The 54,587-nt window shown below is 64.6% G+C and carries 56 protein-coding genes and 1 tRNA gene (1 of these 57 running past the window's edge); 35 read left to right on the top strand and 22 right to left on the bottom strand.

The window, feature by feature from the left end:
• The 4 genes from phnE to AC1Y2B_RS14675 form a co-directional block, all read right to left on the bottom strand.
• Positions 1–552: the 5' portion of a phosphonate ABC transporter, permease protein PhnE gene (gene phnE / locus AC1Y2B_RS14690; protein WP_482253856.1), read on the bottom strand. It extends 336 nt beyond the left edge of the window; 552 of the gene's 888 nt are visible here — the first part of the coding sequence; the start codon lies at positions 550–552; the stop codon falls past the left edge of the window.
• Between the two features lie 57 nt (positions 553–609).
• Complete coding sequence (phnD, locus tag AC1Y2B_RS14685) at positions 610–1,509, bottom strand: phosphonate ABC transporter substrate-binding protein (protein WP_482253855.1); 900 nt, start codon at positions 1,507–1,509, stop codon at positions 610–612.
• 41 nt (positions 1,510–1,550) lie between these two features.
• A complete protein-coding gene (phnC, locus tag AC1Y2B_RS14680) occupies positions 1,551–2,372 on the bottom strand; it encodes a phosphonate ABC transporter ATP-binding protein (protein ID WP_482253854.1) in 822 nt (273 codons plus the stop codon).
• A gap of 118 nt (positions 2,373–2,490) precedes the next feature.
• Positions 2,491–4,827 carry a calcium-binding protein gene (locus AC1Y2B_RS14675; RefSeq protein WP_482253853.1) on the bottom strand — a complete coding sequence of 779 codons (2,337 nt, stop codon included), beginning with the start codon at positions 4,825–4,827 and terminating at the stop codon, positions 2,491–2,493.
• A gap of 456 nt (positions 4,828–5,283) precedes the next feature.
• On the opposite strand from AC1Y2B_RS14675, the gene AC1Y2B_RS14670 reads away from it, so the two are divergent.
• Positions 5,284–6,054, top strand: a complete 771-nt coding sequence (locus tag AC1Y2B_RS14670) for a PRC-barrel domain-containing protein (RefSeq protein WP_482253852.1) — start codon at positions 5,284–5,286, stop codon at positions 6,052–6,054.
• 81 nt (positions 6,055–6,135) lie between these two features.
• Entirely contained in the window at positions 6,136–6,309 is a 174-nt protein-coding gene (locus tag AC1Y2B_RS14665; RefSeq protein ID WP_482253851.1) for a hypothetical protein, read from the top strand.
• Positions 6,310–6,398: 89 nt separating this feature from the next.
• Here AC1Y2B_RS14665 and AC1Y2B_RS14660 read toward each other — a convergent pair whose 3' ends face one another.
• From AC1Y2B_RS14660 to AC1Y2B_RS14640, 5 genes are read right to left on the bottom strand one after another with little or no spacing between them, the layout of a single operon-like run.
• A complete protein-coding gene (locus tag AC1Y2B_RS14660) occupies positions 6,399–8,042 on the bottom strand; it encodes an alkaline phosphatase family protein (RefSeq protein WP_482253850.1) in 1,644 nt (547 codons plus the stop codon).
• A gap of 3 nt (positions 8,043–8,045) precedes the next feature.
• The gene (locus AC1Y2B_RS14655) at positions 8,046–8,810 is read right to left on the bottom strand and encodes an ABC transporter permease (protein ID WP_482253849.1); all 765 of its coding nucleotides are present in this window, start codon (positions 8,808–8,810) and stop codon (positions 8,046–8,048) included.
• Positions 8,807–9,580 (bottom strand): ABC transporter permease, encoded by a 774-nt coding sequence (locus AC1Y2B_RS14650; RefSeq protein WP_482253848.1) that lies wholly within the window; start codon positions 9,578–9,580, stop codon positions 8,807–8,809. The genes AC1Y2B_RS14655 and AC1Y2B_RS14650 overlap by 4 nt, the downstream gene beginning before the upstream one ends.
• The gene (locus AC1Y2B_RS14645; protein ID WP_482253847.1) at positions 9,577–10,365 is read right to left on the bottom strand and encodes an ABC transporter ATP-binding protein; all 789 of its coding nucleotides are present in this window, start codon (positions 10,363–10,365) and stop codon (positions 9,577–9,579) included. The genes AC1Y2B_RS14650 and AC1Y2B_RS14645 overlap by 4 nt, the downstream gene beginning before the upstream one ends.
• Before the next feature lie 48 nt (positions 10,366–10,413).
• Positions 10,414–11,415: an ABC transporter substrate-binding protein gene (locus AC1Y2B_RS14640; RefSeq protein WP_482253846.1), complete on the bottom strand. Its 1,002-nt coding sequence runs from the start codon at positions 11,413–11,415 to the stop codon at positions 10,414–10,416.
• Positions 11,416–11,538: 123 nt separating this feature from the next.
• On the opposite strand from AC1Y2B_RS14640, the gene AC1Y2B_RS14635 reads away from it, so the two are divergent.
• The 6 genes from AC1Y2B_RS14635 to AC1Y2B_RS14610 all read left to right on the top strand — a co-directional run bounded on the left by AC1Y2B_RS14635 (position 11,539) and on the right by AC1Y2B_RS14610 (position 17,517).
• Positions 11,539–12,306, top strand: coding sequence for an IclR family transcriptional regulator (locus AC1Y2B_RS14635; protein WP_482253845.1), 768 nt, complete (start codon positions 11,539–11,541; stop codon positions 12,304–12,306).
• Positions 12,307–12,465: 159 nt separating this feature from the next.
• Positions 12,466–13,323: a hypothetical protein gene (locus AC1Y2B_RS14630; RefSeq protein ID WP_482253844.1), complete on the top strand. Its 858-nt coding sequence runs from the start codon at positions 12,466–12,468 to the stop codon at positions 13,321–13,323.
• Between the two features lie 143 nt (positions 13,324–13,466).
• Positions 13,467–14,300 carry a hypothetical protein gene (locus AC1Y2B_RS14625; RefSeq protein WP_482253843.1) on the top strand — a complete coding sequence of 278 codons (834 nt, stop codon included), beginning with the start codon at positions 13,467–13,469 and terminating at the stop codon, positions 14,298–14,300.
• A 192-nt stretch (positions 14,301–14,492) separates the two neighbouring features.
• Positions 14,493–14,885: a thiol-disulfide oxidoreductase DCC family protein gene (locus AC1Y2B_RS14620; RefSeq protein WP_482253842.1), complete on the top strand. Its 393-nt coding sequence runs from the start codon at positions 14,493–14,495 to the stop codon at positions 14,883–14,885.
• 89 nt (positions 14,886–14,974) lie between these two features.
• A complete protein-coding gene (locus tag AC1Y2B_RS14615) occupies positions 14,975–16,240 on the top strand; it encodes an ABC1 kinase family protein (RefSeq protein WP_482253878.1) in 1,266 nt (421 codons plus the stop codon).
• Positions 16,241–16,290: 50 nt separating this feature from the next.
• Positions 16,291–17,517 (top strand): FAD-binding domain-containing protein, encoded by a 1,227-nt coding sequence (locus AC1Y2B_RS14610; RefSeq protein WP_482253841.1) that lies wholly within the window; start codon positions 16,291–16,293, stop codon positions 17,515–17,517.
• A gap of 180 nt (positions 17,518–17,697) precedes the next feature.
• Here the strand turns inward: AC1Y2B_RS14610 and AC1Y2B_RS14605 are convergent.
• A tRNA-Ser gene (locus tag AC1Y2B_RS14605) sits at positions 17,698–17,787 on the bottom strand.
• A gap of 290 nt (positions 17,788–18,077) precedes the next feature.
• Here AC1Y2B_RS14605 and rplU point away from each other — a divergent pair.
• From rplU to AC1Y2B_RS14585, 4 genes are all read left to right on the top strand, one after another.
• On the top strand, positions 18,078–18,473 hold the full coding sequence (rplU, locus tag AC1Y2B_RS14600) for a 50S ribosomal protein L21 (RefSeq protein WP_482253840.1): 396 nt from the start codon (positions 18,078–18,080) through the stop codon (positions 18,471–18,473).
• Positions 18,474–18,479: 6 nt separating this feature from the next.
• A complete protein-coding gene (gene rpmA, locus AC1Y2B_RS14595; RefSeq protein WP_482253839.1) occupies positions 18,480–18,749 on the top strand; it encodes a 50S ribosomal protein L27 in 270 nt (89 codons plus the stop codon).
• Between the two features lie 136 nt (positions 18,750–18,885).
• A complete protein-coding gene (locus AC1Y2B_RS14590; protein WP_482253838.1) occupies positions 18,886–19,461 on the top strand; it encodes a GNAT family N-acetyltransferase in 576 nt (191 codons plus the stop codon).
• Between the two features lies 1 nt (position 19,462).
• Complete coding sequence (locus AC1Y2B_RS14585) at positions 19,463–20,464, top strand: GNAT family N-acetyltransferase (protein ID WP_482253837.1); 1,002 nt, start codon at positions 19,463–19,465, stop codon at positions 20,462–20,464.
• A gap of 167 nt (positions 20,465–20,631) precedes the next feature.
• Here AC1Y2B_RS14585 and AC1Y2B_RS14580 read toward each other — a convergent pair whose 3' ends face one another.
• The gene (locus tag AC1Y2B_RS14580) at positions 20,632–21,273 is read right to left on the bottom strand and encodes a TetR/AcrR family transcriptional regulator (protein WP_482253836.1); all 642 of its coding nucleotides are present in this window, start codon (positions 21,271–21,273) and stop codon (positions 20,632–20,634) included.
• 100 nt (positions 21,274–21,373) lie between these two features.
• On the opposite strand from AC1Y2B_RS14580, the gene AC1Y2B_RS14575 reads away from it, so the two are divergent.
• From AC1Y2B_RS14575 to AC1Y2B_RS14540, 8 genes are all read left to right on the top strand, one after another.
• Positions 21,374–22,417, top strand: coding sequence for a polyamine ABC transporter substrate-binding protein (locus AC1Y2B_RS14575; RefSeq protein WP_482253835.1), 1,044 nt, complete (start codon positions 21,374–21,376; stop codon positions 22,415–22,417).
• Positions 22,414–23,268, top strand: a complete 855-nt coding sequence (locus AC1Y2B_RS14570; protein WP_482253834.1) for an ABC transporter permease — start codon at positions 22,414–22,416, stop codon at positions 23,266–23,268. Before AC1Y2B_RS14575 ends, AC1Y2B_RS14570 begins: the two co-directional genes overlap by 4 nt.
• On the top strand, positions 23,265–24,032 hold the full coding sequence (locus AC1Y2B_RS14565; protein ID WP_482253833.1) for an ABC transporter permease: 768 nt from the start codon (positions 23,265–23,267) through the stop codon (positions 24,030–24,032). The genes AC1Y2B_RS14570 and AC1Y2B_RS14565 overlap by 4 nt, the downstream gene beginning before the upstream one ends.
• Positions 24,029–25,027, top strand: coding sequence for an ABC transporter ATP-binding protein (locus tag AC1Y2B_RS14560; protein ID WP_482253832.1), 999 nt, complete (start codon positions 24,029–24,031; stop codon positions 25,025–25,027). The genes AC1Y2B_RS14565 and AC1Y2B_RS14560 overlap by 4 nt, the downstream gene beginning before the upstream one ends.
• The gene (locus AC1Y2B_RS14555; protein ID WP_482253831.1) at positions 25,027–25,755 is read left to right on the top strand and encodes an MBL fold metallo-hydrolase; all 729 of its coding nucleotides are present in this window, start codon (positions 25,027–25,029) and stop codon (positions 25,753–25,755) included. Before AC1Y2B_RS14560 ends, AC1Y2B_RS14555 begins: the two co-directional genes overlap by 1 nt.
• A gap of 133 nt (positions 25,756–25,888) precedes the next feature.
• Complete coding sequence (locus AC1Y2B_RS14550; protein ID WP_482253830.1) at positions 25,889–26,650, top strand: LamB/YcsF family protein; 762 nt, start codon at positions 25,889–25,891, stop codon at positions 26,648–26,650.
• A gap of 3 nt (positions 26,651–26,653) precedes the next feature.
• Entirely contained in the window at positions 26,654–27,313 is a 660-nt protein-coding gene (locus AC1Y2B_RS14545; protein WP_482253829.1) for a 5-oxoprolinase subunit B family protein, read from the top strand.
• Positions 27,310–28,242, top strand: coding sequence for a 5-oxoprolinase subunit C family protein (locus AC1Y2B_RS14540; protein WP_482253828.1), 933 nt, complete (start codon positions 27,310–27,312; stop codon positions 28,240–28,242). The genes AC1Y2B_RS14545 and AC1Y2B_RS14540 overlap by 4 nt, the downstream gene beginning before the upstream one ends.
• A 69-nt stretch (positions 28,243–28,311) precedes the next feature.
• Here AC1Y2B_RS14540 and AC1Y2B_RS14535 read toward each other — a convergent pair whose 3' ends face one another.
• Genes AC1Y2B_RS14535 through AC1Y2B_RS14515 form a run of 5 tightly spaced genes read right to left on the bottom strand, consistent with a single transcriptional unit; the run spans position 28,312 to position 33,116 of the window.
• Positions 28,312–29,778: an aldehyde dehydrogenase gene (locus AC1Y2B_RS14535; protein ID WP_482253827.1), complete on the bottom strand. Its 1,467-nt coding sequence runs from the start codon at positions 29,776–29,778 to the stop codon at positions 28,312–28,314.
• A 9-nt stretch (positions 29,779–29,787) separates the two neighbouring features.
• Positions 29,788–30,825 (bottom strand): LLM class flavin-dependent oxidoreductase, encoded by a 1,038-nt coding sequence (locus AC1Y2B_RS14530; RefSeq protein WP_482253826.1) that lies wholly within the window; start codon positions 30,823–30,825, stop codon positions 29,788–29,790.
• Positions 30,822–31,751 carry a flavin reductase family protein gene (locus tag AC1Y2B_RS14525; RefSeq protein WP_482253825.1) on the bottom strand — a complete coding sequence of 310 codons (930 nt, stop codon included), beginning with the start codon at positions 31,749–31,751 and terminating at the stop codon, positions 30,822–30,824. The genes AC1Y2B_RS14530 and AC1Y2B_RS14525 overlap by 4 nt, the downstream gene beginning before the upstream one ends.
• Positions 31,748–32,542 carry an alpha/beta fold hydrolase gene (locus AC1Y2B_RS14520; protein WP_482253824.1) on the bottom strand — a complete coding sequence of 265 codons (795 nt, stop codon included), beginning with the start codon at positions 32,540–32,542 and terminating at the stop codon, positions 31,748–31,750. Before AC1Y2B_RS14520 ends, AC1Y2B_RS14525 begins: the two co-directional genes overlap by 4 nt.
• The gene (locus AC1Y2B_RS14515) at positions 32,514–33,116 is read right to left on the bottom strand and encodes an amino acid synthesis family protein (protein WP_482253823.1); all 603 of its coding nucleotides are present in this window, start codon (positions 33,114–33,116) and stop codon (positions 32,514–32,516) included. The genes AC1Y2B_RS14520 and AC1Y2B_RS14515 overlap by 29 nt, the downstream gene beginning before the upstream one ends.
• A 102-nt stretch (positions 33,117–33,218) precedes the next feature.
• Here AC1Y2B_RS14515 and AC1Y2B_RS14510 point away from each other — a divergent pair, with 102 nt between their 5' ends.
• Both AC1Y2B_RS14510 and AC1Y2B_RS14505 read left to right on the top strand, forming a co-directional pair.
• Positions 33,219–33,902: a GntR family transcriptional regulator gene (locus tag AC1Y2B_RS14510; protein WP_482253822.1), complete on the top strand. Its 684-nt coding sequence runs from the start codon at positions 33,219–33,221 to the stop codon at positions 33,900–33,902.
• Entirely contained in the window at positions 33,902–34,186 is a 285-nt protein-coding gene (locus AC1Y2B_RS14505) for a DUF1330 domain-containing protein (protein WP_482253821.1), read from the top strand. Before AC1Y2B_RS14510 ends, AC1Y2B_RS14505 begins: the two co-directional genes overlap by 1 nt.
• 89 nt (positions 34,187–34,275) lie before the next feature.
• Here AC1Y2B_RS14505 and AC1Y2B_RS14500 read toward each other — a convergent pair whose 3' ends face one another.
• Positions 34,276–35,238, bottom strand: coding sequence for a GlxA family transcriptional regulator (locus AC1Y2B_RS14500; RefSeq protein ID WP_482253820.1), 963 nt, complete (start codon positions 35,236–35,238; stop codon positions 34,276–34,278).
• A gap of 72 nt (positions 35,239–35,310) precedes the next feature.
• On the opposite strand from AC1Y2B_RS14500, the gene bcoG reads away from it, so the two are divergent.
• From bcoG to AC1Y2B_RS14460, 8 genes are all read left to right on the top strand, one after another.
• Complete coding sequence (bcoG, locus tag AC1Y2B_RS14495) at positions 35,311–36,228, top strand: 3-dehydrocarnitine:acetyl-CoA trimethylamine transferase BcoG (RefSeq protein ID WP_482253819.1); 918 nt, start codon at positions 35,311–35,313, stop codon at positions 36,226–36,228.
• The gene (locus AC1Y2B_RS14490; protein ID WP_482253818.1) at positions 36,225–36,596 is read left to right on the top strand and encodes a hypothetical protein; all 372 of its coding nucleotides are present in this window, start codon (positions 36,225–36,227) and stop codon (positions 36,594–36,596) included. Before bcoG ends, AC1Y2B_RS14490 begins: the two co-directional genes overlap by 4 nt.
• A complete protein-coding gene (locus AC1Y2B_RS14485; RefSeq protein WP_482253817.1) occupies positions 36,593–38,053 on the top strand; it encodes a carnitine 3-dehydrogenase in 1,461 nt (486 codons plus the stop codon). Before AC1Y2B_RS14490 ends, AC1Y2B_RS14485 begins: the two co-directional genes overlap by 4 nt.
• Entirely contained in the window at positions 38,050–38,802 is a 753-nt protein-coding gene (locus AC1Y2B_RS14480) for an SDR family oxidoreductase (RefSeq protein ID WP_482253816.1), read from the top strand. The genes AC1Y2B_RS14485 and AC1Y2B_RS14480 overlap by 4 nt, the downstream gene beginning before the upstream one ends.
• Positions 38,803–38,809: 7 nt before the next feature.
• On the top strand, positions 38,810–39,973 hold the full coding sequence (locus AC1Y2B_RS14475; protein ID WP_482253815.1) for an acyl-CoA dehydrogenase family protein: 1,164 nt from the start codon (positions 38,810–38,812) through the stop codon (positions 39,971–39,973).
• Positions 39,974–40,232: 259 nt separating this feature from the next.
• The gene (locus AC1Y2B_RS14470) at positions 40,233–42,224 is read left to right on the top strand and encodes an acetate--CoA ligase family protein (RefSeq protein ID WP_482253814.1); all 1,992 of its coding nucleotides are present in this window, start codon (positions 40,233–40,235) and stop codon (positions 42,222–42,224) included.
• A gap of 7 nt (positions 42,225–42,231) precedes the next feature.
• Positions 42,232–43,020 carry a carnitinyl-CoA dehydratase gene (locus AC1Y2B_RS14465; protein WP_482253877.1) on the top strand — a complete coding sequence of 263 codons (789 nt, stop codon included), beginning with the start codon at positions 42,232–42,234 and terminating at the stop codon, positions 43,018–43,020.
• 212 nt (positions 43,021–43,232) lie between these two features.
• Positions 43,233–44,456 carry a DUF4236 domain-containing protein gene (locus tag AC1Y2B_RS14460; RefSeq protein ID WP_482253813.1) on the top strand — a complete coding sequence of 408 codons (1,224 nt, stop codon included), beginning with the start codon at positions 43,233–43,235 and terminating at the stop codon, positions 44,454–44,456.
• Here the strand turns inward: AC1Y2B_RS14460 and AC1Y2B_RS14455 are convergent.
• Together AC1Y2B_RS14455 and AC1Y2B_RS14450 are read right to left on the bottom strand one after the other, a co-directional pair.
• A complete protein-coding gene (locus AC1Y2B_RS14455; RefSeq protein WP_482253812.1) occupies positions 44,453–45,874 on the bottom strand; it encodes an FAD-binding oxidoreductase in 1,422 nt (473 codons plus the stop codon). The two genes, AC1Y2B_RS14460 and AC1Y2B_RS14455, sit on opposite strands and share 4 nt — an antisense overlap.
• Positions 45,871–46,539, bottom strand: a complete 669-nt coding sequence (locus tag AC1Y2B_RS14450; protein ID WP_482253811.1) for an arylesterase — start codon at positions 46,537–46,539, stop codon at positions 45,871–45,873. The genes AC1Y2B_RS14455 and AC1Y2B_RS14450 overlap by 4 nt, the downstream gene beginning before the upstream one ends.
• On the opposite strand from AC1Y2B_RS14450, the gene AC1Y2B_RS14445 reads away from it, so the two are divergent.
• Together AC1Y2B_RS14445 and AC1Y2B_RS14440 are read left to right on the top strand one after the other, a co-directional pair.
• Positions 46,538–47,203, top strand: a complete 666-nt coding sequence (locus AC1Y2B_RS14445) for an ABC transporter ATP-binding protein (protein ID WP_482253810.1) — start codon at positions 46,538–46,540, stop codon at positions 47,201–47,203. The two genes, AC1Y2B_RS14450 and AC1Y2B_RS14445, sit on opposite strands and share 2 nt — an antisense overlap.
• Positions 47,200–49,704 carry an ABC transporter permease gene (locus tag AC1Y2B_RS14440; protein WP_482253809.1) on the top strand — a complete coding sequence of 835 codons (2,505 nt, stop codon included), beginning with the start codon at positions 47,200–47,202 and terminating at the stop codon, positions 49,702–49,704. Before AC1Y2B_RS14445 ends, AC1Y2B_RS14440 begins: the two co-directional genes overlap by 4 nt.
• A 124-nt stretch (positions 49,705–49,828) precedes the next feature.
• Here the strand turns inward: AC1Y2B_RS14440 and AC1Y2B_RS14435 are convergent, their stop codons facing one another.
• The 3 genes from AC1Y2B_RS14435 to AC1Y2B_RS14425 are packed head-to-tail and all read right to left on the bottom strand — an operon-like array spanning position 49,829 to position 52,045.
• On the bottom strand, positions 49,829–50,632 hold the full coding sequence (locus AC1Y2B_RS14435) for a 3-methyl-2-oxobutanoate hydroxymethyltransferase (protein WP_482253808.1): 804 nt from the start codon (positions 50,630–50,632) through the stop codon (positions 49,829–49,831).
• On the bottom strand, positions 50,632–50,943 hold the full coding sequence (locus AC1Y2B_RS14430) for a MocE family 2Fe-2S type ferredoxin (RefSeq protein WP_482253807.1): 312 nt from the start codon (positions 50,941–50,943) through the stop codon (positions 50,632–50,634). Before AC1Y2B_RS14430 ends, AC1Y2B_RS14435 begins: the two co-directional genes overlap by 1 nt.
• Positions 50,944–50,956: 13 nt before the next feature.
• Positions 50,957–52,045, bottom strand: a complete 1,089-nt coding sequence (locus tag AC1Y2B_RS14425) for a fatty acid desaturase family protein (protein ID WP_482253806.1) — start codon at positions 52,043–52,045, stop codon at positions 50,957–50,959.
• Between the two features lie 132 nt (positions 52,046–52,177).
• Between AC1Y2B_RS14425 and AC1Y2B_RS14420 the strand changes: the two genes are divergently transcribed.
• The 3 genes from AC1Y2B_RS14420 to AC1Y2B_RS14410 all read left to right on the top strand — a co-directional run.
• On the top strand, positions 52,178–53,218 hold the full coding sequence (locus AC1Y2B_RS14420; protein WP_482253805.1) for a LacI family DNA-binding transcriptional regulator: 1,041 nt from the start codon (positions 52,178–52,180) through the stop codon (positions 53,216–53,218).
• Positions 53,219–53,429: 211 nt separating this feature from the next.
• On the top strand, positions 53,430–54,236 hold the full coding sequence (locus AC1Y2B_RS14415) for a TIM barrel protein (protein ID WP_482253804.1): 807 nt from the start codon (positions 53,430–53,432) through the stop codon (positions 54,234–54,236).
• A 79-nt stretch (positions 54,237–54,315) separates the two neighbouring features.
• A partial coding sequence (locus AC1Y2B_RS14410; protein ID WP_482253803.1) for a substrate-binding domain-containing protein occupies positions 54,316–54,587 on the top strand: 272 nt, incomplete at its 3' end.

Genomic DNA, 54,587 nt, shown 5'->3' with positions numbered 1-54,587 from the left:
GACCTCGGAGAACAGCTTGCCAAGCGCGCCCGAGGTGTGGATGGCGATGGCGATGACGGCGGGGATCGGGCCGCCGCCAAGGATGTAGATCAGCACCAGCGCGATCACCACGTCAGGCAGGGCGCGCAGGGCGTCCATCGTGCGGCGGAGCACGGGTGTCAGGCGGGGGACGGGGGCGAGGCCGCGGGTTGACAGCAGGGCCAGAAGGGCTGCGGTCAGGCCGCCGATCAGGGTGGCGACGGCGGCGATGTTCAGGGTTTCCAGCAGCGAGGGCAGGACGTGCAGCGCAAGGCCGGGCAGGTTGGCACGGTTGGCCCAAGCCTCGGTCAGGATTTCGCGCGGGAAGGCGGGCAGCATCGGCAGGCCGTTCAAGAAGCCGCCGGCATTGCGGGTTTCGGCGAGGTGGAAGCCGGTGGACAGAAGGGCCAGCAACAGCACCAGCAGGACGGCGCCGTAAAGCCGCCGCTGGCGGATCATCTGCAGATAGGCTTGGCGCGGGTCTGTCCTGTCAGGGCGCTTTCCCGGTTCCGGTCCGAAGGCGAGATCGACCATAAGGCCCCCAAAGGAAATGCCGGACCCCTTGCGGGGCCCGGCCGTGGATGCTGAAATTCAGTTCTTCTTGTCTTGCAGTTTGCGGGCTTCCAGAATGCCAGCATAGATCGCGGGGTCGACCGGGACGAAGGCCTTCATGTCGCCGCCGTTCACCGAAGTGGCGCAGGCGTGGTCTTTTTCCGGCAGGCCAGCGGTGATCGCGGTGACCTTGTCCTTGACGTCTTGCGGCAGGGCGGCGCGCACGACGAAGGGGCCGTTCGGGATCAGGGCCGAGTGCCAGATCTCGACCAGGTTGTTCATGTCGACCAGACCGCCATCGACCGCCTTGCGCAAAGCCCCCGAGGTGTAGCCGTCGGCGAAGTTGCCGATCATGTCGGCGTTGGTGACCCCAGCGTCATAGGTGCCGTTGTTCACGCCAACGATGGTCTGTTCATGGCCGCCCGAAAACACGGTCGAGGAGAAATACTTGGTAAGGTCGCCGTACTTTGCGGTCAGTTCCGACGCCGGAACCAGATAGCCCGAGGTGGAGTTCGGGTCGGCATAGGCGAAGGAATGGCCCTTGGCCGTGTCCATCGAGGTGATGCCGGACTTCTTGTTGGCGATGCCGATGGAATAGTACCCTTGCGTCCCATCGACGTTTTGCGCGATCAGCTTGACGTCAACCGCCTTGGGGTCGGTCAGGGCGATCTTGGCATAGGCCGAAGCGCCCAGCCAGGCCATGTCCAGCGTGCCGCCCAGAAGGCCCTGGATCACGCCATCATAGTCGGCCGGGGTGAACAGCTTGACCGGCACGCCCAGCGCGTCTTCGATGGCTTTGCGGTAGCATTCATTGCCAGTGATGCGGTCTTGGGCGTTTTCGCCGCCCAGAACGCCGATGTTGAACTGGGTGATCGTGTCGGCTTGGGCAAAGCCCGTAAAGGCAGTGGTGGCGGCGAGAATGGCAAGCAGCTTTTTCATGGTCGTCTCCGGGTATTGGCCCTGAGGGGCCGGGGTGGAACCTAGTGCAGCATCGCCTCGGCATAGGCTTGGTCGCCTTCTGCGGAGGGGGCTGTGATGGCGGTGGAGGTGGCGCTTTCGTTGAAGCGGTCGTCGGCGCCGTAGATGTCGCGGGCGGCGCTGGTCGAAAGCTGATCGGGCGTGCCGTCAAACACGATGCGTCCGTCGCGCATGCCGATCACGCGGTCGCAATAGCGCCGGGCGGTATCCAGCGTGTGCAGGTTGGCGATCACCATGCGGCCGTCCTCGTCATGGATGCGGCGCAGGGTGTCCATCACCAGCTGTGCGTTCATCGGGTCCAGCGAGGCGATCGGTTCATCGGCAAGGATGACCTTGGGGTCCTGCATCAGCGCGCGGGCGATGGCGACGCGCTGTTGCTGGCCGCCCGACAGCGCCTCGGCCCGCTTGGCGGCCTGTTCGGCGATGCCCAGACGGTCGAGGATCGACAGCGCCCTCAGGATATCGGCCTGCGGCCACAGGCTGAAGAGGGTGGACAGGGTGGAGCGGCGGTTCAACAGCCCGTGCAGCACGTTGGAGGCCACATCCATCCGCGGCACAAGGTTGAACTGCTGGAAGATCATGGCGCACTGGCTTTGCCAGGCCCGCTTGGCTGCGCCTTGCGTGGCCAGCACGTCGCGGCCCTCGAACAGGATCTGCCCCGAGGTGGCGTCGGTCAGGCGGTTCATCATGCGCAACAGGGTGGATTTGCCAGCCCCCGAACGCCCGATGATGCCGACGAAAGCGGATGTGGCGACCGAGAAGCTGGCACTGTCCACGGCGGCCTTGGGGCCGAACATCCGGGTAAGGTTTGTGACGTGCAGCAAGGGGCGCCTCCGGGTCTTTGGCCGGGGCGTAACGGTTGAGTGTGACGCTGTGGCCTCATCGTCGTGAAGATTTCACGACAGAGGCTGACCCGCGCCGATGCGGCGGCGCGGGTCGGGGTTACAGGATGACGTCGGTGTGGACGAGGTGCTTGCCGACGACGATGGCAAAGTCGGCCACACCGTCGCCGTCGATGTCGCCAGAAAGGCTGCCCTTGACAAGCCACAGGGCCCCCGGCCCGCCCGGGCCATTGGCCCAGGCGAAGGCCTGATCGCCTGAAATCAGCGTGTTGGCGTCGATGCCCGACAGATCGACATGGTCTAGGCCGGTCTGGAAGCTTTTGATCTGATCCGCGGCGGCCAGGGTGCTGTCCGTGGCGTGGTCAAAGACGAAGGTATCGGACCCGGCATCGCCCTTCATCTTGTCGCGCCCTGCGCCGCCGTCGATCACGTCATTGCCCGCGCCGCCCGAGAGCGTGTCGTTGCCATCGCCGCCGAAGATCTGGTCATCGCCTCCGCCGCCATCAAGTTTGTCTCGCCCCGCCATGCCCAGAATCACGTTGGCCGCATCATTGCCCTTGATCTGGTTGTCGAGATCGGAGCCCGTGCCGCTGATGGCGCCACTGCCGATCAGGGTCAAACGCTCCACATCCGAGGGCAGGGTGAAATCCACGGTGGAATTCACGGTGTCGGTGCCGCCAAGCCCGTGCACGACGGTGCCCAATACGGTGACGTTGAAGGTATCAGCCCCGGCGGTGCCAGTCAGTTCCGGCGGGCCGGGGGGCGGTGGCGGTGGGGGAGGCGGTGGCGGAGGAGGTGGCGGAGGAGGTGGGGGTGGCGGTGGGTCAGGGATGACCGGATCGGGGGGCGCGGCACCGGGTCCGGCGAAGATGCCGTCAAGGTCGGTCAAGGGATGCAAGCTCATGTCTGCGACGCGCAGGGCGCCGTCGTCGAACTTCAGCCACTCGACCCCGGTGAGGACATCGCTTGACTGGCCGCCGACCTTGTCGGTGATGTGCAGGCCATCGGGCGCGGTGGTGATGGTGAAGTTGGCCCGCAGGCCGGTGTAGGCCGCGATATCCTCGCCGGCGCCGCCGCGGATCACGTCCTTGCCTGCGCCGCCGACCAGAAGATCATTGCCCGCACCGCCGGTCAGGGTGTCATTGCCGGCCTTGCCGTCCAGCCAACTGCCGGTGTCATAGCCTTGAACATCGTCCGCCAGCCGCGTGCCAGAGACATGGCCGAAGTGGATGATGTTGGTGCTGGGATCGGTGGCGGTGCCGTAGTGGGTGCCGGTGGTGTTGATGAACCACGATGACCCGATGATGTCGGAATTGGCATCGCGGATCGAGGTGTCGACGACGACCGTGTTGTCATGATCGCGCCCGCCGTGGAAATTCACGTCGCGGTCGGTGGACAGGACATGGACATAGTTGCCCACGGCCGAGGTGAACGAGGCGAAGACCACGGAATGCCGCATGTCCTGATCGGTCAGGTTGGTGAAGACGCTGTCGAAGACATCCCGGATCTGCAGGGCGTAACCGTTGCCGCCGTCGCCCTTGTTGTGCGACCCGGTCATCGTCATGCCATCCACCGTGGCATGGACAGAGCTTGCGACATTGACCCCGATCGAGGGGACATCCTGCGCGGTGATGTCGAACAGATGCAGGTTCGCCGTGCCTTCGACCTGCACCACGGCGTCGCGGTCATATGCGCCCATCGTGTTGGCGAAGGTCGAGGGGTTGGCCGGCGTCAGACCATAGCTGACCGAAAAGCCGCCGACCGTCACCCGCTCGGCCATCGAGATTTCGCTGACGGAGGTTTCGCCCGGCACATAGTCGAACTTGACGCCCGAGGCGAGGGTGATGGTGTTGCCATCGACCGATTGCACCTGGGCCAGCGTGTTGCGCAGGGGCACATCGGTGTTGCGCCAGGTGTGGTCGCCGATCTGGTCGAAGAAGGCGGTGGTGCTGGCGCGCGAGATGTAAATGTAATCGCCCGCGACCAGACTGTGCGGGCCGTTCAGGGTCAGGACCGTGCTGCCTTCCGCCACATCGGCGGTGATGCCGTAGCTGCCGGTCCGGGTCGCCTGTCCGATGTGAATAGCCTCTGCCCCGAGGGTGGAGGGCACGTCGATGATGGTCTTGCCCGACCCCGCGCCAATCACGGAAATATCGTCGCGCGCAACGGTGATGGTGCGGTCGAACGCGAAATGCCCGGCGTCCAGCCTGATGACGGTGCCGGCGGCGGCCCTGTCGATCAGCGATTGCAGGGTGGCCGCGCTGGTGCCTGCGGCGACGGTGATGTCGGTCGCGGCGGGCGGGGCTGCGGGCGGGGCGTCGGCCAGCGGGGCGGCTTCGGCCGCAGCGCTGATGGGCTGGGGGGCCGCATGGGCGGCGAGGGCAACGGCCTGAACGACCGGCTCGGCCTTGAGGTCAGCGGGCAAGGGCAATGTCATTGAACCCTCGGCGCAAAAGTCTGCTTGGGACGTCGATCAGTGACCATGGCGGTCCCCTTTGCTGTGGCAGGTCATGCGCGCGGGTGGCCCGGGCCAGAAGGCGGCCCAGCCTGTTGCTTGCGGCGGGGCTGGCCTGCCCGGTCTGCGCGATGCCCTTGGGGGGAGTGCTTGATAGACGGTTCTTCGCCCGGTGTTCCCGCTTAAGTTGTATTTCACGTCAATATAACGCCCTTTGGCGGACGAAATCGAGCTGGTTTCAGCCCATTCCGCGAACCGCTGTTCGTGCAGGATCCCGGATCGCAAAAATAGTCGGGCGCCGCCAACCTGCGTCAGGACGTTGCCGGGCAATTTCGGTCTAAATTGGGCGATGATCCGTCGGAGGTTGGGCAAAATGTTGGCCAATCAATGGCTTCGGGTTTCGTTGTCAGGGTGCTGCGGCACTGAAGGAGTGGTGACATGTTGATCAAGGCCTCACAGACCAAGGGTTACAGCGTCGAGGCGAGCGATGGTCCGATCGGGACGGTCAGCGACCTTCTGTTTGACGATGGCAGTTGGACCGCCCGCTGGCTGGTGGTCGAGACGGGAAACTGGCTGTTCAACCGGCAGGTGTTGTTGCCCGCCGCGGCGCTGGGCCAGCCGGACGTCGAGGCGCGGACCCTTGCGGTGCGCCTGACCATGGCGCAGGTCAAGAACAGCCCGGATGTCGACACCCATCTGCCTGTGTCGCGGCAGCTGGAATCCAACATCTATGACTATTACGGCTTCAGCCCCTATTGGGGGACGGCCGAGTATGTCAGCGGCTATGGCTATTGGGGCGGCATGGCCTTTGCGCCACCCACTCCGGCCACGACCTCACGCCAGGATGAAATCCTGCAAATGCAGCGCGACGCCGAGGATGCCCATCTGCGCAGCATCGACGTGCTGACCGGCTATCATATCCACGCCACCGATGGCGAGATTGGCCATCTGGCGGATGTGCTTGTGGACGATGGCGACTGGAGCCTGCGCTGGCTGGTGGTCGATACCTCCAACTGGTGGCAGGGCAAAGAGGTGCTGATCTCGCCCCGGTCGACGCAAAGCATCATGTGGACAGAGCGGATGCTGTATCTGGGCGTTGACCGCGACAAGGTGCGCGGCAGCCCGGACTATGACCCGACGCTGCCGGTCGATGCGGCGCTGGATGCCGATCTGGCGCGGCACTACGGGCCGCAGCAAAAGGCGGCGTGAACGCCGGACCGTGCCTTGAATGGGCCCCGCAACGCCTGGGGGCCGCTTGCAAAGCTGTCTCAACTGCCAAAAGGACATGCCATGACGTGGGATCAGATCGAGTTGAAATGGAATGCGATGGCGCGGCGGGTCGGGTCAAACCGGCTGGACGCCCCGACCAGCGGACCGGAAGAAGACCCGCCGACCCAGCCGCCCGGCGATCTGCCGGAGCCAACCCTGCCCGAGGAACCGGCAGTGGCGCTGGCGCTGTCCTGACAGGGCGGGTTTGGCCCGGGGGCAGAGCCGGGTCAAGCGCTGCGGCGGTCCGCGTGGGGGGCTCTGATGCGCTGCGCCCGGCGGGGGCGTCATGACGCAAGGAAGGCCGCCCGCTTGGCCTGCTCTGCCGCAAGATCCGCCTCGTCCCAATAGCCGATCAGAATGCCGGCATTGAGGTTGAGGTCATAGGCCAGCGCCGCCGTGTCCGCCCCGGTGATGGCGGCGTCGGGGACTGTGGTTTGGGTGCGGGTCGTGCGGCTCCACCGCGCCAGGGCCTCATACAGGCGGGCGCGGGTTTCGGCATGGGCGGGGTCGGTGCCAAGGTCGGTGAATTCATGGGGATCGGTGGCGCGGTCATAGAGCATCGGCGCAAAGCCATCGGCGTGGATGTATTTGAAGCGGCCATCGAAGACCATGTAAAGCCGCGCATCGGGCACTGGCACCGCCAGCTTGATCCGCGCCAGATCGAAGGCGTAATCGTATTCGCTGATCACCTGCCCGCGCCACGGCCCCGATTGCCCGTGCAACAGGGGCAGCAACGAGCGGCCCTCCAGAATATGCGGCTGGGGCGCACCGCCAAAGGTTTCGACAAAGGTCGGGGCAAGGTCGATCAGTTCGACAAGGGCGTCCGAGGTGGTGCCTCGGACGCCATCTGCCTCGGCACCCGGGTCGGCGATGATCAGCGGCACCCGGACCGAGGCGTCGTGGAACAGGTATTTCTCGCCCAGCCAATGGTCGCCCAGATAATCGCCGTGATCCGAGGTGAAGACCACCATCGTCTCGTCCGTCAGCCCCTGCGCGTCCATGAAGGCGAAGAGGTGGCCCAATTGGTCGTCGATCTGCTTGATCAGGCCCATGTAAGCCGGGATCACCTTTTCGCGGGCACCGGGGCGGGAAAAGGCCTGCGAATAACGCTCCTCCTGAAACGCGGCGAGCAGGGGGTGGGGCGACAGGCGTTCGGCTGGGGTGCGGACGGCGGGCAGGACATGGGCGGCGGAATACATGTCATGGTAGGGTGCGGGCACGATATAGGGCCAATGCGGCTTGATGTAGGACAGATGCAGGCACCAGGGGCGGCCCTCGGCCTTGGCCTGCGCCATGAATTCCATGGCACGGCGGGTCATGTAGGGGGTTTCGGAATGCTCTTCGGCCACGCGGGCCGGCTTGTCGGCATGGGTCAGAAGCCAGCCGTTCTGCAAGCTGCCATCGGGCGCCTGACCCGAGTTGGCCCAATGCTCCCACGGGTTTGGCGCATCGAAGCCCTGTTGGCGCAGATAGGTGTCATAGGCCGGATCGGGGGAATAGCCGCCATCGGGGTGCAGGCCGTCGTCGCGTTCGTAAGGATCAAAGCCGCATTGGCTGACATGCACGCCGATGACCGAGGTGGGGTCGATGCCCAGCCGCGCCATCCCCGCGTCATCGGCGACCATGTGGGTCTTGCCGACCAGCACGGTCTGCACGCCCAGCGGCCGCAAATGATCGCCCAGCGTCATCTCGCCCACCTTCAGGGGCACGCCGTTCTGGGTGGAGCCGTGGCTGCGCATGTAGCGCCCGGTGTAGGTGCACATGCGCGAGGGGCCACAGATCGTCGACTGGACGTAGGCTTGGGTGAAGCGCATCCCGCGCGCGGCGAGGGCGTCGATGTTGGGGGTGTGCAGATGCGGGTGGCCGTAACAGGACAGGTAATCCGCCCGCAACTGGTCGCACATGATGAAAAGCACGTTCTTGGCCATCGTCTACTCCGTCGGTCGCTGGTCGCGGTAGTGCCAGAACAACCATCGCTTTTCCAAACGGAACACCCCGGCATTCACCAGAACCCCCGCTGCCGAGATGAAGGCGATGCCGGCCAGACCGGCGTCGATCCGGAAATTCTCTTGCGAGCGTTGAAGATAGACCCCGATGCCATCGGTGGACAGCAGCATTTCCGAGGTGACCGAGACCAAGAGGCTGGACGCGATTGCCAGCCGCGCCCCGGTGGCGATCATCGGCAGGCTGGCGGGCAGGTCGATCAGTGCCATCGTCTCTGCCCGCGTCAGGTGCAGGGACCGCGCCACCCGGTTGAGCATGGGGTGGAGGGAATGCGAGGCCTCGTAGGTGTTCATCAGCAGGGGCACGGCGGCGGCATAGGCGATGATGACGACCTTGGCCCCGTCTCCGGTGCCGGCAAACAGCATGACAAGGGGGATGATGGCGGGCGGGGGCAGGGTGGCCAGCAGGTCCATGACCGGCTCCAGCAGCTGACCCAGCAGGCGCAGGCGGCCGAGGAGGATGCCCAGCGGGATCATGGTGACCATGGCCACTGCAAAGCCCAAGGCGGCGCGCCCCAGCGTGATGCCCAGTTGGTGCAGGATTTCCGGGTAATTGGCCCAGACGGCCAGCACGACCTTCAGCGGGCCGGGAAACAGCGGGGTCTTCTGCATCAGGGCCCCGGCCTGCCACAGCGCCACAAGGGCCAGCGGCACCAGAAGGCCCAAGATGGCCGTGCGACGCGGGCCGGTCATTCGCGCCGCCCCATCATCTGGATATGCCAGCCCGTCACGGCGCGGCGCAGCAGGTTGACCAGCCCGTTCAGCACCACGCCATTGACCCCAACCAGCAGCATCAGGCCGAACACCTCTGGCGTGCGGATGGCGAAGGCCTTTTTGAAGACCATGAAGCCGATGCCATCGCGTCCGGCCAGCATCTCGGCCACGATGACGGCGATCAGGCTGATGGTGGCGGCATAGCGGATGCCGGTGAAGATCTCGGGCCAGGCGGCAGGCAGCTTGACCTGCCACAGCAGGCCCCACCGCGTCAGCCCGAACATCCGCCCGGTGTTGAGTTGCACCGGCCCCACGCTGGCCAGGGCCGCCACGCCGTTCAGATAGGGCGGCCAGACGGTGACAAGGATGATGACGAAGGCGTAAAGCTTGGCCCCCAGCCCCAGCATGAAGACCGCCATCGGCACGAAAGCCGCCGGGGGCAGCGGCTGCACCACGTCCGAGACATAGCGCACTCCGCGGGCCAGCACCGGTGACAGGTCCGACAGGATGGCAAGGGTCACGCCCAGCAGGGTGGCACCGACAAGGCCGATCAGGGCGCGGCCAAAGGTCTTGACCTCGGCCGCGATGAGAGTGCCGTCGCCCAGCATCTGCCAGAAGGCCACGGCGATGGCGGGGATGCCGGGGAAATAGCGTTCGGGCACCAGGCCAAGCGCGAAAACCCCCTGCCAGCAGCCCAGCACCAGGGCCAGACAGATCGGCACGCGCAGGCGCAAGAGCGTGCCGGTCATGACAGCGCCTGCCCCTGTCGCATGCCGCGGATCAGGGACAGCACCTCGTGCCGGGCGCGCAGGAAGGCGGGCGCCTCGCGGCTGGTCAGCTGGTCGCGCGGCTTGGGCAGGTCCACCGCCACCTCGGCCACCACCCGCGTCGGTCTTGGCCCAAGGACCAGCACGCGGTCCGCCATATAGATCGCTTCATCGACATCATGGGTGACCAGAACGCAGGTCTGCTGAAACCGGCGGGCAAGGTCCAAAAGCAGGTCCTGCATGTCCGCCCGTGTCTGGGCATCGACGGCGGCAAGCGGTTCATCCAGCAGCAGCAGGTCCGACTGCGCGGCAATCGCGCGCGCAATCGCCACCCGCTGTTGCATCCCGCCCGAGACTTGCCACGGGTAATGCCCGGCAAAGCCCGAAAGCCCCACCGCCTCCAGCAACTCCACGGCCCGGGCGCGCTTGGCCGTCTTGTCCAGCACCACGCGGCGCATGCCGAACAGTACATTGTCCAGGTTGGTCTTCCACGGCAACAGGCTGCGGGAATAGTCTTGAAACACCACAGACAGTCCAGGGGGCGGCGTCGTGACAGGCTGATCCTTGAAGGTCACGGTGCCCGAGGTGGGGGCCAGCAGGCCCGCAAGGCACATCAGCAACGTGGTCTTGCCGCAGCCCGAGGGGCCAACCAGCGAGACGAACTCTCCCTTCGCGACCGACAGGGTCAGGCCGTCGAGGATGGGCATCCGGGATGTCCCGCTGCCATAGGTCTTGCCAACGTCGCGGGCGGTCAGGATGCCGGTCATCAAGGATCCTCTGGGGGCGGGCGGGCCGGTTCGGCCCGCCCGGATCGGTCAATACTTCACTTCGGCCACGAAATCGGCGCCGTTCAACGGGCCGGTTTGCATGCCGGTCGCAATCATCGCGTCCAGGATGGGTTGCACGTCGGCGGCCGAAATCGCCATGCTTTGATTGACGATGGGCAAGTTGAAGGACTTGGCCGCGTCTGGCGTCAGTTCAAAATACTTGACCGCGGCCGCCTCCAGCGCGGCGCGGTCGCCCAGCAGTTCCTTGCGGGATTCGTCCAGCACCTGCGCCAGCTTGACGGCGGTGTCAGGGTTGGCCTTCAGCCAATCCTCGGTCGCGAACAGCGCGTCGTTGATCAGCGGCGTCTTCAGATCATGCAGCGTGCCTGCCGCGAGGGTCACCGGGGCGATCTTGGCGTTGGCGGAGATCGAGGCCGAGAACGGGTTGATCGTGCAGGTGGCGTCCAGACTGCCCTGCTCCAGGGCGGCTTCCTGATCGGGGAAGGGCAGGACCACCGGCACCACGTCGCTGATCTTCAGCCCGACGGCGGCCAGATGGTCGCGCCACATCAGTTCACACAGCCCGCCGTTGGCGTTGAACCCGATCTTCTTGCCCTTCACGCCGGCCAGATCCTTGATCCCCGACGCCGCCGAGGCGACGATCCAGGAGTATGTCTTGTCGGGGTCAACCTCTTGCCCCAGTTGCAGGAACAGCTTGATGGGCAGGCCGCCGATCCGCCCGTTGATCGGCGGCACCGGGGCGGCATAGCCCACATCGGCATCCCCCGAAGCGATGGCCGCCACAACCGCCGGACCGCCCTGCACGGCAATGAACTCGGCATCAATGCCTGCGGCGGCGAAATAGCCCTGATCCTGCGCGTAAAGTGCCGGAAGCATCGAATCCGCCTGCAGATAGGCAATGCGCAGCTTCACATTCTCGGCCCAACCCGCCACCGCCCCGGCCATCAGCGTGGCCGCCGCAACCCCGCCCAAAACTGCGCCCTGCAAGATCGCCCGCCGCAGAACCGCCCGCCCGATCAATTTGGTCATTTCATGTTCCCCGACAATATGGTTCACTGTATAAACCAGTGGTTCACTCATGATGCGGCGCGAAAAGAAGTCCGTCAATCGGAGGCGTTTTTCTTTTTGCGACAAAAAAGAGGATCGGATTCCATGACCGTCGCGGTCGAACGTGCCCTGTCCCTGTTGGACCTGTTTTCCGAAACCCGGCCCGAGATCGGGCTGTCGGACGCCGCCCGCCTGTCCGGCCATGACAAGGCTACGGTCCACCGCCTGCTGTCGACCCTGCGGGCGGCGGATCTGGTGGAACAGGATGTCGTCTCGAAGCTGTATCGCCTTGGTCCGGCCGTGCTGCGGCTGGCGCGGGTGCGCGAAGCGACGTTCCCGGTCATCGCCGTTGCGCAGCCCTTGCTGGACCGGCTGGCGGCGGCCACCGGAGAAACGGCGCATTTCTCTCTGTATTCCGGCGGAGCGCTGGTTGTGATGGCGGTGCGGGAAAGCAGCCGTCCCAACCACGTTGCGATCCGTGTGTCGGAAACCCTGCCGTTTCACGCCACCGCTGCCGGTCTGGCCTTTCTGGCCTTCGCCTCGCCCGAGGTGCGGGCTGCGGTGATGCTGCGCCCCTTTGATGCCTTCACCGATCAGACCCCCACCGCGCGGACCGCGGTGGCGGCTGCGGTGGCTTTGACACGCGCCACGGGCCACGCCATCGTTGACAAGGCCTATGACGACGATGTCTTTGGCGTGGCCGTTCCCGTCTTCGGCCGCACCGGGCCGATGGCCATCGGCGCCGTGGCCGTCGCCTCGCCCTGCCATCGGATGACCGAGGCGCTGCAGACCCTGGTCCTGCGCGAGGTGCGATTGGCCGGAAAAGACCTGTCCGAGCGGCTGGGCAATCGTGCCGGTGCCGCGGGCGCCTGAGACGAGCGCCAAAGACAAGCGCCAAAGACAAGCGCATGGGACGAGAGTTTGAAACGGGCCCCGCGGGTCAAAGGGCCGCAGGTCCGACCGATGCTGCCCCGTTGACCGGGGCCGCCGCAAGGCTAGGCTTGGCCCAGAAAGACGGGAGGCCGGTCGATCATGCAGACCTGTGGCACTTTCGCCCGGGCAGTCCTTTGCGCGGGTCTTGGTCTGGCAGCGGGCGTCACGGCGGGCCACGCCGTGGCCCAGACGGTGGTGGTCGCCGCCCCTGACACGCCTGCGGCAGCGGGCCTGAGCTACGCCGATTTCCTTGCGCTGGCCTTTCCCGGCGCGCACTTGCAGGACAAGGCGGTGGTTCTGCCGGGGCCCGTGACCCTGCGCCATCTGCTGGAGGATGGCCAGACCACGGTCGATGATCCGGACCCGGTGAACCTGGTGCAGGCGGTGCCGGTCACGCTGGGCGGGCAGGCCTGTCTGGCCCTGCTGGCCGCCCTTGGTCCCAGCGATGACACGCCGGGTCAGGTGACCGTCTTGGCCCTGTTCGGCCTTGCCCCGTCGCCCGCGCTGCTTGACGTCGTCGAGGTCGACACCGATCAGCTGACCGGATTTGGCGACCCGGCCACGGTGTCCACCGGGCCAAAGGACGCCATTCTGATCATCGACAACAGCCATTCTGACGCGGGCCAATTCTATCATCAAGAGACACTGGTGGCGCTTGCGGGCCCAGACCTGCAGCCCATCGACACGGTCTCGATGCTGGACCTTCTGGCGTGCAACTGGCGGCTGGAACAGAGGCTGGCCGTCCTGCCCGATACCAAGGCCCCGCCGCCTTGGCCGCTGCGGGCGCGGGTGACGGAAACCGTGGCCGCCGATGGCGCGTGCAGCGGCGATCCGCAGCCGATGCCCAAGCCCCGCTCTTACGCCGTCACCTACGCCCGGCAACCCTCCGCCTGGCCTTACCGCCGCACCCAAGGCACCTGGTCCCGTCTGGACAGCGTGAACGCAAGCCGGTCTTAAGCGCGTAAGGCACGCTGCCGGCCCCGCGCGGCCCCCGTCGATGACCCAAGCGGACGAAGAATGGTCCCATCGTCAAGCTGGCGGACAGAACAGCGGACCAGCCTACCTTTACCGCACCCAAACACAGGGCCAACGATGCGCCTGTGACGCTGATCGTCTTGCTGGTGGTGACCGATGACAAGATCCACAGCTTTGTCGCTGACACCGTTGCGGAGACCGTCAGTCCAGCGGGCCCAACGCCCGCGTCCGAGTTCGCGAAAGATCCAGCCCTGGTTCGACAGATCGTGGCAGATGATGCCACACGCAGCCTGCGCGCAGCCCTGTCGTTTGCGGGCGGCGAACTTGGATATTCAACGATTGCCGGCGCGTTGGGTGGCAAACAAGACCGCGTGGGGGTGAATATCGGCGCATATGCCGTTCAGGAAATCGCGGATCAATTCTATCTGGATGGCTTCGTCACATTTGGCGCGGGACGCAACAATCTGGACATCGACAATGCAGTGCTTCACCTGCAAAGCGATGACATGACGCGCTCTGCCGCGGCGGGGATTTCGGTTGGCGGTGTCGTAAAACAGCCGGGATATGAATTCTGGCCTGACCTGTCCTTCACCTACGGGAAAAGTTGGATGGGCGATCTGGGCTTGACGGGCCGCGCCCGTAGTCTGGTCGACCACGGGTTGAGCCTTGACGCTGGGACAGTCACCCGCGCCAAGACCATGTTCCGTCCCGAAATCCGCATCCCGTTGGACGGCGCGTCGGGCGCAGACAGCCAAAGGATGGTCACCCTTGCACCAAGGTTTGTCTGCGAGTTCATCGCGGCATCTGTCTTCCGGGAAACCTGCGGCGGCGGTGCCGAGGCAGGATTCGTGGCGCGATCTGATGATGGGTTAACCCGTTTCCCGATGAATCTGCTGACGGACCGCCTTGGCGCACAGCAGACCTCGTCAATCAATCTGACGTTTGAGCAACGGTTCTGACCGATGCAAGGACGCAGGCAGATGGTGGTCCTTGGGCCGCCATCTGGCCGCATCGGCCTGGGGGCCTGCCCTGCCCACCGCCAAAGGCGCCCGGGCGGGATGGCCACAAAGCCGCCGCACGGCACCAGATCTGCCGCAGGTCTTTGGGTGCGGCAGAGTGGACTTCAGGTCGGGCAGGCCTAAGTAAGCCGCATGAAAAAACATCCCGATACATCCGTCCTCTACAACGCCAGCTGTCCTGCCTGCAGCTTTGAGATTGGGCATTACGCCCGCTATGCGGAACAGGCGGGGTTGCCGATCCGGTTTGACGACCTGAATTCAGAGGCCCGGGTCCATTGGGGCTTGGATGCGGACACGGCCGCAAAGCGCCTTTATGTGCTGCACGATGGCAAGCTGACATCTGGAGTTCCGGCGTTTCAGGTCCTGTGGGCCCAGATGCCGCGGTATCGCTGGCTGGCCTTGGTCGTTGGCTTGCCGGGGGTCGGTCAGATCGCCGCATGGATCTATGATCATGTTCTGGCACCGTCGATCTATCGCCTGCATCTGCGCCGGTTGCGCAAAAAGACCGCGCCGGGGGATGTGTGACCTTGCCGCGCGATGGTTCACAAGATGACGGCAGCCGGGGTGTTGCCGTCCCCACCGGGCGCGCGACACGCTTGCTGAAGCTGGGCCGGATGGCATCCGGCATCGTGGGCGGTGTGGCGGCAGGGGGGCTTGCGGCGCTGGCCAGCGGCAAGCGGCCGGATCTGGCCGAGCTGCTCTTGACACCTGCAAACACCCTGCGGCTGACGGATGGGCTGTCGCATCTGCGGGGGGCGGCCCTGAAACTCGGGCAGATGCTGTCGATGGACACCGGGCTGGTCTTGCCGGAAGAGTTGACGGCCATCTTGGGCCGGATGCGGGACGATGCCCGCCACATGCCGCCCAAACAGCTGCAAACCACGCTCAACGCCGAATGGGGCCCGGGCTGGTACAGCCGCTTTGCGCGGTTCGACGTGCGCCCTTTTGCCGCCGCCTCGATCGGGCAGGTGCACCGGGCGCTGACCCGGGACGGGAAAGACCTTGCGATCAAGGTGCAGTATCCCGGCGTCCGGGCCAGCATTGACAGCGATGTGACCAACATGGCGACGCTGCTCCGGCTGCCCGGACTTCTGCCGCGCGGAATGGACATCGCCCCGCTGCTGGCCGAGGCGAAGCGTCAGTTGCATGCCGAGGCCGACTATCTGGCCGAAGCCCAGCATCTGGCCCGGTTTGGCCACCTGCTGGGCGGGTCAGAAATGTTTGTCTTGCCCGAACTGTACCCGGCGCTGTGCACCTCGCAGGTTCTGGCGATGACCTTCGTGCAAGGCGCCGCGCTGGACACTTTGGTCGATGCCCCGCAGGCCCTGCGCGACCGGGTCGCGACAGCCCTGATCGACCTTGTGCTGCGCGAACTCTTTGTGTTCGGGATGATGCAGACCGACCCTAACCTTGCGAACTATCGCTATGATCCCAAGACCGGCCGCATCGTCCTGCTCGATTTTGGCGCGGTGCAGCCCATCGCCCCCGCCTTGGCGAGCGATTTCCGCGCCCTCGCGCGGGCGGCGCTGGAGGGCGGGGCGGGCGCCACGCGCGCGGCCATGCTGCGCATCGGCTATTTTGGTCAAGCCACCGCAGCGCATCATCAGGTGCTGATCCAGTCCATGTTTGATCTCGCCATGACCCCGCTGCGGCAGGACACCCCGTTTGATTTCGGCCAAAGCACCCTGTTGGAGCGCTTGCGTGACATGGGCCTGGCCTTGGGCACGGACCGCGACCTTGCCCATGTGCCCCCGGCGGCCACGCTGTTTCTGCATCGCAAGATTGGCGGAATGTATCTGATGGCAGCCAAGTTGAAGGCGCGCGTCGCCCTGCGCCCTCTGGTCGAGGCGCACTGTCGCGACGCCGCTGCACCGCTTTGAAATCACGTCCGCGCGCCTCAACGCGCGCCGCCCAGCAAGGGATCAACCCGATGACACACTGGATCGCCACCCGCGCCGAAGGCGAAAGGATCATGGCCGCCTTCACCCCCAGAATGGGGCCACGCTATGCCAATGGCCGCAATACCGATCACGGCCCCGGTGCGCACAAGGCGGTGTCGATGCTCTCGCCCTATGTCCGGCGCAGGTTGGTGCTGGAGAAAGACATCGTCGCTACCGCGCTGGCCACGCATGGGCCCGAAGCGGCAGAGAAATTCATCCAGGAGGTGATCTGGCGCGGCTATTTCAAGGGCTGGCTGGAACGCCGCCCGCAGGTCTGGGACAGCTATCGCCTGGGCCTTGCGGCTGATCTGGCGGCTCTGGATCGCGACCGCCGCCTGCGCCGCGACGTCGAGCGTGCCATGACCGGCCAGACCGGGCTGGACTGTTTGGATGCCTGGGCCACGGAACTCGTGGAAACCGGCTATCTGCATAACCACGCCAGAATGTGGTTCGCCTCGATCTGGATCTTCACGCTGGGGCTGCCGTGGCGGCTGGGGGCGGATTTCTTCTACCGCCATCTGCTGGACGGCGATGCCGCCTCCAACACGCTGGGTTGGCGTTGGGTCGCAGGTCTGCACACCCGCGGCAAACCTTATCCGGCTGATGCCCAGAACATCGCCACCTTCACCGCCGGACGCTTTGCCCCGCGCCCCGGCGATCTGGCGCAGGTGACGCAAGGCCTTGAGGCCACCGAGCCGGAAGGCCTGCCACCCGTGCTGCCGCTGCGGCCCACCACATCCCCAAAGCCCGGCCACCCGACCGCCCTGCTGATCACAGAAGAAGACTGCCGGGTTGAGGATTTTGACCTTGCCGCCTTGGATATTCGCGCCGTAGCCACGCTGGCGTCCAGCGCCCTGCGCTCCCCTTTGCCCGTGTCTGATCGGGTCATCCGGTTTGAGGCGGATGCCTTGGCGGATACGGCAAGGCGGGTGGGCGGCCATGCCAGTGTCATTCAGGCGGCAGACCCCGCCGCCTTGGTCAAATGGGCCGCCGCGGCCGGTGCCACGCAGATTGCAACGCCCTACATTCCACGCGGCCCCCTCAAAGACGGGCTGGATCAGGCCATGCCCGCCCTGTCCGCTGCAGGTATCTCGCTGTGCGAGTGGCGGCGCGATTGGGACTCGGCCATCTGGCCGCATGCCACGGCCGGTTTCTTAAAGGTAAAACAAAACATCTCGCAGATCTTGCAAGGGGTGCTCGGCGCAACGCTGCCGTGATCGTAGGGTTTCAGGCCGGGATGGGCTGGGTCAGGATGTCCGAGCCACCCGCCCTGCCTGCCCCCGCGCACCTTGTCGAGGGTCTGCGGGCTCTGCCGCAAATGGCTGCAGGGCCGCCACAGCGCGATAAATAGCGCCCATGCAACAATGTCTGAATTGTTAAGCCATATCAATGGCCTATGGCGGAGAGGGTGGGATTCGAACCCACGGTGGGCTTGCACCCACTCCGGTTTTCGAGACCGGCGCGATCGACCACTCCGCCACCTCTCCGTGCCTTGGGTCGTAAGTGTGGCGGGATTTAGCGGCAGGGCGTGGCGAGGGCAAGACGAAAAATGCATCGCGCAAGGGATTCATTTCCAAAGCATATCCCTGCATCCGGCGCTTGACTCTCGCGCCCCGGTCAGGGCATATGCGCCATCCCGAATTGTCATCCGACAGCGCGGGGTTTTTGTCATGTCGCCCCAGTGGCGCGCAGTTCGAAGGCGGGGCAACCCGGAAACGCCTGAAACCCGAAAGGAGCAACAGGGGCCGAAGAACGCGGAGAAAGAGAAGGAAGACAGATGTTCGCGGTCCTCAAGACCGGTGGCAAGCAGTACAAAGTGCAGGCGGGTGACGTTCTGCGCGTTGAAAAGCTGGCCGCCATTGCTGGTGACAAGATCCAGTTCAATGAAATTCTGATGGTTGGCGGCGAGACCGTGACCATCGGCTCGCCCACCGTGGCCGGTGCTGCGGTTCAGGCCGACGTGATCGACCAGATCAAGGGCGAAAAGACGATCCACTTCGTCAAGCGTCGCCGCAAGCACTCGTCGCAACGCACCAAGGGCCACCGTCAACAGTGGACTCTGGTCCGCGTGACCGAAGTTCTGGCCTCGGGCGCCGAAGCCACCGGTGTGGCTGCCGCAACCGGCACCGCCGATGCGCGCCGCGCTGCCCACAACGCTGCTGCACAGGAGTAATCCCACATGGCACACAAGAAAGCAGGCGGCTCATCCCGCAACGGTCGCGACTCCGCAGGGCGTCGTCTGGGCGTGAAGCTGTTCGGCGGCCAAGCGGCCATCCCGGGCAACATCATCTGCCGTCAGCGCGGCACCACCTGGTTCCCGGGTGAAGGCGTTGGCATGGGCACCGACCACACGATCTTCGCGGTCGTGGAAGGCAAGGTGACCTTCAAGAAGGGCCTCAAGGGCCGCACCTTTATTTCGGTTCTCCCGGTTGCGGAGGCTGCCGAGTAAGCCGAACCTTTACAAATGGCTTGTAAACGGGGGGTCGGCTGAAAAGCCGGTCCCCCGGCTCATTTCCGGGTTCGGAGATGAGAGGAGACGTTCCAATGGGCACCATATGCGCCCCATGCGCTTTCAGGAGGAAGCCATGACCATGAGTATCGCGTCGCCGGATTTGTCCGTACTGCCCGCCGTGGCGGAAATCACCGCAGGCCGCTTTCTGTTGCGCCCGGTGCGCCGCTCGGATGCGGGTCTCTTTTCGCTTTATGCCGGTGACAAGCGTGTGGCCGAAGGCACGCAATCCATTCCCCATCCCCTGCCGCCCGGCGCGTCCGAGGCGTATGTGGCGCGCGCCATGAAGCTTGGCGGGCCCGAGGATATCTGGGCCATCGACGGCACCGCCGCCGGTCTGGCCGAGGTGCTGGGGGTGATCAGCCTCAAGCGCATGGACGAATCCAAGTGGAATCGCGGCCAGTCCGAGATTGGCTATTGGGTCGCCCCCGCCTTCTGGAACACCGGCATAGCGTCCGAAGCCGTGCGGGCGCTGGTCGCGGCCAACCCGCAGAAGAACCGCACGATCTTTGCCGAGGTGTTTCAGGACAATCCCGGCTCGGCCCGCGTCCTGACCAACGCTGGCTTTGAATATCTGGGGGATGCCGAAAGCTTCTCGGTCGCCCGCAATGCGCGTGTGCCAACATGGACTTACATCAAGAAGCTCGCCTGACATGACCCGCGCCGCCTTTCAGACGGCGCGGCTGTCCCTGCGCCCGGTCCTGCCAGAGGATGAGGCCCCCGTGCTGGCGGGTCTGAATGACCTTGGCGTCAGCGGCTGGCTCTCGGTGGTGCCTTACCCCTACACCTCCGCCGATTTTCATGCGTTCCAAAGCCAGATCGCCCAACCCGGAGGCACCTTTGCCATCGCGGACGCGCGGAGCTTTGTCGGCATCCTCGGCCTTGAAAAGGCCAGCCTCGGCTATTGGCTCATGCCGCAGGCGCAGGGCAGGGGCTATGCGACCGAAGCCGCCCGCGCCGTCCTGGGGTGGCACTTCGCCGGCGGTGGCGGCCCGGTGACGTCGGGCTATTTCGACGGCAACGCCGCCTCGGCCCATGTTCTTGAAAAGCTGGGATTCACCGAAACCGGCCGCCGTCTGAACCTGTGCCGCCCGCTGAACCGCCAGCGCCCGCATGTCGACCTGTGCCTGACGGCGCAGGCCTATTGTGCCGCCCTGCCATGGGTCGCCCACAGCCCCCGCCTGACCTTTCGCCCGTTGCAAGCCACCGATGCCGCGGCCCTGCACGCCATCGTCGCCGATTTTGCCGTCACCCGCCAACTTGGCCCGCGCTGGCCCTGGCCCGCTGACCCCGCCTTCAGCGAATTGCGCGCCCAACCCTTTCCCGGCGAAGGCTTCATCTGGGGCATCTTCCGCGACGGCGTCCTGATCGGCACCGTCGGCGTCGCCGAGGGCGAGTTGGGCTACATGCTGGCGCCCGCGGCCTGGGGCCAAGGCTACGCGACCGAGGCCTGTCGCCCCGCCCTTGCCCAAGCCTTCGCCGCCGGCCTTGCCCAGATCGGGGCGGGTGTCTGGGCTGACAACCTCGCCTCGCAGCACGTGCTGACCAAACTCGGCTTCACCGTGACCGGCCAGACCATCGGCACCTCCGCGGCAAGGCCCGAGCCGACCGCTGGCCTGACGCTCAGCCTGAAACGCCCGCAGGTCGGGGCCTGACCCGACCACCCCCCCCCCGACCACCACCCCCGACCAACCCCCCCCGACCACTGCGGCCCGATTCGTCTCAAATGGTTAACGGTTTGCGGTCTTGCCGCGCGTAGAGACGCAAGGAAGACAGAAGCAAGACGGAAAAAAGACCGTCAAAACCCGTCACGCCGCCCCGGTTAATCCAGCGTTCGCAAGGGCTTGGCCGGGGCGGCCAGCAAATGCGCCAAGGCCGCCACCTGCCGCGTCATCCCGGCCTTCAGCGTCTCCACCGTCATCTCCTCGACCTTGACGAATTCGATGAACATCTGGTTCAGCGTGTTGAAGATCACCTGACCCAAAGCCCCCGCATCCACATCCGCCCGCGCCAGTCCGCGCCGCTGCAACTCGCGGACAAGGGCGCAGACCTGATCGGTCAGGCTGTGATCCAAAGCGGTAAACCGTTGAGAAAACGGGGTTTCCGCCGCCTGAATCGTCAGCGCCATCGCCGTGCGCCACAGGTCCTTGGTCAGGTAGGTGTTGGAATGGTCATAGTAGCCGCCGATCAATTGGTTCAGCGCCACCGCAATGTCAAAGGGCGGGGCAAGGACGACGGCCTGCCCCTGTTCCAGCACCTCTTCCACCTCCAGCGTCACAAGGGCCAGCAGCAAATCTCCCTTGTTTTCGAAGTAGTTGTAGAGTGTGCCGACCGAAACCTCCGCCGCCGCCGCGATGTCTTCGGTGCGCACCGCGTCATAACCCGCCTCGCGGAACAGCAGCAAAGCCGCATCAAGAATGCGCTCATGTCTTAGGCGTTTCTGGCGGGCGCGCAGTCCGGTCATCTGGGGTTCTCAGGTTTGGACAATTTTGACATTGACTTTAAATTTGAGCGAACTCAATATTTTTATGAAGCCCGTCAGAGGCCCCCCACAGGAGAGACCCATGCCCCGGAAATCCCTCACCGCCCTCGCCTTGCTGCTTGCGACACCTGCTTTTGCGGAAGACACCCTGAATGCGCTGGTCTGGTGCGACCACACCGACCCCGCACTGATTGCGCCGTTCGAGAAGAAGTATAACGTCAAGGTCAACCTCAAGGAATTCGAGGGCACCGCGGCCGGCCTTGCGATCCTTGACCAAAGCCAACCCGGCGACTGGGACGTGATGGTGATCGACTCGGTCGACGTCCACCGCGCGGTGGAGGCCAAGAAACTGGCCGAACTGCCCGCCGACAAGCTGCCCACAGCCGACTTCTTTCCGGAACTGGTGATGGCGGGCAACAATACGGTGGATGGCAAGACCTATGCCGTGACCGAGAAGTTCGGTTACAATACAATATCTTACGACAAGACCAAGGTCGATCCCAAGGACATGGAGGACATGGCCGCCCTGACCTCGGGCAAGTATGACGGCAAGATCGGCATCTATGACTATTACTTGCCGGTGATGGGACTTCTGGCCTTGGGGCAAGGCATCAAGACCGCCGACCTCAACGCCGATACCCTGCCCAAGCTGCAGGCCTCTTTGACTGCATTGCGCAAATCGGCCAAGCAGGTGTCCGATGTCACCTCGTCGCAAACTGCCTTGGCGACGGGCGATGTCGATATCGTGGTCGGCGGGGGGGAGTGGTTGACGGCGGTTCTGGCCAAGGACAACCCGAACCTTGACTGGACGATCCCCAAGCAGGGCGGTCTGCGCTGGTCGCAGTCGATTGCCGAAGTCGCGGGCACCAAGAAGGCCGATCTGGCGCTGGAGTTCATCCAATACATCGTCTCGCCCGAAGGTCAGGCCGCGCTGGCGCAATCCTCGTGTTATTGGGGGATGCCGGCGAACAAGAAGGCGGGTGATCTGCTGTCGCCCGAAGCCAAGGCCGTTCTGCGTTGGGATCAACAGCCCGACTACATCGCCCGTTCGCAACTGTATCCGATTCCGGACGCCAAGACCGATCAGGCGATGCAGGACATGTGGACCGCGATGCTGAACCAGTGAGCATCCAGACCGCAGAACGCAAACTCGGCTGGGGCCTTCTGGCCCCGGCTTTGCTATGGACCATCGCTTTCTTCGTCGTGCCCTTCCTCGTGATGCTGGCACTGTCCTTCGCCCATATGGAGGGCAGGGCGATCGTGCAGGGCTTTGACCCGGGCAACTACATCCGCGCCTTTACGGATTGGAGCCAGTTCAAGGCCCTGATCAACTCGGTGGAAATCACCCTGACGGTCACGGTGATTTCGGTCGTGCTGGCCTGGCCTTTGGCTGCCATCATCGCTTGGCAGGTTCCTGCGCGATTTCAACGGCTTGCACTGTTGATGGCGGTGCTGCCCTTCTGGACATCTTATGTCGTGCGATCCTATTCGTGGCTTTTGGTGCTGGGCAAGAACGGCGTGATCAACCGCGCGCTGGAGGGGATAGGCGTGATTTCCGAGCCCCTCGCACTCGCCTCGACCCGGACCGCGACAGTCATCGGCTTCGTGCATTTCTTCGTCATGCTGCTGACGCTGACGATCTATGCCAACCTGATCCAGCTTTCGCCCAACTATGCCCGTGCCGCACAAGACCTTGGTGCCAGTCGCTGGGCGACCTTTGTTCATGTCATCCTGCCGCTGACCCTGCCGGGCGTGATCACAGGGGCTTTCGTCACCTTCGTTCTGTGCATCGGCGATTACATCACGCCGCAAATCCTGGGCGGCAACACCGAGCTGACCCTGCCGCAACTGATCATGCTGCAAATGGGCCGCAGCGGTAACTTCCCAATGGCCTCGGCCCTGTCAGTGGTGCTGATGGGGGTGGTGACGCTGGCCTATGCGGCCTGCAGCCGATGGCTGAGACTGGATCGGCTATGAAGCTTCTGTCGTGGGTCTATCTGGCGCTGTCCTATGCCTTTGTCTTCCTGCCGGTGGTGGTGCTGGTGGTCTTTTCCTTTCAGGACGGCCGCCTGCCTGTGCCACCCTTTCAGGGCTTTTCGCTGCAATGGTATGACAAGATCCTTGGCGATTCCGGGTTGATGACGGCCTTGTGGCATTCCGCAGTGGTGGCGGGCATCTCGTCCGCGCTGGCGCTGGTGATGGGGTTTCTGGCGGCCCATGCCTTGGCGCGGGTGCGGCTGCCGGGGTCGGTTCTGATGCGCGGGCTGTTGATTGCTCCGATGACGGTCAGCTATCTGATCATCGCCTTGGGCTTGCTGACGGTTTTCAATCAAAGCGGAGTGCCGCTGTCGCTATGGACGGCGGGGATTGGCCATGTGGTGATCAACCTGCCGCTGTGCTTTGCCATCGCTTATGCCGCGATGGGGGACCATCAGAAGAATGCCGAACGGGCGGCGCGTGATCTTGGGGCGAACGAGGCGCAGGTGCTGTGGCACATCTCTGCCCCGATGCTGGCCCCGGCGTTGGCGGCGGCTTTCTTCCTGTCCGTCACCTTTTCGTGGGACGAGTTCATCATCGCCTTCCTGCTGACCCGCTTTGACGTCACTTTGCCGGTGGAAATCTGGTCCATGCTGCGCTCTGGCCTGTCGCCCGCCACCAATGCGGTGGGGTCGCTGGTCTTCCTTGTCTCGATTTCGGGCGTGTTCCTGATGGAGATCTTTCTGTTCCGGAGGCCGAAATGACCGCCAATGTCTCAATCCAGTCGGTGACGCAAACCTATGGCGCGGCGCTGGCGCTGGACCATGTCAGCCTTGAAATCGCGGCCGGAGAGTTCGTCGTGCTGCTGGGGCCGTCGGGTTGCGGCAAGACCACACTGTTGAACCTGATCGGCGGCTTCACCGAGCCGGTGTCAGGCAAGGTGCTGATCGGTGGCAAGGACATGGCGGGGGTCGGCCCCTCCAGCCGCCCGACGACAACGGTGTTTCAGGATTACGCGCTGTTTCCGCACATGACGCTGGCCGACAATGTGGGCTTTGGTTTGCGGATGCGGGGGATGGCAAAGTCCGAGCGGCGGACCAAGGCCGAGGAGATGCTGGCGCTGGTCGGGCTTCCCGGCAAGGCTGACCGCCGCCCGCATGAGCTTTCCGGAGGCCAGCGCCAGCGCGTGGCCCTGGCGCGGGCTTTGGCGGTCAGCCCGGATGTTCTGCTGCTGGACGAACCGCTTGGTGCGCTGGACCTCAAGCTGCGCCGCGCCATGCAGGACGAGCTGAAGGCGATCCAGCGCCGGGTCGGTACGACCTTCGTCCACGTGACCCATGATCAGGAGGAAGCGATGGCCATCGCCGACCGGATCGTGGTGATGAGTGCCGGCAAGATTGCCGACATCGGCCCGCCGCGTGAGGTTTATCTGCGCCCGAAAAGCCTGTTCTCGGCCGCGTTCATGGGGGAAATCAATCAGATCCCGGTGACCAACGGGCAAACCCCGCTTGGCGTGCTGGTGCAAGGAACTGGCACCCTGCTGATCCGGCCGGAGTCGATCGGGATGACAGGTTCGATGCCCCTGGGGCCCTGCAAGGTTCTGGATGCGGGGTTCTTTGGCACCTATGTTCGCGCCCATGTCGCACCCTTGGCCGCGCCAGAGATGACCCTGACCGTGCATCTGCCGCAAACCGCCGCCACGGCGCCGGGCGAGGTGCTGACACTTTTCGCCACCGATCACGTTATGCTGGAGGCGTGATGGACCGGTCGTCCCCGCAAGATTGGTGGCGCATCCGGACCCTGTCGGATGGCGTGACCTGGATCGACGAGCCGCATATCCACGAATTCTACCGCTGCAACGTCTGGCACATCCGCGGCCGGGACGGCGACATGCTGGTCGACAGCGGCATGGGTGTGGTGAGTTTGCGTGACTCGGTGCCGATCGTGACCGAGCGACCCTTGCAGGCCGTGGCCAGCCATACCCACTTCGACCATATCGGCTGCCACCACGAATTCCCCTGCCGACTTTGCCACGCCGCCGAGGCGGACTTACTGGCCAATCCGACGCGGGCCAACACGCTGGCCGATCCCTATGTGACGGATGACATATTCACCTCCCTGCCGCCGCAGCCTTATCTTTCAACGGCTTATTTGGTGAAATCCGCCCCTGCGACGCGCATCCTGCATGACCGCGACGTCATCGACCTTGGCGACCGGCATTTCGAGGTGATCCACACGCCCGGCCATTCGCCGGGCGGCATCGCCCTGTGGGAGGCCGCGACCGGTGTGCTGTTTTCCGGCGACATCGTCTACGACGGGCCTCTGATCGAAGAAACCTACCATTCCAACGCCACAGACTACCACGCTTCGATGGTTCGGCTTTACGATCTGCCGGTGCGGGTGGTGCATGGCGGGCATTTCGCCAGCTATGACGGGGCACGGCACCGCCAGATCATCGGCGACTGGCTGCGCGAGAAAGAGCGCTGAGGTTCCGGATTTTCCGCGAAACTCCGGAGAATCGACGTTTTGTCGAAAATCCGCCGAAAGATATTTCGCAGGAAAATCGTGGGCCTTGCATCCCGGCGCGTGACAATGTTGCATGACCCGACCGGAGGGACCCATGCGCATCATCGACCTCAATTCTGATCTGGGCGAGGGATTTGGTCCCTGGTCGATGGGGGACGACGCAGCCATGCTGGGGCTGGTCACCTCGGCCAATATCGCTTGCGGGGGGCATGCTTCCGACCCCGAAACCATGTTCGCCACCCTGCGGCTTGCTGCAGACAAGGGCGTGACCATCGGCGCCCACCCCGGCTACAATGATCGCGAGGGCTTTGGCCGCCGCATCATCCCGATGACCCCGGCTGAGATCACACGGATGACGGCGGCGCAGATCGGGAGCCTGATGGGTGTTGCGGCTTTGGCCGGGGCCCGCGTGGCCTATGTCAAGGCGCATGGCGCATTGGCCAACTATGCCGCCGATACCCGCGCGGCGGCGGATGCCATTGTGGCGGCGGTCCGCGCGCTGTCGCCCGATCTGGCGCTGCTGGCGATTTCGGGGACCGAACTGGAGCACGCGGCCCGTGCGGCGGGGCAGCCGGTCTATTCGGAAATTTTTGCCGACCGGGGCTATCTGTCAACCGGGCGTCTGGTGCCGCGCAGCCGTGCCGATGCCATGATCCCCGATGCCAAGGCAGCGGCCGACCGGTTGCTGGCCTTTCTGGACACCGGCCTGATGCCTGTGGTCGATGGCGATCCGATCCAGCTTGATGCCCAGTCGATCTGCATCCATGGCGACAGTCCACACGCGGTGGGCATGGCACGCGAGATCCGTGCGCGGCTGACGGCTGCGGGCATCACGCTCGCGCCGTTTCTGGCCTGAGCCGTGGCGCTGTATCGTCCGGTGGCCGACCATGCCATGCTGGTGGAGTTTGGCACAGCGATCACCGAGGATGCCCATGCGCAGGTTCTGGCGCTGGACCAAGCCCTTGCCGCACAGCCATTTCCCGGCTTTCGCGAGGCGATCCCGGCCTTTGTCAACCTGCTGGTCGATTTTGATCCGGTGGTAACCGACCACGGTCAGGTCGCGGCGCATTTGCGCAGCCTTGCCGGACAGACCCACGCCGCAATTCCCCCCGCCACGCGCGAGGTACTGGTCTGCTACGAGGCCGCGCCGGACCTTGCCGAGGTCGCGCGCCGAACGGGGCTGTCGACCGAGGCGGTGATCGCCGCCCATCTGGCGGGCGATTACCGGGTGTTCCTGTACGGGTTTGCGCCGGGATATGCCTATATGGGCGGCCTGCCTGCGCCGCTGCGTCTGGACCGCAAGACCGCTCCGGTGCGCGGCGTGCCGGCAGGCAGTGTCATCATCGCCGGCGCGCAATGTCTGATCACGACGTTGACCATGCCCACCGGCTGGTGGATCATCGGCCGCACGCCGACCCGCGTGCTGACGGGACAAGTGGCCCGGCCGTTCCTGTTTGACGTGGGTGACCATGTCCGTTTCCGCCGGATCTCGGCCGCAGAGCTTGAGGCCATGACGTGACCCGCCTGCGCGTGGCCTTCGCCGGGCCCCATGTCACCTTTCAGGACCGGGGGCGGAGCGGGATGATGCGCTTTGGCGTGCCGGCTTCGGGTCCGATGGACCGCAAGGCTTTCGCCATCGCCCAAGCCGTGCTGGGCAATGCACCAGAGGCTGTGGCGATCGAGGTCTCGTTGGGCGGGCTGACGCTGGAGTGTTTGGACGGTGCCGTGACTTTTGCAGTCGTCGGCGGCGGGTTCATTGTGCAGAAGGGGGCGGAGCGGATCGGGTCCTGGCAGGTTCAGACCCTGCGCGCGGGTGAGCGGCTGGTGATCCGTCCGGGTCCCTGGGGCAGCTGGACCTATCTGGCGTTTGCCGGGGCAGTGCAGGCCCCGCTTTGGCTGGGCAGTGCCGCAACCCATGGCCCTTCGGGCCTTGGCGGCGGCAGGCTTGGATCGGGGCAGATCATCGAGGTGCGCGATCCCCGCGTGACGCCCCTGCGGCACGGCGCGGTGCCTTGCCCGATATGGGCGCGACCCCGACCTGTCCTGCATGCGGTCTCCGGCCCGCAAGACCGCTTCTTTTCCGCCGAGTGCCTGCAGGATCTGGGCACCATGCCCTTTCATCTGACCGATGCCTATGACCGGATGGGTTGGCGGCTGCGTGGCCCCTTGCTGACCCCGGACGGTGCCTTGCAGATCCCGTCAGAACCGATCCTGCGCGGCTCGATTCAGGTGGCGGGCGATGGCGTGGCCACGGTGATGTTGGCGGATCATGGCACGACGGGGGGCTATCCCAAGATCGCCACGGTGGTGTCGGACGATCTGGACGGATTTGTGCAATTGCGGCCGAAGGATGCCGTGCGCTTCAAGTTGGTATCTGCAGCGCAGGCGGTCACCTTGGCGCGCCGTGGCGCGAAGGCCTTGCACGACTATCTGACCCGGTCGCCCTGAGCCACGGCGGGGAGGCCTGCCTCCCCGTGCCCCACCGGAGTATTTCCGAAGGAGCAATGGCAAGGGGGATCAGCGCATGACGAAAGGGTCGGGGATCGGATCGTCGGAGGTTCTGAGCCAGACGGTTTTGGTGGTGGTGTAGTCGAGCGCGGCAGCCAGTCCACCCTCGCGGCCGTGGCCCGAAAGGCCGGAGCCGCCGAAGGGCGCGATGGGCGAGACGGCGCGATAGGTGTTGACCCAGACCACCCCGGCGCGGATGGCCCGGATCATGCGGTGGGCGCGGGTGAGCGAGGCGGTGAAGACACCGGAGGCGAGGCCGTATCGGGTGTCGTTGGCGAGGTCGATGGCTTCATCCTCGGTGTCGAAGGTTACGACGGTCAGGACGGGGCCGAAGAATTCCTGTGACAGGGCAGGGGCTTCAGGCGCATCGCTGCAGTCGATGATGGTGGGCGGGAAGTAGAATCCGGGGCCAGTTGGGGTTTGGCCCCCGGTGATCAGGGCGGCGCCAGCGGCGAGGGAGGCGGCGATGGTGGTCTCGATATGGCTGCGTTGGCGCTGGGTGCAGAGGGGGCCGACTTCGGTGGTCATCAGGTCGGGCGCTGCGATCTTGATGGCCTCGGCTTTCGCCTTCAGCTTGCCGAGGAAGGCGTCCCTAACGCTGCGCTGGATCAGAAGGCGGGAGCCTGCGACACAACTTTGCCCGGTGGCGGCGAAGATCCCCGAGACCTGGGCGTTGGCGGCACTTTCCAAATCAGCGTCGGCGAAGACAATGAAGGGGGATTTGCCGCCGAGTTCCAGCGAGGTGGAAGCGAGGTTTTCCGCCGAATTGCGCACCACGGCGCGGGCGGTGCCGGGACCGCCGGTGAAGGCGATGTGGGAGACTTTCGGGTGGCAGGTCAGGATATGGCCGCATTTCGGGCCAAAGCCGGTGATGACGTTGACCACGCCTTTCGGAAACCCGGCTTCGTGGATCAGCCGGGCAAATTCCAGCAGCGGTGCCGGGCCGTCTTCGGAGGCTTTCAGGACCACGGTGCAGCCCGCCGCCAGCGCTGGCCCCAGTTTCACTGCCGTCAGGAAAAGCTGGCTGTTCCACGGCACGATGGCGGCGACGACACCAACCGGCTCTCGGCGGGTCCAGACCTCCATATCCGGCTTGTCGATCGGCAGATGGGCGCCTTCGATCTTGTCGGCCAACCCTGCGTAATAGCGGTAGTAATCCGCGACATAGGCGATCTGGGCCGAGGTTTCGCGGATGATCTTGCCGGTGTCGCGGGTTTCCAGCGCCGCCAGACGGGGGGCTGCGGCCAGCACCAGATCAGCGAGCTTCATCAACAGCTTGCCACGGGCTGTCGCGGTCAGCCTGGGCCAGGGGCCGGAGCGGAAGGCGCGGTGGGCGGCCTCGACGGCGCGGTTCACCTCATCCTCGCGCGCCTCGGGCATCAGGGCCCAAGGGTTGCCCGTGGCGGGGTCAAGGCTTTCGAACTGGGCCGCGCCATCTTCAAAAGCGCCGTCGATGTAAAGCTGGAAGCGGTCCATTTGGGTTCCTTAGGCGAATGCGGGCAAGACGTCGGCGATGAAGCGTTCCAGCGAGGCTTTCTTTCGCGCGAAACTCATGCCGCTGTCGATCCAGATCGAGAATTCGTCGTAGCCCATCGCCTCATAGCCCTTGATGCGGCTGATCACCTCGGGCGCTTCGCCCACGATGTGGTTCTTGCGCATGATTTCGGGCGTGTAATTCGGGTTGGCGGCGATTTCCTCAGGCGAGATCGTTTCCAGCAGGCCCATCGAGATCGGCTTCTCGTTCTTGAACCAGGCGGCGAAGTAGTTGAAGAACTCGTTCAACTCGATGGCACCCTGATGGGCGTCAGCCTCGGAATCCGCGACATAGGTGTGGCGCAGCACCATGATCTTCGGGCGCGGCCGGTCGGAATGCTTGGCGCAGGCGGCGTTGAACTTGTCCATCAGCGATTGCACCTCGCTGTCGCCCAGATGCATCGGCGTGACCTGCACGTTGCAGCCATTGGCCACGGCGAATTCGTGGCTGTTGATGTCACGGGCGGCAACCCAGATTGGCGGGAACGGCTTTTGCAGGGGCAGGGGGGCCGAGGTGGTTTTGGGGAACTGCCAATACTGGCCGTTGTGTTCATAGTCACCTGCCCAGAGGCCCTTGATCGCCGGGATAAGTTCTCGCATTTTCTGGCCGGCGGTCCAGGCATCCAGACCCGGCGAGAGGCGTTCATATTCAAAGCCGTAGGCACCGCGTGCAATGCCAAGGTCAAGGCGGCCATCCATGATGATGTCGGCCATCGCGGCCTCGCCGGCCAGACGGATCGGGTGCCAGAAGGGGGCAATCACGGTGCCGGTGCCAAGACGGACGTTCTTGGTGCGGCGAGCGATGTCGACGAGGTTCAACAGCGGGTTCGGCGCGATGGTGAAATTCATCCCATGGTGTTCGCCCGTCCAGATCGCATGAAACCCGCCCTCATCGGCGATGCGGCAGAGTTCCAGCATTTCCTGATACAGCCGCTCTTGCGGCTCATCGGCCTTGACGCGTTCCATATGGATGAAAAGCGAGAATCTCATTGGGTGTCTCCTGTCACTTTGGCCACCCGGCCAGAGGTCTGGTTGCCGAAATAGATGCCGTAGTTGCCCTGCCGGGATTCTTCGGCCAGACGGTTCAGCATGACGGACATCGCCGGATCGGTGACATCGGGCAGGTTGGCGGGGGCAAGCTCGACAAACGCGCCCTTGGTGGGCATGCCGCCGGTGCAGGCGCAGCGGAAGGCGATGTGCTGGTGGCCCTGGGCGGTATCTTCGAACACCGCATAGATAAACCCCGGTGAGGCTTGCAGGCCAAGTCGGTCGAGAAGCTTGGCCAAGGCGGCCGTGGCGCCCTCGCGGCCGACTTTGGTGGTGGGCAGCGTCAGGCCGCCCATGCCGTCATCGGTCAGCAGCACCGCGCCGTCACGTTCGATCACGGCGGTGACCACGACCTCGGGGCCCGGGGCGACGGCCGCCGAGTTGGCGGTGAAATAGCTGCCCCGGTAGTAGCCAAGGCCGGGTGAGGTGTTGAAGCCATAGGCTTCGACCCGGCCAATCAGTAGCGCATGGTCGCCCGCTTCGACGATCTGGTGGACCGAGCAGTCGAACCACGCCGAGACCCCATCGACGACTGGCGCGCCATGCGGGCCGGGCTGCCATTTGATCGTTGCAAAGCGGTCGGCCACTGGCCTTGCGAAGGTGTTGGAAATCTCGCGCTGATCTTCGGCCAGAATGTTGATCGCAAAGCCCTTGGCCGTGGAAAAGGTCGCATAATTGCTGGAACTGCGTGCGATGGACACCATCAGCAGCGGCGGCTCTAGCGAAACGGAGGAAAAGGAATTGGCGGTGAAGCCCAAGGGCTTGCCTTGCGTTTCGCCAGAATGGCCGATGGTGGTGACCACCGTCACCCCGGTCATGAAGGTGCCAAAGGCATCGCGCAGGCGGCGGCGGTCATCGGCGTCAGTCATGCGCGTTTCTCCAGTTGGGCGCGGGGCTGGCCAAGCCACGCGGTTAGCGCCGCATTGACAAGGTCGGGGGCGGTCAGGTTGACCATGTGGCGGTGGTTCTCGATCACAATGGCTTGGCCCAAGGGGGCGGCGGCGGCCATCGCGCGGGCCATCTCGGCGGTGGAGTTCGGGTCATCGGCGCCGGTCAGGAACAGGGCAGGGCAGTCGATCCGGCCCATATCATCGGCAAAAGTGTCATCGCCCAGCGAGAACGCCCGGTAGGCCGACGCATAGCCCGCCCCGGTGACACTCGACAACCAGCCCGCCACGAGGGCCCGCACCGAAGCTTCCTCGGGACGGAACCAGCGGTTGAGCGGCGTCTCAAGATCAAAAGCCCCTGCTGCAATCGCCTCGGCCCGCGCCACGACGGCGGCTCGCGCGCCGGCATCGCGCCGATGGACGCCGTTCAGCAAGGCCAGCCGCCGCACGTTGGCTGGATGCCGGACAGCCAGACCCAAGGCGATCAGCGCCCCCATCGAATGCCCCGCCACATTGGCCGAGGTCAGCCCCAGCCGCGCCATCGCCCGCGCCGCCCAGTCGACATAATCGGTCAGCAAGGCCCCCTCGGGCAAAGCCGAAGTCCCGCCATGCCCCGGCATATCGACGGCAATCACCCGGCCGGGCAGGCCCATCTGCGGCCCCCAGGCCTCTGCCCGCATCCCAACGCCATGGATCAGCAGCAGCGGCTCGCCTGCACCCGCCTCGATCCACCGCAAGCTGCCGTCAGACCCCTGCAGGGTTCGAGGCTTCATGGCCCAGCTCCTCCAGATCCTTGTAGCGGTTGCCGATCCGGTGATGCGGCCGCCCGCCGATCGATGCCCCCAAAGCCACGACAATCTCATCTGCCGCCGGGGCGTCCGGGATAGAGAAGTGGATCGTCAGATAATGCGACCGCGCCCCCTCATCGCCCTTGTGCATCAGGGGGATCATGATCGGAGCATTCGCCCCGCCGCGCGTGTTGCAGAAAGACAGGTAGGATTTGGCCCCCACTGCCGTCCGGTAATGGTTGCCAAAGCGCAGCGTGTGGATCAGGGCCGAGGCATGCTCGACCTCGCCGTCCAGACCCACGACGGCGGATTTTCCATAACCTTCAACCGCCTCGCCCCCACCCGTCCGCTCCAGGATCATGGCGGTCAGCAGCTTGCCCAGTTCGGGGGCGACATCCTTGATCTCTGGCCCCAAGTCCTCGACAAAGCCGCGCCCGGCCCAGGGATTCTTGATCACCGCCGCCGCCGCGATCAGCACCAAGGGCCGGGGCGCCGCTTTGCCACCCTCGATCAGCGTGGTTTCAACATAGGTCAGGGTTTTGCGGATCAGGGCTGGCATGGTGTCCTCAGACTCAGGTCTCGGTTGGCTTATCTTGGTATACCATCGGACAACATGTCAAGAATTCTTGCATGGCCTGCGACAAAAGGTTAGGCTTTGGCCATGATGACCGCACATGACGACCTGAAAATTGAGCAGATGCCGCAAACCCTGCGCGAGATCGTACTGGGCCGGATGCGCGCCGCCATCCTGTCGGGACGGTTTGCCAGCGGAGAGCGCTTGGTGGAACGCACGCTTTGCGACCAGTTGGGCGTCAGCCGCTCGGTCGTGCGCGAGGTAATCCGCATCCTCGAGGCTGAGGGGTTGGTGGAAACGATGCCCAATCGCGGGCCGATGGTCGCCACGCTGGACTGGCACCGGGCCCGGCAAATCTACGACATTCGCCTCCTTTTGGAACAGGGGGCGGCTGCGGCCTGCGCCGAAGCGGCCGATGCCGCGACCAAAGCCAGGCTGACCCAAGCCCTGCACGGCATCGCCGAGGCTTTCGCGTCTGGCCAAAGCCTGACGCTCGCGCAAGCCACCACCGCCTTTTACGAGGTGATCTTCCTGTCCGCCGGCCACGAAATCGCCTGGGAGATCGTCCAGCGCCTCAATGGCCGCATCAGTCGCCTGCGCGCTCTGACGCTTGCCACCCAGGAACGCAACGTCTCCGGCCTTGCCCGCATGACCCGCATTCACGACGCCATCCTTGCCAATGACGCGCCGGCCGCAGCCCAGGCCGTCCGCGACCACCTGACCGAGGCCTCTGCCATCGCAGAGCGCCTCCTGAAAGCCGAGACCCCTTGATGCCCGCATACTGGATCGCCCAAGTCACAGTCACCGACCCCGAGCGCTACAAGGGCTATCAGGCCCTCGCGCCGCAGGCATTCGCCGCCCATGGTGCCAAATTCCTCGCCCGTGGCGGCGAACACGACAGCCTCGAAGGCCCCGCCCTTGACCGCCACGTGATCATCGAATTCCCCAGCCTGGACGCCGCCCGCGCCTGCTATGCCTCGCCTGAATACACCGCCGCGCGTCAGGCCCGCGCCGGCGCCTGTGTGGCCCATATCACCCTCGTCGAGGGTCTCTGACCTTAACGCATTTGCTCCTTTGGAAATACTCCGGAGGGGCACGGGGAGGCTGGCCTCCCCGCCCCAGCCAAAGGCGACCGGCCCTATCCTCAGCGCAACCGGCTTGGTGCGATCCCGAATTGCGCCCGAAACGCCCGCGACAAGGCCGAAGGGCTGGAAAACCCCGTCCGCAGGGCCACCTCCGCCAAGGGATGACGCGTGTCGGTCATCATCCGCCGCGCGGCCTGCAATCGCAGCGACAGCGCAAAGGCGGCGGGAGTCGTCTGTAATCCGGCGCGGAACAAAGTCTCCAACCGCCGAACCGACAGCCCGATCGCCTGCGCCGTCTCGGCTGCCGTCTCTGGCGCGTCAATCCGCGCCTCCATCCGGGCCACCGCCTGCGCCACCCTCGGGTCCAGCCGCAGATCCGCCATGACCGGCGCCACCTGCGGCTCCGACCCCGGCCTTGGCGTGGTCAGGAACGAGGCCGCCACCTGTCGCGCCAGCGCCGGCCCGTGACGAGAGCCGATCAGATGCAGCATCAAATCCGCCGCAGGCGAGGCTCCTCCGGCGGTGAAACGGTTACGGTCGATGACCCAGCGATCCGGCACCACCTCCACCTCCGGATGCGCGGCCGCCAGATCTTCCAGATCCTCCCAATGCACCGTCGCCCGGTGCCCCGCCAGCAACCCCGCCCGCGCCAGCACCCAGGCCGCCGCGTCAATGCCGCCCACCGCTGCAAACCGCCCCGCCATGCGGCCCAGATCGCGGATCAGGGGCGCTGTAGCCACCTCCGACTGGCGGAACCCCGCAATCACCACCAGCGCATCCGCCCCCTCCGCCGCAGCCAGCGGCCCGGACGACGGCAACTCGATCCCGCAGGTCAAAGGCACTGCCCCGCCATCGGGCGACACCACCCTCCAGCGGTAGGCCTCATGCCCCAGATGCCGGTTGGCCGACCGCATCGGGTCCAGCGTGGACGCCACCTCAAGGATCGACGACTGCGGCAGCACCAGCAGCGCCAGCGTCAGCGGTTGCCGCGATGCGGCGAAGATTGATGCGCTTTTTGACATATCTGCTTCGTAAATCGTCAAGCGCCGCTTGCCAACCCCGCTATGGTGCCCCCAGCCAAATCGGAGAATCCCATGCCCCTCGCCATGAACCGCGAAGTCTTCATCACCTGCGCCGTCACCGGATCGGGCGGCACGCAGGACCGCTCCCCCCATGTCCCCCGCTCGCCCGAGCAGATCGCCAAATCCGCCATCGACGCCGCCAAGGCCGGGGCCGCGATTGTCCATTGCCACGTCCGCGACCCGGAAACCGGCAAACCCAGCCGTGATGGCAAGCTCTACCGCGAAGTGACCGAGCGGATTCGCGACAGCGGCACCGATGTTGTCCTGAACTTGACCGCGGGCATGGGCGGCGACATCTACTTCGAAGGCTCTGAAGCGATGAACCGCATGGGGGCCAAGTCCGACATGGCGGGGGCCACCGAACGCGTCGCCCATGTCGTCGAATGCCGGCCCGAGATTTGCACGCTGGACTGCGGCACGATGAACTTCAACGAGGCCGATTACGTCATGGTCAACACCCCCGGCCTTCTGCGCGACATGGCGCGGCGGATGACGGCGGCGGGTGTCCGCATCGAGATCGAGGCCTTTGACACCGGCCACCTCTGGCTCGCGAAAGAACTGGCGAAAGAGGGCGTGATCCCCGCCCCGACCCTTGTGCAGCTCTGCATGGGCGTTCCGTGGGGCGCGCCGGATGACCTCAACACCTTCCTCGCCATGGTCAACAACGTGCCAAGCGACTGGTTCTGGAGCGCCTTTGCCATCGGCCGCAACCAGATGCCCTATGTCGCGGCCTCGGTTCTGGCCGGCGGCAACGTCCGCGTGGGGCTGGAGGACAACCTCTGGCTCGACAAGGGCGTGCTCGCCACCAACGCGCAACTGGTGGAGCGGGCGGTGACCATCATCTCCAACCTCGGCGCGCGGGTGATCACGCCTGCCGAGGTGCGGGCCAAGCTGAAGCTGGAGAAGCGGGGGCCGGTGGCTCGGTCATGATCTTCTGGGACATCTTTCTCTCCGGCATCATGGGGGCCGCCGCTTTTCTTCAAGCGGAATCCGGCGGATGGAAGCTTTTCGCCGCTGCCCTCGGCCTGCTCGCACTGGGTTTTGTCGCAACAGTCGCGTTGATCGCTTCGGACGGTGGCATGAACATCGGAGCGATTTTGGCTGGGCCGGACGAGCTAAAGATCAAGGCGTTGGCGTTCCTGCCGTTTCTCGGCGTCGTCCTGGTGATCGGCACAGTCTCCGGTGCGCTGCTGCGCGGCCGGCTGACGCCGGGCAGGGCTGGCGTAGCCACCTCCATCGGGGGCTACCTGTCGCTCAACGTCATCTATTACTACTTCCTCTTCGGAGCCTTCAAATGACCAGAACAGCAACCATCATCGGCGGCGGCGTTATCGGCGGGGGCTGGGCGGCGCGGTTCCTGCTTAATGGCTGGAACGTGCAGGTCTTTGACCCCGATCCGCAGGCAGAGCGCAAGATCAACGCCGTGCTGGCGAACGCTCGGCTGGCGCTGCCCGCGCTGTCGGATGTGCCGATGCCGCCCGAGGGGCGTTTGACCTTCCATGACACGATTGGCGAGGCCGTGGAGGGCTCGGAATACGTGCAGGAGTCGGTGTCGGAGCGGATCGAGCTGAAGAAGAAGGTCTATGCCCAGTTGCAGCAGGCCAATCCGGGCGTGCTGATCGGCTCCTCGACCTCTGGCTTCAAGGCGTCCGACCTGCAGGAAGGCTCGCCCGCGCCGCACAACATCATCGTCGCACACCCGTTCAACCCGGTTTACCTGCTGCCGCTCTCGGAAGTCTCCGGCAGCCCGAAGAACCCGCCCGAGGTGGTGGCCAAGACCGTCCAGATCATGAAGGACATCGGGATGTTCCCCTTGGTCCTGAAAAAGGAAATCGACGCCTTCATCGGCAACCGCTTCCTTGAGGCGGTCTGGCGGGAAGCGCTGTGGATGCTGGTCGACGGCGTCGCCACCACCAGCGAAATTGACGACGCCATCCGCATGGGCTTTGGCCTGCGCTGGGGCCAGATGGGCCTGTTCGAGACCTACCGCGTGGCGGGGGGCGAGGCCGGGATGCGCCACTTCATGGCCCAGTTCGGCCCGGCGCTGAAATGGCCCTGGACCAAGCTGATGGACGTGCCAGAGTTCAACGACGCCCTCGTGGACCTTGTGGCCACCCAATCTGACGCCCAATCCGGCGCATACGGTATCCGTGAACTGGAGCGCATCCGCGATCAGAACCTGATCGGCTTCCTGCGCGCCCTGAAGGAACGCAACTGGGGCGCCGGCAAAGTCCTGCGCGCCCATGACGAGGCCCGCGCCGTGGCCTTCCACACCACCGACGTGACACCCAAGGCCGAACCCTTGGCGATGGCCCAAATGCAGGTCTTGCCCGGCTGGATCGACTACAACGGCCACATGACCGAAAGCCGCTACTACTTCGCCAACTCCGAAACCGTCGACGCCTTCCTGCGGCTGATCGGGGCGGGGATGGATTATGTGGCGGCGGGGCATTCCTTCTTCTCCGCCGAAACCCACATCCGCCATCTGGGCGAGGCGAAGCTGGGCGACCGGCTGACGGGCACGTTGCAGATCATCTCAGCTGATGAAAAGCGCTTCCGCTCCTTCGTGCGGATCATGAAAGGCGAGGAGTGCGTGGCCACGGTGGAGCAGCTGTGCCTGCATGTGGACATGGGCACGGGCAAGACTTCGCCCGCCTCGCCAGAGGTGTACGCCAAGCTGAAGTCCATCGCCGACGCCCATGCCGGACTGCCGATGCCCGAAGGCGCAGGCCGCGCTGTCGGGCAGAAGAAATGAAAACCGTCCTCATTACGGCGGGCGCGAATGGCATTGGTCTGGTGATGGCGAAAGCCTTCCAAGGCGCAGGCTACCGCGTCTGGGTAACCGACGTCGACACAGCCATGATCGCCGCCTTGCCGCCGGGCATTCGTGGCAGCCATGTCGATGCCTCGGACGAGGCGGGCATGGAGGCCCTGTTTGCCGACATCGCTGACGCCTGGGGCGGCTTGGATGTTCTCTGCGCCAATGCCGGAATCAAGGGCCCGACGGCGGCGATCGAAGATATGCCGCTGAAGGCCTGGCACCAATGCCTTGGCGTCAATCTGGATGGCGCGATGCTGGCAGCGAAATACGGCGCGCGATTGATGAAACCGGCCAAGACGGGGGTGATGATCTTCACATCATCGACCTCCGGCCTTTATGGCACGCCGTACCGCGCCCCTTATGCGGCGGCGAAGTGGGGTGTCATCGGCTTGATGAAGACGGTGGCGATGGAGCTTGGCCCCTTCGGCATCCGCGCCAATGCGATCTGTCCGGGGTCCGTGAATGGGCCGCGCATTGACCGGGTGATCGAGGCGGAAGCAGAAGCCAAGGGCATGACGCCGGACGCGGTGCGGCAAGGCTATGCCTCTGGCACCGCCATGAAACGGCTGACGGACCCGGAAGATGTTGCCGAAATGGCCCTCTTCCTCGCCTCCGACGCGGCGCGCATGGTCTCGGGCCAGGCGCTGGCGGTGGACGGCATGACCTATAACGTAGACCCGTGAGGACGCCATGGATTTCGGCCTGAATGAAGAACAGCAGATGATCGTCGACGCCACCCGCGCCTTCGTGGAGAACGAGCTTTATCCGCACGAAGCGCAGGTGGAGCGGACTGGCCATCTTGACCTGGATCTGATCCGAGAGATCCAGAAGAAGGCCATCGCGGCGGGGTTGTATGCCGCCAACATGCCGGAAGAGGTCGGCGGCGCCGGCCTCGATACCCTGTCTTGGCTGCTTTACGAAAAGGAACTGGGGCGGGCCAACTATGCCCTGCACTGGACCTGCGTGGCGCGGCCCTCCAACATCCTGCTGGCCGGCAATGCCGAACAGCGCGAACAATACCTGATGCCTTGCATCAGGGGCGAGACCTGGGATTGTCTGGCGATGACGGAACCGGCCGCCGGGTCTGACCTGCGCGGCATGAAAGCCAATGCGCGGCAGGATGGCGATGACTGGATCCTGAACGGCACCAAGCATTTCATCTCCCACGCCGATCTTGCCGGATTTGCCATAGTCTTCGTGGCGACAGGCGAGGAAGCCACCCCGCGCGGCCCCAAGAAGAAAATCACCGCCTTCTTCGTCGACAAGGGCACGCCTGGGTTCACCGTCCGCGACGGCTACCGCAATGTCTCGCACCGGGGCTACACCAATGCCGTGCTGGAATTTGACGACTGTCGTCTGAACAAGCGGCAAATCCTCGGAGAGGTCCACAAGGGCTTCGAGGTGGCAAACTCCTGGCTCGGTGCCACCCGCCTGCAGGTGGCCAGCACCTGCCTCGGCCGGGCCGAACGGGCCATGGGCCACGCGCTGTCCTACGCGGCAGAGCGCAAACAATTCGGTCAGCAGATCGGCAAATTCCAAGGCATCAGCTTCAAACTCGCCGACATGGCGATGGAGTTGAAGGCTGCCGAACTTCTGACCCGTGAGGCCGCGTGGAAATATGACAAGGGCACTGTCACGGAAGCTGACATGTCCATGGCCAAGCTGAAGGCCACCGAGGTGTTGGCGATGATCGCCGATGAAGCGATCCAGATCCACGGCGGCATGGGTCTGATGGAGGAACTGCCCCTTGAACGGATCTGGCGCGACGCCCGCGTCGAACGCATTTGGGAAGGCACCTCGGAAATCCAGCGCCATATCATCAGCCGCGAACTTCTGCGCCCGCTGGGTGCTTGAACCGTCGCAAGCCGGGGGTTTCACACCCCCGGACCCCCGTGGGATATTTATGAACAAATGAAAGTAACGGGATGTTAACCTCTCTGTGCAATGTTGGGTATACCGAACAGGCGGGGACGCCGATGACGGTAACAGGTGAAGATTCCCTGCCTCGTTGGATCGGGGCAGGGCGTCTTCTTGTACGACTTCATTTGTTCATAAATATCCCGGGGGTCCGGGGGCTGGCCCCCGGCGCCAGCAACAGGCGCGGAGGTCGGGCATGACGCGCCTCGACCGCCTGATGCGCCCGAAGTCCATTGCCGTTCTGGGGGCGGGCTGGGCGCTGAATGTCATCGAACAATGTCGCAAGATGGGCTTCGCCGGTGAGGTTTGGCCGGTGCATCCCAGCAAGGCAGAGATCGGTGGCCTCAAGGCCTATGCGTCGCTCTCCGATCTGCCGGGTGTGCCGGATGCGACCTTCATAGGCGTGAACCGCTTTGCCACCATCGACATCGTGGCGGAACTTGCGGCGATGGGGGCCGGGGGGGCGATTTGTTTTGCCTCTGGCTGGACCGAGGCCGGGGAACCAGGGTTGCAGGCAAAACTGGTGGCCGCTGCAGGCGACATGCCGATCCTTGGGCCGAATTGCTATGGGGTGATCAATTACCTCGACGGTGCCCTTCTGTGGCCCGATCAGCATGGCGGGGTTCCGGTCAAGTCGGGCGTGGCGCTGGTCAGCCAGTCGTCCAACATCGTCATCAATCTGGGCATGCAAAAGCGCGGCCTTCCGGTGGCCTATGTCGCCTGTTTGGGCAATGCCGCCGTAGTGGGCCTGGCCGAACTGGCGGGGGCGGTTCTCGATGACCCGCGTGTCACTGCCTTGGGCATGTATGTCGAGGGCATCGACGACGCCGCAGCCTTTGCTGCCCTGGCTGAGAAGGCAAGGGCGATGGGCAAGGGGATTGTTGTCATCAAGTCCGGCAAGACGGAACTGTCTCGCACCGCCGCCGCGTCGCACACCGCGTCGCTGGCCGGTGGCGGTGCGGCCTCCAGCGCCTTCCTGCGGCAGATCGGGGTGGCCGAGGTCAACACGCCCTCGGAACTGATCGAGACGCTGAAGATCCTGCATGTCCATGGCACCGGGCTGGGGCAACGGATCTGCTCGCTGTCCTGCTCGGGCGGCGAGGCCGGGTTGGTGGCGGATCTGGCGGCCCCCTTCGGGATCGAATTTCCGCCGGTGCCAGCGCCCGTGAAAGCCCGCCTGAACGAGATCCTCGGGCCGATCGTGACAGTGGCCAATCCCTTGGATTACCACACCTTCATCTGGGGCGACGGGCCGCGCACCACGGATGTCTTCACCACCATGCTCTCGGGCTATGACGCAGGCATCTATATCATCGACATGCCACGCGGCGATCGCTGCGACCCTTCGGGCTATCAACCGGCCTTCGACGCGATTGTCGCGGCGCAGCGCGCCACGGGCAAACCGGCTTTGCCCGTGGCTTCGATGGCCGAGAACTTCGATGAAGCCTATGCCGGCACATTGATCGAGCAGGGCGTCTGCGTGCTGATGGGGCTGGAGACGGCCCTGGCGGCGATCAAGGCGGTGCAGATGCCCGCTGGTGTGGCGGGCTGGCGGCCGCTGCGGGCTTTGGCGCCCCGGCAGACGGTGCTGCTGAGCGAAGCGGATGGCAAGGCATTGCTGGCTTCGGTCGGGATTGCGGTGCCCAAGTCTGTAACCGCGCCGACCTTGGCCGAGCTTGCGGCAGGTAGGGTGGGGTTAACCCCACCCTACGCGTTGAAAGGCCTCGGCTTTGCCCACAAGACCGAGGCCGGGGCGGTGCGTCTGGGGCTCACCTCGCTCGACGGTCAGGCCGAAATGCCGAGCGCGACCGGCTATCTGCTTGAGGAGATGGTCACGGGTTCGGCTGCAGAAATCCTCGTCGGACTGCGGCGCGATCCGATCTATGGGGTCAGCCTGACACTTGGAATGGGCGGCGTCACGGCAGAGGTTCTGGCCGATACCGTCACCTTGATCCTGCCCGCCTCGGAGGTCGAGGTTCTGGCAGCGCTGCGGCGTTTGCGGCTTTGGCCCTTGCTGGATGGCTATCGGGGCCGGGCGAAGGCGGATATGGCGGCTTTGGCGTCCTTGGCGGTGCGCCTGGGCGATCTGATGGCCGCCGACGCCACTCTGGAGGAAATCGAAATCAACCCGGTGATGGTCCGCGAAACGGGCGCCATCGCCGTGGATGCCCTGATCAGGAGAGCTTAAGATGGACATGACAAGCGAAGGCCCGGTCAAGACCCGGCGTGAGGGCGCGATCCTGGAGGTCACTCTCGACCGGCCCAAGGCCAATGCGATTGATCTGGTCACGTCCCGGATCATGGGGCAGACGTTTCGGGCGTTCCGGGATGATGACAGCCTGCGGGTTTGCATCCTGCGTGCTGCGGGGGAGAAGTTCTTCTGCCCCGGTTGGGATTTGAAAGCCGCTGCGGGCGGCGATGCCGTTGATGGCGACTATGGCGTCGGCGGGTTTGGCGGGCTGCAGGAGTTGCCCAATCTGAACAAGCCGGTGATTGCCGCCGTGAATGGCATCTGCTGCGGCGGCGGGTTGGAACTGGCTTTGTCCTGCGACTTGATCCTGTGCTCGGACAACGCGACCTTTGCTTTGCCGGAGATCCGGTCTGGGACCGTGGCGGATGCGGCCTCGATCAAGCTGCCCAAGCGGATCCCGTATCATGTGGCGATGGATCTGCTGCTGACGGGCCGCTGGTTCGATGCCGAGGAGGCGCTGCGGTGGGGGATTGTGAAGGAGATTTGTTCTCCTGCGGAGTTGTTGGCCAAGGCTTGGGATCTGGCGCGGCTGTTGGAATCCGGGCCGCCCCTGGTTTACGCGGCCATCAAGGAAGTCGTGCGCGAGGCGGAGGCTTTGCGGTTTCAGGATGCTTTGAATAGGGTCACGAAAAGGCAGCTTGTGACGGTGGATCGGCTTTATTCGAGCGAGGATCAGCTGGAGGGGGCGCGGGCTTTTGCCGAGAAGCGGGACCCGGTCTGGAAGGGGAAGTAGGTGTGCAACCTTGGGGATTGCACGCGTGCAATGGGGGGTAAGGGTTTGATATAATTGGGGAAGGTGGGTTTTGATTCACTTTTTGTTAACTCTTGGTGTGGGAAATTTTCGGCAAGCACCGACCGATCGGGCCAGACTATTTTTCAAGCAAAGAGAATTTTCACGCCACAGGATGGTATCTATGGTGACGCGAGAACAGCAGAGGTTGCGATATGACGCTCCGTTTCAGGCAAACTTTTACACTTTTTCCCGGCGTCCGGATCAATGTTGGAAAGCGGGGCATTAGCACCAGCATTGGCGTTCGGGGAGCGACCGTGAATATTGGGCGGCAGGGTGTCCGCGCAACGGTCGGCGCACCGGGCACAGGCCTTTCGTACACCACGCTCGTCGTTCCGTTTGGCGGCTCCGGTGCGTCTGGTGGTTCGGGAAACAGTCCCGACAATCAGTCGCCCGTCTATTCCCCCGACCCTATCCGAACACCTGCATCGGACAACATCCCGGCTTCTGCCAAGGTCTACATGCCTCAAGCGGGCATGAATGAAATTTCCAGCGCGTCGGTGGAGGTCCTCACTAGTTCGACGTTGGTGCCTATGCGCGACATGGTCGCGAAGGCGCGCGAGCAACAGGCGCAAGTCAGAGCCGATCTTCAAGAGGCACGCGAAGAGGAGGCGAAACAGAAAGGGGAGTTGAATCGCCGGAAGGGCAGCTTGTTTCGCTGGTTCTATCGAAAGCGGATTGCCGAATTGGAGGTGTCGCTTCCCGTCACAGTAGCCGAGATTCGGCGCCTAAGCGAATGGGAGGGGAACACCAAGATTTCCGTCGCCTTCGAAGCTGGGGAAGCTGCGCAGCGAGCTTATGCGGACATGGTTAGAGCGTTCGAAGCCCTGAAGCAATGTCAGAAACGCTGGGACATTACTTCTCATCGCGCGGCGAACCAGTTTGCGGAAAGGACAGTTGCGAACCGCGTGATTGATCGTCATCCGGTCAAGCTGGAATTCAGTTCCGCCGATTTGATCCAGTTCAGTGGGCGTGCCATGCGTTTCGAGAACGTCAATGGTGATGATATACTCATATATCCTGGCGTTGCGCTGATACCGAGAGCGGATGGAGCTTTTGCACTAATCGACCTGAGGGAATTGGAAACCGAAGCGAATGTGTCGGCATTTCATGAAACGGAAGGTGTTCCAAGGGATTCAAAGGTGATTGGGAATACTTGGGCTAAGACGAACAAGGACGGGTCACCGGACAAGCGTTTCAAAGAAAACTATCAGATTCCAATTTGCCAGTATGGTCGCATTGCGTTTCGCTCCAAGTCAGGGATAACCGAGGAATATATGTTCTCAAATGCCGAAGCTGCGTTTGCCTTTTCAATCGCTGTGAAGGCATATCAGAAGGCGTTAGCGGACACAGATGCTCCAGAAGTTGATGCTCCCTAGGCGGGGGGAATGACTTTGCCGGGGTTCATCAGGTTTTGCGGGTCCAGGGCGGCTTTGACCGCTCGCATCACGTCGAGGGCTACGGGGTCTTTGCGGCGGGCCATTGTGTTTAGCTTCGACAACCCGACGCCGTGTTCGGCGCTGAAGCTGCCTCCCAGTTCCTCGACCACGTCTTCGACGGCCTCAAGGACGGCCTCGTGCAGCACGGGGTCTTTGCGGGTGGGGAAGACGGTGTAGTGCAGGTTGCCGTCGCCGAGGTGGGCGACGGTGAGGGTGTCGGATTGCGGGTCTAGGGTCAGGAGGCGGGGGGTGATGCGGGTGTAGAACTCGGGGATCAGGTGCAGGGGCAGGGCGATGTCGGTGTCGATGGAGGGCTGGCGGGAGTTGGTGATCTCGGCGGCCAGTTCGCGGCGCTTCCACATGGCGAGGCGTTGGGTGGTGTTCTGGGCGATTTCGGCATCGAGGACCGCGCCGGTCTCGATGAGGGCGGCAAGGGTGGTTTCAAGGAGGGTGACGATGGGGATTTCGCCGCTCTCGTCGGGGGTGGAGTCTTTGGGGGCGGTGGCGGCGAGTTCGACGAGGATGTTGGTCTCAAAGCGTTTGTCGAAGGGGAGGCGGACGTCTGGGCGGGCTTCGGAGAGGCGCTGGATGTAGGAGGCGGGCATGTATTCGAAGGCTTCAACCGCGCCGCCTGAGGCTTCCTGCAGGGTGTTGAGGAGGTCGAGCGCGTCGGGCAGGGAGCGGGCGGCGAGGGTGGCGGTGGCGTAGGCTTTCGGGCGCGGGACCAGTTTCATCACGGCGGCGGTGATGACGCCCAAGGTGCCCTCGGCCCCGATGAACATCTGGCGCAGGTCGTAGCCGGAGTTGTTTTTGTGCAGTTCGGACATGAGGTTGAGGATGCGGCCATCGGGAAGGACGACCTCTAGCCCAAGGCAGAGGGCGCGGGTGGAGCCGTAGCGGACGACGTTGGAGCCGCCGGCGTTGGTGGACAGGACGCCGCCTATCATGGCGGAGCCGCGGGCGCCGAACCAGAGGGGGAAGTAGAGGTTTCGCGCCTCTGCCGCGTCGTGGAGGGATTGGAGGATCACGCCGGCTTCCACGACGGCGATGCGGGTTTCGGGGCGGATCTCGCGGATTTTGTTGAGGCGTTCGACCGAGAGCATGAGGCCTTTGGTCATGGCGGCCCCGGTCAGGCCGGTGAGGCCGGAGACCGGGACGAGGGGGGTGTTGTGGCGGGCGCAGGCCCTGACGACCTCGGACACCTCGGCGGTGCTACCGGGGCGGACGACGGCGGCGGGTTCGGGGTGGTAGTGGCCGCTCCATTCCGTCTGGTATTTTGCAGTGTCGGCGCCGGTGAGGACATGGGTGGGGCCCACGATGGCGGCGAGGTCTGTCAGGAGGGCGGCGGGCAGGGTCATTGGATTTCTTTCAGCAGATCAAGGACGTAGGGGCCGATGCCCGCGACGATGATTTTGACGCCATCGGGGTTGGGGTGCATGCCATCGGCCTGCAGGTATTGCGCCATGGCGGCGGGGTCGGGGGTCTTGGCCAAGAGGGGGGCGAAGAAGCCGGGGGCGAGGAGGACGTGATATTGGGCGGCAAGGTCCGGGTAGATGGCGTCGAACTGTGCCTTGTAATCGGGGCCGTAGTTGCCGGGGGCCTGCATGGCGATCAGAAGGACGGGGATGTGCTTGGCCGTGGTGGCCTTCAGGATCGCGTCCAGATTGGCGCGGGTCTGGGCGGGATCCAGCCCGCGCAACATGTCATTGCCGCCGAGGGTGACGATCAGGGCCTGAACCTCGGGGGCGAGGGTCCAGTCGAGGCGCGACAGGCCACCGGCAGAGGTGTCGCCGGAGACGCCGGCGTTTTCGACGGTGACGGTCTGGCCTTGGGTTGCGAGCCAGGCTTGCAGTTGCGGGACAAAGCCGTCTTCGGGGGCCAGGCCATAGCCCTGGGTCAGGCTGTCGCCCAAGGCGGCGATGGTGGTGGCAGAGGCGGGGCCCGCCAGCAATAACGCTAACGTTATGTTGCGCAAGGCGCGGATCGGCCCATATGTGAGCAAAGATGCAAGGGCAGTTTTCATGAACACGGTTCTGGACTTGAAGGATGTGCGGCTGAGCCTGAAGGGCAATGCCGGGCCGGTGGAGATTTTGCGCGGGATTTCCCTGACGGTGGAGGAAGGGGAAAGTCTGGCGCTGATCGGGCCTTCGGGGTCGGGCAAATCCTCGCTCCTCATGTTGATGGCCGGGCTGGAACGGGCCTCGGCTGGGCAAATAAGCGCTTTGGGTCAGGATCTGACCGCGATGGACGAGGATGCGCTGGCGCGCTTCCGCCGGGGGAATATGGGCGTGGTGTTCCAGAGTTTCCATCTGATTCCGACGATGACTGCGGTGGAAAACGTCGCGGTGCCCTTGGAAATCGCTGGCGAGGCCGGGGCTTTCGCGCGGGCGCGCGCGGAATTGGAGGCGGTGGGGCTGGGTGCCCGGGCCGGGCATTATCCAAGCCAGCTGTCGGGGGGCGAGCAGCAGAGGGTGGCTTTGGCACGGGCCTCGGTTGTCAGGCCGAAGCTGCTGTTGGCGGATGAGCCGACGGGGAACCTTGATACCGGGAATGGTGCTGCGATCATGGATTTGCTGTTTGGCTTGCGCGACCGGCATGGCGCGACTTTGGTGATGGTGACGCATGCTGCGGAACTGGCCTCGCGCTGTGACAGGGTGTTGCGGTTGGCCGATGGGGTGCTGGCGTGAGCCTCGCCTGGGTGTTGGCGCGGCGGGAGTTGCGTGGCGGGATCGCGGGGTTTCGCATCCTGATCCTGTGCCTGGCCCTTGGGGTCGCGGCGATTGCTGCCGTTGGGATGCTGCGGGCGGCGATCGAAGGCGGGCTGGCGGATCAGGGCGCGGTCATTCTGGGCGGCGATGCGCAGATGAATTTCACCTATCGGTTTGCCAGTGCCGAAGAGAAGGCCTGGATGGCCGCACATGCCACCAAGGTGTCGGAGGTGGTCGAGTTCCGGTCCTTGGCGGTGGCCGCAGAGGATCGTGCGCTGACACAGGTCAAGGCGGTGGATGATCTGTGGCCCCTTGTCGGCGATGTCGGGCTGGCGGCGGGGACGTTGGCCGAGGCATTTGCGGTCAAGGACGGGCGGCCCGGCGGGGTGATGGAGAAGGTTCTGGCGGATCGGCTGGGGCTGAAGGTGGGGGATACTTTCAAACTGGGGTTGCAGGAATTCCGGCTGGGGGCGGTTTTGCTGAAAGAGCCGGATTCCGCGACGGCGGGCTTGGGTTTGGGGCCGAGGACGCTGGTCCGGACAGAGGATCTGGCCCAGTCGGGGCTGATCGCGCCGGGGACGCTTTATGAGACGGATTACCGCTTGCTGGCACCGGGGGCGGATCTGGACGGGCTGAAGGCGGCGGCAGAGACGGCGTTTCGCGACAAGGGCATGGCTTGGAGCGACCGGCGCCACGCGGCGCAGGGCGTAGAGAAGTTTGTCGAGCGGCTGGGATCCTTCCTGATCCTGGTGGGGTTGGCGGGGTTGGCAGTGGGGGGGGTGGGCGTCGCCTCGGCGGTGCGGGCCTTCATGGAGGCACGGGTGGCGACGATTGCCACGTTGAAGGTGCTGGGGGCCGAGGGGCGCCTGGTGATGCGGGTCTATCTTCTGCAGATCGCGGTGATCTGCGGGATTGGTGTGGGGCTGGGGCTGGTGCTGGGGGCAGGGCTGCTGCTGCTGGGCGCGCCGCTGATCGCCGGGGCGATGCCGTTTCCGGTGGCGTTCGGGCTTTATCCGGTGCCGTTGCTGCAGGCGGCATTTTATGGCGTGGTGACCGGCCTGTTGTTTGCCCTCTGGCCGCTCAGCCAGGCCGTCCGGCAAAGGGCGACTGCTTTATATAGGGGGGCGGCCGAGCGGGTCTGGCCGAAGCTTCAGCATCTGGCCGCGATGGCCGGGCTCTTGGCGCTGTTTGTCGGCGGGGCAGTGTGGTTTTCCGGCAGTGCGATGCTGGCTTTGGGGACCTTGGGCGGGGTCTTTGCGGCGCTGGCGGTGCTGGCCTTGGCGGGGTTGGGGTTGAAGGTGCTGGCGCGCTGGCTGGCAAGGCGGCGGTTTGTGGAGGGGCGACCGGGCCTGCGTTGGGCGCTGGCCGCGATTGGCGGCCCCCGGTCAGAAGCTTTGGCGGTGGTGCTGTCATTGGGTCTGGGGCTGAGCGTGCTGGCCGTGGTGGGGCAGATTGACGCGAACTTCCGCGCCTCGATTGCCAGTGACCTGCCGGCCAAGGCGCCAAGTTTCTTCTTCATTGATCTGCAGGATGCCGAGTTGCAGCCGTTTCTGGACATGATGAAGGGCAATCCGGCGGTGTCGAAGGTGGAGTCCGCGCCGATGCTGCGGGGGATCCTGACCAAGATCAACGGCAAGAAGGCGCGGGATGTGGTGGGGGATCATTGGGTGGTGATGGGCGACCGTGGCATCACCTTCTCGGGCGCGCCGCCGGCGGGGACTTCGGTGACGGCGGGGGCGTGGTGGCCGCAGGATTACACCGGACCGGCGCAGATTTCCTTTGCCGCGCAGGAAGCGGCCGAGATGCACCTGAAGTTGGGCGACAGACTGACGGTGAACATTCTGGGGCGCGATATCGAGGCGACGATCACCTCGTTCCGCAAGGTGGATTTTTCCAGCGCGGGGATGGGGTTCGTGATGGCGATCAACCCCTCGGCGGTGGCGGGGGCACCGCATTCGTCGATTGCGACGGTCTATGCCGAGGCTGGGGCAGAGGCCGCGATCCTGCGGGATACGTCGAAGGCTTTTCCCAACATCACGGCGATTTCGGTGAAGGAGGCAATTGGCCGGGTGGTGGAGGCTTTGGGGGCGATTGCCACCGCGACGGTGCTGGCGGCGGGGGCGGTGTTGGTGACCGGCATCGTGGTGCTGATCGGCGGGGCGGCGGCGGGGGTTCCGGCGCGGATGCGGGAGGCGGCGGTTCTGAAGGTGCTGGGGGCGACGCGGACGCGCATCCTGGCCAGTTTCGCGCTGCGCTCGGCCCTGATGGGGGCTGCGGCGGGGCTGGTGGCAATCTTGGCCGGAGGGGTTGGCGGCTGGGCGGTGCTGCGGCTGGTGATGGACCTGCCCTACCGCTTCGAGCCATGGTCGGCCCTGGCGATTGTTGCGGGTGGGATGGTGGCCACATTGGCGGCAGGGGTGGTGTTTGCCTATCGGCCGATCTCTGCCCGGCCGGCGCGGGTGCTGCGGGACGCGGAGTAGACGATTTTTCTACGAAAAATCTGGGGGCTGAGGGGGACGATTTTTCTGCGAAAAATCGCGTGCCTCCGGCGGGAGTATTTGGGCAAGGAGCAAATGGGGCGGCTTTGCAGGCCGCCCGCTTGCATCATTTGGTCTGGTCGTTCAGCCAGTCACGGAAAGCGGCCACGACGTCGGGATTGGAATCCACGAGGTATTGCGGCGCGGGGTATTCGCCGCTGTGGACGTCTTGGGCGAAACGGGTCATCGCCTCGATCCGAAGGGCTTGCAGGCGAGCGTGTTCAGCGGCGAAGTTGGCATAGATCTTGGCATGGCGCGGGACTTTGCCCGTGTTTTGCCCCAGCACATCATCGGTGAAGAGGTATTGCGCGTGGCCTGCGGCGCCAGCACCCATCGAGATCAGGAAGAGGTCGGTCTTTTCGGCAATGGCTTGGGTGATGGAATGGGGGACGACCTCGATTTCCACCGCGAAGGCGCCGGCGTCGGCGAGGGCCACGCATTGGTCCCAGACGCGTTTGGCGCTGTCGAGGGTTTTGCCCACGGCCTTGAAGCCGCCGGTCCAGGTGGCTTTGGAGGGGATCAGGCCGACATGACCGCAGACCGGGATGGCGTGGTCGGCGAGTTCCTTGACGGTGCGGAGCGAGCCCGAGCAATAGACGCCGTCGGCACCGGCCTTGTACAGGGGCAGCGCCCAGCGGAGGAAATCGTCGGTGCCGCCGATTTCATAGAAGTTGTCGCCAGGGAAGGCGAAGGCGTTGGGGGCCACCTCGCGGAAGCGGCGGTCGTGGATCATCGCGGGGGGGATGGAGAAAAGCTCGACCCCGGCGGTTGCCGCAGCTGCGGCCTCGTCCAGGGTTTCGACGCGCAGCATCGCGTATTGGTGGCGGCCGCGGTTGGCCAGAAGATCGGCGACGGTGGGACGCTTGGCCATCAGGACACCTCGATGAAAACGCGGGAGCCTTCGACCTTGGTCTTGTAGGTCTTCAGGTTGACGCAGACCGGGGCGCGTTTGGCCTCGCCGGTGCGGTAGTCGAACTGGCCGTTGTGTTTGGGGCATTCGATCACGTGGTCCATCACCAGACCGTCCGACAGATGCACATCCTCGTGCGTGCATTTACCGGCGGTGGCGTAGAACTTGCCGTCGGGGGAGTGGTAGATGGCATAGGTCGCCCCGGCGTGATCGAAGCGGATCAGATCCTCGGCTTCGATGTCGGAGGTGTCACAGGCGTCAATCCAGGGCATTCGCGGGTTCCTATTATTCGGCAGCAGAGACAGTTTGACCGAGCGCGCCTTCATGGAAATCCATCCGGTAGGGCTTGGCGGTGGCGGGCAGGGCGCGCTGCAGGAAGTAATCCTCGTACTGCAACTGGCGCTTCAGGGCGGGCCACATTTCAGCAAAGGCGGCGGCGATAGAGGGGTTGGGGGCGGGCAGGTCGTGCTTGATCGCCGCGTGCAACGCAGGCAGGGCGTGGTAGGGGACCATGGGGAACATATGGTGTTCGACGTGGTAGTTCATGTTCCAGTAGATGAACCGGGAAATCGGGTTCATGTAGACGGTACGGGAGTTCAGCCGGTGGTCGATGACGTTATCGGCCAGACCGCCATGCTGCAGAAGGCCGGTCATGATGTGGTGCCAGGCCCCGTACATCCGTGGCAGGCCGATCACCATCAGGGGCAGGATCGAGTGCATCCAAAGCGCCAGCCCAAGGGTCGCCGCGTAGATGGCCACCGAAATCCGGGCAACGCGGACGACTTTGGGCCATTCGCTTTGCGGGACGAAGGTGCGTTCTTCCGCCGTGGGGCCAGAGATGGCGTTGGTGATCATTCTGGGAATGTAGGACATGACCTCGGGGATGCCGACGAAGGACAACAGCAGTTTGCCCAGCACGCCGGGGCGCATCACGGCAATTTCCGGGTCGCGGCCGACGATGTAGGTGTCGGTGTGGTGGCGGGCGTGGCTCCACCGCCAGGTGGCGGAGTTGCGCATGATCATGAAGCTGGCGATTTCGTAGACCACGTTGTTCATCCACGGCGTCTTGAACGCGGTGCCGTGTGAGGCCTCGTGCCAGCGGCTATCGGAGGCCGAGCCGTAGAGGACGCCGTAAGCCAGCCAGACCGGAATGGTCCAGGGCGAGGGCCAGAACGCGATGCCGATGCCGGCGAAGAGGATCATCAGCCCGTACAGGATCACCGTGTCGCGGATGGCAGGCGCATCCGAGCGTTGCATGAAGGCCTTCATGTCCTTCCGCGGCACGTCGGTGTGGTACCATTCGGCTGCGGCAAGACCCATCTCGACCGCGCGTTTGCCGTCCGGCCCCAGAAGGCTGTAATTGCGTTTTGACATGACCTCTCCCCTCCGCTCACCGCGGTCTCCGGGGGGGAGGTTAGAGGCAAAGCGCCGATTCACGCAACGATGGACGTGAAGACTTTCGTCATATATCGTCAGAAGCCAGGAAATGGATGACGAAAAGACATCATGGCAAGACGACCGGGATTGGTGGAACTGGCGCAAGCGGCGGGTGTGTCGCTGGCGACGGTGGACCGTGCGCTGAACGGGCGCGAAAAGGTGCGTGGCGATACCGTGGCGCGCATCGCGGATGCGGCGCGGCGCATCGGGCATCCGGCCGCTCTGCGGCTGGCGGGGGCTGCGGCAGATCTGCCTGAAGTGCGCTTTGGCGTGGCGCTGCACAAGCAGGGTCAGGATTTCTACAAGGCCTTCGCCGAGGCCCTGCACCGCGCGGTCGCTGAGGCCAAGGGCGTGCAGGGCCGGCTGGTTCTGGAGTTTTCCACCAGCCAGGCACCGTCGGAAATGGCGCGGCTGTTGCGCGGGATGGAGGGGCGCTGCGATGTGCTGGCGGCGACGGCCGTCAACCACCCCGAAGTGACCGAGGCGGTGGAGCATCTGCGCGGCACGGGCATGCATGTGTTCTCGCTGCTGTCGGATTTCGCGGAGGCGGCGCGGACGGGGTATCTGGGGCTCGACAACCTCAAGCACGGGCGGACGGCGGGGTGGATGATGGGCTTGGCGGCCAAGGGCGGCGATCCGAAGCCCGCGGGCAAACTGGCGATCTTCGTCGGCGGCCATCGCTGGCACGGGCACGAGCTGCGAGAGACCGGCTTTCGCGCCTATCTGCGCGAAAAGGCGCCGCAGCTGGAGGTGCTGGAGGCGATGGTCAATCTGGAAACCCGCCAGCTGACCTACGAGGCGACGCTGGCGCTGCTGGCGCGGCATGCCAATCTGCGCGGGGTTTACGTGGCCGGGGGCGGCATGGAGGGTGCGATTGCGGCGCTGCGCGAGGCGCGGCGGCCAGAGGTGGCGCTGATCGTTTCGGCGCTGACGGCGGACAGCAGGGCGGCCTTGGGTGAGGGGGTGGTGACCATGGTTCTGGACACGCCTTTGGAAAAATTATGCCGCGCGCTGTTTGCGACGATGGCGCGCGCAGCCCTTGGGCAGGGCGAGGTCGAACGGGTTCAGGTGTTCCTGCCCCCGGACATCCACGTCGGCGAATCGGTTTGACGGCCAATTAGGACAGAAAAGCTGCCGTTTTTCGGCGAAGCCACGGCCCTCACGTACGGGCGCGGGGAATTTGGATACGCGCGCGTTGGGGCTTGCATTCTGGAACGCATGTTCTGATTTTAGAATTTTCAGTTGATAATCCCGCGAAATGGAATATCAATTCCACCAACGCGGGGCTCGGTTGCCCCTCGATTTGGGAGAATCACGGGTCATGCTGCCCTTTGCACTGAACCACATGACGGCGCCGAACATGGCGTGGGAACCCTTTCTGGACCTGGCAAAGGGTCTGGGCTGCGTCGGGGTCGAATTCCGCAACGACTTGAAATCGCCGCTGTTTGGCGGGGCTGATCCGGCCGTCGTCAAGGCTGCCGTCGCCGCCCGTGGCCTGCGCTTTCTGGCGCTGGCCGAGGTGAAGATGTTCAACGACTGGTCCGAGGCCAAGCGGGCCGAGGCCGAGGCGTTGATGAAGATCGCCGTGGCGGCGGGCGCCGAAGCGGTCAGCCTGATTCCGCGCAACGATGGCGTGGCGACAGATCGCGCCGACAGTTTCAAGGTCACGGAAACCGCGCTGCGGGAACTGCTGCCGATGCTGAAGGCGCATGGGCTGAAGGCGATGGTGGAACCCTTGGGTTTTGCGGTCTGCTCCTTGCGCTACAAGGACGTTCTGGCCGAAGTGATCCATGCCGTGGGCGGCGTTGGAACCTATTTCATGGTCCATGACACCTTCCACCACGCGCTGGCGGGCTTTGGGCCGATCTATCCGGAACTGACGGGAATCGTTCACGTTTCCGGCGTCAAGGACTCGATTTATCTGGATGACATGCGCGATCCGCACCGGGTTCTGGTCGATGCCGATGACGTTCTGGGCAACGTGGCGCAGATCCGCGCCTTGAAGGCTGCAGGCTACACCGGGGCGATTTCGTACGAACCCTTTGCGCCTTCGGTGCATGGGTTGGCGGACCACGCTCCGGCGTTGGCGGCCTCGATGGAATTCATTCGCGCAGGCGTGGAGGCCTGAGCGAAGGGAATACCGCCCCGAAGTGGGCGGCCCGGCTGGGAGAACGGGGACGCCGGGCCCCGTATGTGGAGGAGAGACCATGAAGACGTATCTTATTGCTGCCGCCGTGGCCCTGATGGGCACGACCGCAATGGCCGACATCGGCGTTTCGATGGCGAAGTTCGACGACAACTTCCTGACCGTTCTGCGCAACGGGATCCAAGCCTATGCCGACAAGAACGGCCAAAAGGTTCAGATCGAAGATGCGAAGGACGATGTGGCCAAGCAATTGGACCAGATCAACAACTTCATCGCGTCGGGCGTTTCGGCGATCATCGTGAACCCGGTTGACACCTCGGCCACGCAAGCCAT

The organism is Stagnihabitans sp. (genome assembly GCF_964946895.1).
This window is presented reverse-complemented; position numbering and strand designations above follow the sequence as displayed.

Coding starts and splice junctions, on each gene's coding strand:
- phnD (WP_482253855.1), bottom strand. CDS start 1,509: ATGAAAAAGCTGCTTGCCATTCTCGCCGCCACCACTGCCTTTACGGGC.
- AC1Y2B_RS14675 (WP_482253853.1), bottom strand. CDS start 4,827: ATGACATTGCCCTTGCCCGCTGACCTCAAGGCCGAGCCGGTCGTTCAG.
- AC1Y2B_RS14670 (WP_482253852.1), top strand. CDS start 5,284: ATGTTGATCAAGGCCTCACAGACCAAGGGTTACAGCGTCGAGGCGAGC.
- AC1Y2B_RS14665 (WP_482253851.1), top strand. CDS start 6,136: ATGACGTGGGATCAGATCGAGTTGAAATGGAATGCGATGGCGCGGCGG.
- AC1Y2B_RS14660 (WP_482253850.1), bottom strand. CDS start 8,042: ATGGCCAAGAACGTGCTTTTCATCATGTGCGACCAGTTGCGGGCGGAT.
- AC1Y2B_RS14655 (WP_482253849.1), bottom strand. CDS start 8,810: ATGACCGGCCCGCGTCGCACGGCCATCTTGGGCCTTCTGGTGCCGCTG.
- AC1Y2B_RS14650 (WP_482253848.1), bottom strand. CDS start 9,580: ATGACCGGCACGCTCTTGCGCCTGCGCGTGCCGATCTGTCTGGCCCTG.
- AC1Y2B_RS14645 (WP_482253847.1), bottom strand. CDS start 10,365: ATGACCGGCATCCTGACCGCCCGCGACGTTGGCAAGACCTATGGCAGC.
- AC1Y2B_RS14640 (WP_482253846.1), bottom strand. CDS start 11,415: ATGACCAAATTGATCGGGCGGGCGGTTCTGCGGCGGGCGATCTTGCAG.
- AC1Y2B_RS14635 (WP_482253845.1), top strand. CDS start 11,539: ATGACCGTCGCGGTCGAACGTGCCCTGTCCCTGTTGGACCTGTTTTCC.
- AC1Y2B_RS14630 (WP_482253844.1), top strand. CDS start 12,466: ATGCAGACCTGTGGCACTTTCGCCCGGGCAGTCCTTTGCGCGGGTCTT.
- AC1Y2B_RS14620 (WP_482253842.1), top strand. CDS start 14,493: ATGAAAAAACATCCCGATACATCCGTCCTCTACAACGCCAGCTGTCCT.
- AC1Y2B_RS14615 (WP_482253878.1), top strand. CDS start 14,975: ATGGCATCCGGCATCGTGGGCGGTGTGGCGGCAGGGGGGCTTGCGGCG.
- AC1Y2B_RS14610 (WP_482253841.1), top strand. CDS start 16,291: ATGACACACTGGATCGCCACCCGCGCCGAAGGCGAAAGGATCATGGCC.
- rplU (WP_482253840.1), top strand. CDS start 18,078: ATGTTCGCGGTCCTCAAGACCGGTGGCAAGCAGTACAAAGTGCAGGCG.
- rpmA (WP_482253839.1), top strand. CDS start 18,480: ATGGCACACAAGAAAGCAGGCGGCTCATCCCGCAACGGTCGCGACTCC.
- AC1Y2B_RS14590 (WP_482253838.1), top strand. CDS start 18,886: ATGACCATGAGTATCGCGTCGCCGGATTTGTCCGTACTGCCCGCCGTG.
- AC1Y2B_RS14585 (WP_482253837.1), top strand. CDS start 19,463: ATGACCCGCGCCGCCTTTCAGACGGCGCGGCTGTCCCTGCGCCCGGTC.
- AC1Y2B_RS14580 (WP_482253836.1), bottom strand. CDS start 21,273: ATGACCGGACTGCGCGCCCGCCAGAAACGCCTAAGACATGAGCGCATT.
- AC1Y2B_RS14575 (WP_482253835.1), top strand. CDS start 21,374: ATGCCCCGGAAATCCCTCACCGCCCTCGCCTTGCTGCTTGCGACACCT.
- AC1Y2B_RS14565 (WP_482253833.1), top strand. CDS start 23,265: ATGAAGCTTCTGTCGTGGGTCTATCTGGCGCTGTCCTATGCCTTTGTC.
- AC1Y2B_RS14560 (WP_482253832.1), top strand. CDS start 24,029: ATGACCGCCAATGTCTCAATCCAGTCGGTGACGCAAACCTATGGCGCG.
- AC1Y2B_RS14555 (WP_482253831.1), top strand. CDS start 25,027: ATGGACCGGTCGTCCCCGCAAGATTGGTGGCGCATCCGGACCCTGTCG.
- AC1Y2B_RS14550 (WP_482253830.1), top strand. CDS start 25,889: ATGCGCATCATCGACCTCAATTCTGATCTGGGCGAGGGATTTGGTCCC.
- AC1Y2B_RS14535 (WP_482253827.1), bottom strand. CDS start 29,778: ATGGACCGCTTCCAGCTTTACATCGACGGCGCTTTTGAAGATGGCGCG.
- AC1Y2B_RS14530 (WP_482253826.1), bottom strand. CDS start 30,825: ATGAGATTCTCGCTTTTCATCCATATGGAACGCGTCAAGGCCGATGAG.
- AC1Y2B_RS14525 (WP_482253825.1), bottom strand. CDS start 31,751: ATGACTGACGCCGATGACCGCCGCCGCCTGCGCGATGCCTTTGGCACC.
- AC1Y2B_RS14520 (WP_482253824.1), bottom strand. CDS start 32,542: ATGAAGCCTCGAACCCTGCAGGGGTCTGACGGCAGCTTGCGGTGGATC.
- AC1Y2B_RS14515 (WP_482253823.1), bottom strand. CDS start 33,116: ATGCCAGCCCTGATCCGCAAAACCCTGACCTATGTTGAAACCACGCTG.
- AC1Y2B_RS14510 (WP_482253822.1), top strand. CDS start 33,219: ATGATGACCGCACATGACGACCTGAAAATTGAGCAGATGCCGCAAACC.
- AC1Y2B_RS14505 (WP_482253821.1), top strand. CDS start 33,902: ATGCCCGCATACTGGATCGCCCAAGTCACAGTCACCGACCCCGAGCGC.
- AC1Y2B_RS14500 (WP_482253820.1), bottom strand. CDS start 35,238: ATGTCAAAAAGCGCATCAATCTTCGCCGCATCGCGGCAACCGCTGACG.
- bcoG (WP_482253819.1), top strand. CDS start 35,311: ATGCCCCTCGCCATGAACCGCGAAGTCTTCATCACCTGCGCCGTCACC.
- AC1Y2B_RS14490 (WP_482253818.1), top strand. CDS start 36,225: ATGATCTTCTGGGACATCTTTCTCTCCGGCATCATGGGGGCCGCCGCT.
- AC1Y2B_RS14485 (WP_482253817.1), top strand. CDS start 36,593: ATGACCAGAACAGCAACCATCATCGGCGGCGGCGTTATCGGCGGGGGC.
- AC1Y2B_RS14480 (WP_482253816.1), top strand. CDS start 38,050: ATGAAAACCGTCCTCATTACGGCGGGCGCGAATGGCATTGGTCTGGTG.
- AC1Y2B_RS14475 (WP_482253815.1), top strand. CDS start 38,810: ATGGATTTCGGCCTGAATGAAGAACAGCAGATGATCGTCGACGCCACC.
- AC1Y2B_RS14470 (WP_482253814.1), top strand. CDS start 40,233: ATGACGCGCCTCGACCGCCTGATGCGCCCGAAGTCCATTGCCGTTCTG.
- AC1Y2B_RS14465 (WP_482253877.1), top strand. CDS start 42,232: ATGACAAGCGAAGGCCCGGTCAAGACCCGGCGTGAGGGCGCGATCCTG.
- AC1Y2B_RS14460 (WP_482253813.1), top strand. CDS start 43,233: ATGACGCTCCGTTTCAGGCAAACTTTTACACTTTTTCCCGGCGTCCGG.
- AC1Y2B_RS14455 (WP_482253812.1), bottom strand. CDS start 45,874: ATGACCCTGCCCGCCGCCCTCCTGACAGACCTCGCCGCCATCGTGGGC.
- AC1Y2B_RS14445 (WP_482253810.1), top strand. CDS start 46,538: ATGAACACGGTTCTGGACTTGAAGGATGTGCGGCTGAGCCTGAAGGGC.
- AC1Y2B_RS14450 (WP_482253811.1), bottom strand. CDS start 46,539: ATGAAAACTGCCCTTGCATCTTTGCTCACATATGGGCCGATCCGCGCC.
- AC1Y2B_RS14435 (WP_482253808.1), bottom strand. CDS start 50,632: ATGGCCAAGCGTCCCACCGTCGCCGATCTTCTGGCCAACCGCGGCCGC.
- AC1Y2B_RS14430 (WP_482253807.1), bottom strand. CDS start 50,943: ATGCCCTGGATTGACGCCTGTGACACCTCCGACATCGAAGCCGAGGAT.
- AC1Y2B_RS14425 (WP_482253806.1), bottom strand. CDS start 52,045: ATGTCAAAACGCAATTACAGCCTTCTGGGGCCGGACGGCAAACGCGCG.
- AC1Y2B_RS14420 (WP_482253805.1), top strand. CDS start 52,178: ATGGCAAGACGACCGGGATTGGTGGAACTGGCGCAAGCGGCGGGTGTG.
- AC1Y2B_RS14415 (WP_482253804.1), top strand. CDS start 53,430: ATGCTGCCCTTTGCACTGAACCACATGACGGCGCCGAACATGGCGTGG.